Origin of the sequence: Arcobacter sp. AHV-9/2010, assembly GCF_004116575.1 — a bacterium.
Taxonomy (GTDB): domain Bacteria; phylum Campylobacterota; class Campylobacteria; order Campylobacterales; family Arcobacteraceae; genus Aliarcobacter; species Aliarcobacter skirrowii.
Genome location: NZ_PDKH01000008.1, coordinates 1 through 55347, shown reverse-complemented (window position 1 = coordinate 55347; position 55347 = coordinate 1). Strand labels below are relative to the sequence as shown.

The following is a 55347-nucleotide window of genomic DNA, read 5'->3' as shown; positions in this document are numbered from 1 at the left end:
GCTCCAACAGAAGCTCCAACAGAAGCTCCAACAGAAGCTCCAACAGAAGCTCCAACAGAAGCTCCAACAGAAGCTCCAACAGAAGCTCCAACAGAAGCTCCAACAGAAGCTCCAACAGAAGCTCCAACAGAAGCTCCAACATTACCACCAGTTATTTCGATAGTTGGAAGTACAGTAACAGAAGTAAATACAGGAGAAGTTACAGGAAATAGAGTTGTAGGACAAGTTACAATTTCGATAGATGAGCCACAAGATGAGGATTTGACTATTACATTAAGTAATAATCAAGTTGTTGTTATTCCAAAAGGTGAAACGGAAGTAGTTGCAAATGTTGAAACTTCAAGAATTGATGATGCTTATAAGCAAGGAACAACAAATGAAACAGTTTCAATAAAAAGCACATCAAATTCAGAAATAGTTATTGAAAATAAAATAGCAACTATTACAGTAAAAGATGATACTGATCCAATAGATGTAACAATAACAGCAACTGTTACTACTCCAAAAATTATTGACGTTAATACAAAAACTGATGGAACAACAGGAGTTAAAGTTACTGGATATAATAGTGATGGTAAAGAAACAGATTTATCAATAATTAAAGGTACAAACCATGATGGATTTGGAGTGGAAGGTAAAAATCTTTCAAATGGCGATACAAAAGAGTTAGGTGTTGGAGAAAAAATTGTTGTTGAATTTACTGGTGGAAAAGATGTAAATTCTCTTGATGTCTCTTTTGCTTGGAGAAATAACAATGAAACAGCAAAACTTACATTTGTAAAAGATGGAAAAATTGTTGGTTATGCAACTGTAGATGGAGATGGTTCTAGTACTACAAAAGCTATTGTTAAATATTATGATGAAAATAATAATTTAATAAAAGAAGTTAATGCAAAAGGTAGTTCAGACAAAGTTGACGAAGCATTTACTTTTGAATTACCAGATTCAAATGGCGGAATAGTATCATTTGATAAAGTTGAGTTCTCTGCTCCATCAAATAAAGATGATTATTTAATTCATGAAATTAAATATAAAGAGGTTTTAGATACTGATGTGACTGATATTGTGACAAATGGTGGGGACGTAACATTTAATATTCAAATAGATGAGAATTATCCTCCTCAAGGTAAAGCAACGGCAGTTGTAGAAATAAATGGAAAAGAATATATTGTTGAATTAAATGCAACAGGTAGAGGAACTTTGACTATAGACTCTAAAGAATTGGGTGATTTATCAAAAGTTGTTGCAACAGTTATAAGAGTTGAAGGAGGTAATTATGAAGGAGTTAATCAAGGAACTGCTGAGTTTGATTTTACACCAGATATAGATACTCCAACATCTTCAGATGATATTATTTATGTAGAAGAAGATGTTTCATATACTTTAAACATAACAGATTTTGGAGATAATTTATCTGCAAATACAGAAGAGATTAAAATAACACAACTACCTGAAAATGGTAAATTATATTTAACTATTACAAAAGGTGAAGTAATAATAGATAAAGAAGGTAATCAAACAGTAGCAACTGAAGATATGAAAATTGAAATTACAGAAGATCAAACTATTACTTTAGGTCAAATTGCATCAGGAAGTGTTGAGTTTGTTCCAAATACTAATAGTGATGTGGATGGAAGTTTTAACTTCCAAGTTGGTGATGGTAATGGAAACTTTAGTGAAGAATATACAACAACTATTGATGTAAAAGCTGTTGCTGATGCTCCAATAGCTACTATAGATGTTAGAGAATCTTTAGTTATTAATGATATTAAAAGTGAGTCATTAAATGTAAACCTTAATGCTAGTCAAAGTAATGGAAATGGTGGAAATAAAACTAGCTCATATAAAGTAGATTTAGATGAGTCTATAAGTGTTATTAATATTAGTGTTGATAAAGTAGAAAATGGAGAGATACGATTCTATGACAAAGATGGAAAACAGGTAGGAGAATCAGTTAAGATAACAACTAAAGATGGAAATTATTCTCCTTTAAATGGTTCAGAATTTAGCAGTTTTGAAGTTGTAAATCTTGGAGGACAAGGACAAGGAACAGCAGCATTCAAATTTACTGGATATAGTTATGAATCAACTGAAAATGGTCTAAAATCTTATGAAGTTGATATTAATGCAGCTTTAACAGATCAAGATGGAAGTGAAGCTTTAAGTGTGACTATTAAAAATGTACCAGAAAGTGCAACTTTAGAGAGTAGTAAATATGAAATCATAAAAAATGAAGATGGAAGTTATACAATTAATGTACCATCAGAAACTATTGAAATTTTAGATTCTCTTACAATGAAAGTTCCTCAAAGTTATAAAGGAGAGATAAATCTTGAAATAGAAGCTAAAGCAACAGAAGCAAATGATAATGAAGATGAAACTAATTTCGCAATATCAAATGCAAATGATTCAATTATAGATACGATTGATGAAACAAGTAATATTACTGAAAATAGTAGCGATACTAATTTAATTCTTACATTAGATGTTTCAGGAAGTATGGTTAGAACAAATATTGGAGGAAAGTATGTTGCAGTTGATCTTGATGGCAAAGGAAGTACAAGATTTGATGTAGTTAAAGAATCTATGATAGATACTATTGAAGGGTACAAAACAGCTGGAAATACAATGGTAAATTTAACACTATTTGCTGGTGCTGCTAAAAATATTGGTTGGATGAATGCTGATGATGCAATAGATTATCTAAATAATTTAACTATGGGACAAGATGCAAAAGTAAAATATGATGGAGAGCAAATTAAAGGTTTAAGTACAGGACAAACTGATTATAAGGATGCTATAGATGCTACTAAGGGTATTGATATTAAAGATAGTTCTCAATCAAATGCAAAAGTAGTTGGATATTTTATATCAGATGGTGTTCCAAATGAGCAGGTTAATAGAGTAGATAGTGACAATGATAAAACAATAGAACAGTGGAGAAAATTTATTGATGATAATAACATTGATTTAAAAGTAATAGCCGTTGGAACACCTGAAAGTAATAAAGATGCATTAAAATATCTTGAAATAGTACAGGTTATGCCACAAGAGGAAGTTATTGTAATAAATGAGCCTACAGCAATAAAAACTACTATTTTAGGAACAGTTGAGGGTACAATACTTGGAGATGTATCAGATAATATATCTGGAGGAGATGGTAAAATTACAATTGACAGTATTGAGGTAAATGATATTGTATATACAAGAGAAAATATGCCTAAAAATGGACTTCAAATTGATGGAGAAGGTAAACTCTTATTTGATTTTGAAACTGGAAAATATGCTTATAATGGTAATGGTATAGAAATTACAGAAAATAAAGTCAAATTATTTAAAGTAAATGTAAGTGATGAAAATGAAGATTTATCATCTTTTGAGATTAAATTTGAGTTAAATACACAGATAAATGATGGAATATTTAAATTTGATGAAGAGGGACAGATAAATTTAAATTTTGATAATATTTCTAATCTTAAAGAGATTGATATGACAAATGGAAAAGAAAATGAGTTAAATCTAGATTTAAAAGATTTAATAAAAGATACAAAAGAAGATAGTTTAATTAAAATTTTAGGTGATGATAAAGATAGCGTTACTCTAAAAAATAGTGAAGGTTTTGAAAAACAATCTTCTGAAATTGATGAAAATGGTAATAGTTTTGACATTTTATCAAATGGAAATTTAACATTAATGATTCAAGGTGGATTATTAGATGATGATTCATCAAATGATAATGGTGGAATGTAATTTTATAAAATTACATTCCTAAATAAAAAGGCTTATTATTTAAATAAGCCTTTTAAATCTATGCACTATCATTAATAGAAAAATTAAAATAATCAATTCCGCTAAAATTTATATAATCTTGAATAGTTCTTCTATCTCCTAATCCATATATTGAACTATTTAATTCACCTAAAATTAATTTTTTGATTCTATTTTTTGCTCTTTTTTGTAGATAAATCCATTCAAAATCTCTTTTTTTTGTAATTTCACCACTCCAATGATGTGATTGATATTTTTGTTCGGATTTTTTATATAAATGATAAAGAGGAACCCATTTAGGGTGAAATATATCCCACCCTTTTGTATAGGATCTAATAGCTAAGCTCTGTTCCTCTCCATGAAAATATAAATATGGATCATAGGGAACTTCTTCTATAAAGTTTCCTTTTGTAAATAAAAAACCTGCTGCTAAATGATATCCAAGGATTGGCTCATTTGAAATTTCATATTTACCTCTAAACTGTAAAACTAAATTATCTTTATCTATTATTGCTTCTTTTTTTGGTTTTAAAACTAATATATATTTATTTGATTGTCTATTGCATACTATTTTATTATCTGTTTCAATAGAGAATCCTGGAGGATAAGTTGAAATTATAGGATTTATAGATTTTTTTAAAAGAGTATGGTATTGATTAATTAAATTCTCATCCCAATTATTTTCAAAATATGTGTGAGAATCTATTTGTAAAAAGTAGTCTTCATTATCATAAAGTGAAAAAGCCAAATGTCTTGCCCAAGATACACCTAATGAATCATCTGGAAAGATGTGGCAATATCTTATTTGATTTGAGAATTCAAAAGATTTTATATGCTCTCTATTACTTACATAATTTTGATCAACAATACCAAAAATAATATTGTCTTTATTTTTAGCACTTTTATATGCACTTTTTATTGTAAATTCTAACATATCATCACAATATGAAGCTATACTAATAAATATTTTATTAGTCAAAATAAATCCCTTTTATTACTTTAAAATCAAAGCTAGAGATAATCTATCTTTAACATCTAATTTTTGAAACATTGAACCAATATGTTTCTTAACTGTAATTTCAGCAATATCAAGCTCTTTTGAAATTCTAGAGTTAGAATAACCTTTTGAAACAAGTTTTAAAACTTCCATCTCTTTTGGTGTTAAAATATCCAAATTTTTATCTTTTTTATTTTCTTGAGTTATTCCAACTTGAGAAATTAAAAATTGCATTAATTCAGGATATAGATATATATTTCCAGTTATCACAGACTCTATTGCACTTTTCAGAATTTGATAATTTGAAATAGAGTGCAAATAGCTTTTATAACCAAGCCTTAGCAATTTACAACCTTCTAAATTTGTAGGAGTATTTGATAGTGCTATTAAATAAATATTTTTATATTCTTGAATCTGTTTTATAAAGTATTCAATATCATCTTTAAAATCATTTAGATGGTGTAAAATAACCAAAGTTTCGGCATGTTTCATCTCTTTTTCTATAATTCTTAAATTATCACTTACAATTAAATCTTTAAAAAAAGAATCATCTTTTTTTAACTCATCTTTTATAAAATTTGATTTTGAATACAATAATATTTTCATCTTATCCCTCGATTTGTAGAGTTTTTAAGACAGGCCTTAAAATATAGTCTAAGATAGTTTTTTTACCAACAATTATATTTGCATCTAATGTCATACCAGCTCTAATATAAAGTCTTCTATTATCCTCATCAAGATATTTTTTATTTGATTTCATCTGTACTATATAGTACTCTTCTTTTGAATTTTCATCTAAAATAGAATCAGCTGAGATATATACTATTTCAGCATCTAATCCACCATATAAAGTAAAATCATAAGTGTGAAACTTAAGATTTACAGGTAGTCCAACATCTAAAAATCCAATTTGAGATGGTAACACTTTTGCTTCTGCTAAAATGTACTCTTTATCAGGGATTATCTCTACAAGAATTTTACCAGGAGATATTGCTTCACCCTTTGTTTTTACTGTGATAACATTTACAGTACCATCGTTTGGAGCTTTTATTGTAGAGTTTTTAATCTTATCGCATAGTAATTTAAGCTCTTCCTCTACTGTTTTAAGTTGAGAGTATGATTCAACCATTTGATTTTTTGCATCATTTCTATATTTCTCTTTTGCATCTTCAATATTTTCATATAACTCCTTTATTGAAGATTTTAAAATAGGAATCATAGATTTTGTATTTTTTAGTTCTAAATCTGTGTCATTGAATCTTTTTCTAAGTTGAAGATAATCAACTTCAGAAATTATTTTATCTTTTACTAGAACTTTTTTTATATCTATCTCTTTTTGTAAGAGTGCGTGGCTATTCTCTAAGATAATTAATTTACCTTCATTCTCTTTTAATTCACCCTTTTTTTGTTTAATTTGCTCATTTAATATTTTAATAGAAGTATTTAATTTGCTTAGATTACTTTTGAAAAGTATTATTTCATTATTCATTATTTCAAAATTGTTTTCTAGGATATTATTTGCAGGAGTTATATCTTTCATATTCGCTTCTGCATTAAGTCTAGCTATTTTTGCAATTAGTGATAACCTCTCAAGCTCTTTTTTTTCAAAATCAGATTTTACATCTTCTGTTGAGATTTGCAATAGGATATCTCCTTCATATACAAAATCACCTTCTTTTACATACATCTGCTCCAATCTTCCTGAATAAATTGTTGAAATTGTTTGAATATTTTTTGTAGGGATAACTTTACCTGTTGTTTTTACGATATCATCAATTTTAGAAAAAGATGCCCAAATTAGAGATAGTATAATAGTAAAGAAGATTATCCATAATATCTTTTGTAGATTGCTAGCATTTTTAAGTAATACAGCAGCACTAAGACTTGGCATAAAATCTAAAATATTTTTACTATATTTCTTTTTAAGAAAATTCTCTTCATTAATTTTTTTTAATCTTTTTTCTTGTGTAATATCATTACTAGCAAAGATAAATCCTACTAACTCATTTTCATCGTCAAATAAAGGTGTAATTATTGTATCAGTCCAAATAGTATTATCAATTTTTGAAGAGTGTTTTATCTCCCCCTTCCAAATTGCTTTATTCTCTTTTGCATCATCAAATTGAACTTTGAAAGTTTTAATAGAGTCTTTTGAAATTAAAAAAGTGTAAGGCTGTCCAATTAATTCAGAGCTTTTATATTCAAATATTTTACATAAATTGGTGCTAACATGATTTATAATACCATTTTCATCAACTATTGCTAAAATAACATAATTATCCAATAGTTCTCTATTTTGAAATTTAAAACTTTTGTTTAACTTATCAGTTTTACTCAAATTATTACTTTCTGTACTCAAGCTATATTTCCTTAAAACAAATTCCTTAAAATATACCATATCAACATAAAATAAGTTCTTAAATTATTAAAAACTTATGATTTTTTTAATTGATATTTATCAACACTTCTTTTTTGTTTATTATGTAAAATTTGATTTTAATTCTAAGGAGAGAATATGTTAATAGATAAAAATAGCCTGCCTTTGGTTGATGAAGATTTTATGAATAATACACATTTTGAAGATGTAGATTTGATAAATAAAATTTATGAAGATATTTTAGTGTATGAAAAAAACAACTCAAATGATAATTTACAGAATCTAAAAAAATCTTATTTATCTTGGATAAACCATACAGTTAATCACTTTAAAACAGAAGAGGATGAGATGCAAAAAAGAGGTTTTTTTGCTTACCCTTTTCATAAAGGTGAACATGATAAAAATATAGAAGATATAAAAGAGGTTTGGGAAGATTTCTATCAAAACAAAGATATAAAGAGTTTAAAAAACTATATTGAGTATGATTTAGTAAATTGGCTTATAAATCATATAAAAAGTATGGATACAGTAACAGCAAGATTTTTTAAAACAGGAATGAGCCCATGTTCAATGATGTAATTTTTGTAAAATTAACACAAAATTAACACTTATTTAATACTATTCAAAGAAAAAAAAGGTGTTAATATGAAAAAAATTCTACTTCTAATCTCTCTAGCAGCAACATTTCTAACAGCTTCAACTATTGAAGTAAAAGATGCTTATGCAAGAGCTACTCCGCCAAATATGAAAAATAGTGCTGCTTTTATGGTTTTGGAAAATAGATCAAACAAAGATATGGCAATTGTAAAAGCTACTTCAAATGTAGCAAATGTTGTTGAGCTTCATACTCATGATATGAAAAATGGTGTTATGACTATGTATGAGATTCCTCAAATTGATATAAAAGCAAAAAGCACAACAGTTTTACAACCAGGTGGTTTACACATTATGTTAATAGGGCTTCATAACTCTTTAGATGTTGGAGATAAAGTTGAGATTGAACTAGAGTTTAAAGATGGTTCAAAACAAAAAGTTGTTGCAGATGTTAAATCTGTAATGAGTGGAATGAAACACCACTAATATTTATGCAAAAACAAAACAGCAGTCTAAAAAGTACAATAATCTCAATAGTTGTTGTACTTTTTATTGTAGGCTCATACTTTTTAATTGATTTTAATCAAATTCTTCAATCACTTAAAGGTGAAGTTGATTATGTAACACAAGATAGCTCTTGTAATCTAAAAAAAGAGTCTTGTAAAATTGTAATTCAAGATGGTACGGAGTTTATTTTAAGTGTTGATCCAAAAGAGATTCCACTTATGAAAGAGATTACATTTTCTATAAAAAGTAATAATCCAAACTTAGAAAATCTAACTTTAAATATCTACTCAACAACTATGTATATGGGAGAGTATTTTTTGGATATTAAAAATTTAGGAGATGGAAATTATGAAGCTATTGGAACTTTACCTACATGTTATGTTGATAATATGAAGTGGAATGCAGATATAATAGTAGATAAAACTACACACTCTATTGGTGCAAGATTTCAATTTGAAACGAGGATATAAAAATGAGAACTCTATTTAAGATTTTAGCTATTGTTTTGGCATCTGTTATTTTAATAGTTATTTTAAAACCATATGTAAAAGATTATAAAGAGAGAAAAAACTACGATTTTGTTTTGGATACGCACGATGGGAAAATATCTAAAGATGATTTTAAAGGTAAAGTTGTAGCAATATATTTTGGATATACATTTTGTCCTGATGTTTGCCCTACATCTTTAAGCTCTTTGGCATTTGCTTTAGATAAATTTGATAGTTCAAAAATCGAAGATTTTGTTGGAATTTTTGTAAGTGTTGATCCACAAAGAGATAGTTTAGAAAATATAAAAAACTACTCAAAATATTTTCACAAAAATTTTATTGGAGCAACTTCAAATAAAGAGTACATAGATGATCTTACAAAAAGATATGGTTCATATTATGAAAAGGTTGTTTTAGAGGGTTCTGCTATGGATTACTCTGTTGCTCACACTTCATATATCTATATTTTCAATAAAGATGGAAAATTTATATCAAAAATTGACCACTTCTCAAATCCAACAAAAATAGAGGAGATTTTAAAAACTATCCTATAAGATTAAGAATAGTTATCTCACTGCTTGCACCCAATCTCATAGGTGGTCCCCAAAATCCAGTTCCTTTATTTACATAAACTTGCGTGAATTCATTGTGAGTGTTTAGACCTTTTACATATGGTTGCTCAAGTTTTACTAAAAAGTTAAATGGAAAAATCTGACCACCGTGAGTGTGTCCACATAAAATCAAATCAATATTTTGTGTATCTTCCAAAGAGTTTATATATTTTGGTTGATGAGCTAAAAGAACTGTTGGGTGATTTTTGCAATCTTCTAAAGCTTTGTTTATATCTGGAATATATGAGCCATATCTAAAACCAAATCTATCATAAACTCCAGCTAAATAAAAACCTTGATTTTCCTCTCCAATATATACATTTTCATTCTCTAAAGTTTTTATTCCTAAAGAGTTCACATAATCAATTATTGGTTTAACTCCATGAAAATACTCATGATTTCCAACTATAAAGTATGTTCCATAAACTGATTTTATATTTTTTAACTCATCTAAAGCAGCTTTTGCAAACTCTAGTTTGGTATCTACTAAATCACCAGTTATTACAACAACATCAGGGTTTAAAATATTTATTTTTGCTACTAAATTTTTTATAAAATTTTTATCAATCAATCCACCAATATGTATATCGCTTATTTGAACTATTTTATATGGTTTTTTTAGATTTTTAATCTTTACATCTACAACTTCTAGCTCAATATTTCTTGCATTATCCATGGCTTTTAGATTTGTTGCCAAAATAAGTGATGTTGCACCAATATCAAGTGTTTTTTTGAAAAAGTTTCGTCTTTTTGTTGATAGTTTTGATTTTTTGAAACCAATTGAGATGAGGTCATGAAATAAAGTGATAATAAATGTTAAAAATATCACCCCAATTGGTAAGGAAAGGAGAAAATAGAGCCAGTTTGGCACTAGTGGAAAGTATCTAGCAAGAGGGTACAAAAGTGCACCAAAAAATGTTAAATATAATAAAAAGCCAAAATACTTCCTAGTTTTATGTTTAAAATCTAGTTTATCGATAAACCGTTTTTTAATTATATAGGTTTGAAAAGAGAAAGCTATCAGATAAACTGAGAAAAAAATCATAAAACTCATGAAGAAATTATAAATATATTTGATTAATAGTATTTAAATAAAGAGTTAATCAAATATATAATTTAACCTTTATATAACAAACAAATAAATATAATCTTTGCTAAATTTTAATAAAAAGAGATAGATATGTTTAAAAAAGTTATTGCTAGTTTTATAATATTTTTTGCTATTAACTCTTCTGCTATGAGTTTTAATACTGATACTTTTGTAGGAGTTGGAACTGGACTTAGTTTTGTAAAACAGAGTGAAAAGGGTGGAAGTAGAAATGAAGATGGTACGCATACAGCTACTTTACTTATTTTCAAAGCTGGGGCTGTGATAGAGGATTTTAGAAGAGTCTCATTTATTTATAATCCATCATATTTAAGTGGTACAAGAGTAAATACTTTTCTTGGTGCTTTTGATTATATATTGCCAATAGATTATAGTAGGTCAAAGCTATTTTTAGGAGCACATTTAGGATTTACAAATCTTGAGAAAAAAAATCTTGAAGGCTCAAATGCAACAGATTTTGTATATGGAGCACAACTTGGAATTTTAAATGATATTGCTCATAATTTAGAGTTAGAGATTGGGACTAAATTTACAAAATATGATATAGATAAAAATTATAAAGAGAATGGTGCTGATGTAAAATATAAGTTTGATAGAGCTATTGATTTTTATGCAACTATTAATTATAGGTTTTAAACAAAGATAGCTAGAAGCAATCTTTGTTTTTTATAATCTCATTTGTCCCTTCAAATAAATCTTCAATACAGACATCTAAAATTTTTGCTATTTTGAAAAGATGTTCAAGATTAAATTTTTTATCATATTTATAAATTTCTGCTTTTGCAATGTGTCCAACAGAGTCATATCCCATAGCATTTGCAAGTTTTAATTGGCTAAATCCTTTTTTAGTTCTAATATTTTTAACATTTTCGCCAATCTTTTTATAAAAAAGCTCTAATTGTTTATTTTGGTTACACTTTTGCAATATTCTCAATGTTCCATAGGTATTAATTTAATCTGTAAGTTTATATAAGTTAATATCCCTATGCAATGTTCAATAGGACATTTAATATATAGGGAGGAAAAATGAAAAAATCATTAGCAATGGCTAGTTTATTAGCACTTGGAACATCTGCGGTAGCAGTTGAAGTACAACCATTTGTTGGGGTAGGATTTGAAAGAGGAGATATGAATGGAAAATATTCATATAGTCAATCAAATGGATATTCAGAAAGTGATTCAATAAGTGATGATGCTTCAGATTTAAAATTAAAACTTGGGGCTATTTTAGAAAAAACACATAGAGTCTCATTATCTCACATAAATTATGGAATTGAAGGAGGAGGAGATTTTAGAATAATTTTAGGAAATTATGATTATCTAGTACCAATGAATGATAAATTTAAATTACTTGCGGGATTACATATTGGTAATGCAAATTATGAGATAGATGATTTTAAAATGTCAGGATTAGCATATGGATTGCAAGTTGGTGGTATTTATGATATTACAAAAAATATTGAGTTTGAGTTGGGATTAGCATATACACAATATAACTTAGATAAAAATAGTACTGGTACAGTTTTAGGAATAGATTGGAATGAAAAAGTTGAGTTAGAAGATTCAACATCTATGTTTATTGGAATTAACTACAAATTCTAAATCAAATCTTTTTTAAAAAATCGAAATTATAAAAAAGAGATATAAACTATTTTATATCTCTTTTAATCTCATCAACCAAAGCTTTTATCTCATCTTTAGTTTGTGTAAAATGAACACCAACTCTAAGCCATCCTGGTCGATTTTTCATAGATACTTTTTTAAGACCTAATAAATCGTGACCATATGGACCTGCACATGAGCATCCAGCTCTTGTTTGAAAGTTTTCTTTATTTGCTAGATTTTCACAAAGCAAATATGGATTAAAACCTTTTATATTAAAAGATACAATCCCAATATTTGGTGCATCTTTTACACCATAAATTAATAAATCATCAATACCTTTAAGCTCTTTTAACAAATAGCTTAAAAGCTCCTCTTTTCTCTCTTTTATAAACTCTAAACCAATCTCATTTCTAAGTTGATATGCTAGTGCAGCTCTTATTAGTTGAGTAATAGGTGGTGTTCCAGCATCTTCTCTAGTCTCTATATCATCTTCATATATTTGAATAGATTTATTCACATATTTTACAGTTCCCCCACCACAAAATGTTGGTGGAAGTTTTGTATCTATTAAAGATTTTTTTACAATTAAGATACCACATGACCCAACTCCACCCAAAAGTTTATGAGGTGAAAGATAGAGTGCATCATAATATTTGCAAGGAATATTCATATAAGAGCTTGAAGCTGCAGCATCAAAACATACAGTTGCATTATATTTTCGCAATAATTTTGAAACTTTTTTATAGCAAGTAATTATTCCTGTAACATTTGAAGCAATTGTAAATGAACCAATAATCTCTCTATTTTTATTCTTTTCAAGTATTTTTTCAAGGTGTTTTAAATCAATTAAACCATCACTTGTCAGTTTTACTCTCTTTGTAAGAGCAAGAGATTCTCTAAATGATATCTCATTTGAGTGGTGTTCATAAGGTCCTACAATTACCAAAGGCATAGATTTTTTAATATCTTTTAGCCCTTTTTGTTTTAGCCTCTCTTTTGTTTTTGGTGGAATATAAACTCCCAAAATCTCTTGAAGTTTTTTTATAGCTGCTGTTGCTCCAAAACCACTTGGTAAAACTACAAAATCATCATCAAGAGCTAAAGAGTTTCTAAGGCTCTGTTTTGCACCTTCATAATATTTTGTAGTAATTTTTGCATTTGTGCTCTCTTTTGAGTGAGTATTTGCATAGTATTCTAAAACTTCATGAATTCGATTCTCTATTGGTCTAAAACCTAAACCAGAAGCTGTAAAATCAAAGTATTTCTCTTTGTTTTTTCCAATTGTGTTGTATCTTAAATAGTTTAAAATATCAACATTTTCATTTAAAAATGGTCTAAAAATGTCTTTTTGCATAAAAATCTCTTCAAAATTATAATCTTTTATAAAAGTTATAATTTTATCTTATTTTTATTTAATTTGACTTATGAGATTGATTTTATAGTTATTTAACTCTCTTTTAATAATATCATTTGTAAAACCACCAAATATTTTTGGAAGATTCTCACTTAAAACTACACCTTTTAGATGCTTTTTGTTTAAAAGTGAATAGAAGATTAAAATTCCAGATGCAACTCCTGTGGCATATGAGATATAAGTAGAGCCAGAAAAAGGGCTATTTATAAGCTCTGTATATTTACTAAAAGATAGACCAATTGATTCTATACTTTTTATTTTTTTATCATCTTTTATTTTTATCTCTAAATATATATCAGCTATTGCACTAAACTCTGCATATTTTATAGTCTTCTTTTTTATATAATCTTCTATTACTTCAGGGCTTTTCATCTTTGGAATTATATTTTTGATTATATTATTTATTGATATTTTTTCCTCTTTGTTTTCAAAGCAATAGGTATTTGAAAAAAGGTTAAGTTGATATAGATTTTTCATAAGTTCAAGCTCATTTCCACCTATATTTAATCTAATATTTTTTATATTAGGGAAGCTTTGTTTTAAAGATATAAGCTCCTCTTGAAATACTGGATAAACATCTACAATATTTCTAAAATATGGAAACTTATATGGTTTTGATTTTGAAAATGGTGCTAGTTGTTTTATTTTATTGTTTTTAAAAAATATTGGAGAGAATGTAAGCTCATCAATAGCCACTTTTGGTGACCACGAAAAGATTAGTTTTTTTGATTGTATCTCCTCTAGCAGATTTATCTCTACTTTTGTAATTTTTATATTGTGAGGCAAAGATGACAAAGAGTCAATTTTTTCGCCTATTAAAAAATTTGTCATTCCAGGAGATATTCCTAGATTTATAAGTGCAAATAGATTTTTATTTTTTAACTCATCTTCAAGTGATTGTTGCTCAAATTTTAAAGAGTTTATAACTTCATCTTTGTAAATATCACTTGCCAAATCAGCATAGTTTGTATTAAACTCAATTGCAAGTTTCATAACCTTTAAATTGTAAGAAGGGGTTGAGCTATTTATAAAGATATCAAAATTTTTTAACTCTTTTTTATATTTTTCTGGATTTGAAAAAATCTCTTCAAAGTTTGATACTTCTAAAAAGAGTGACTTATTTAAAAGATTGCTATTTTTAAATAGATGTTTTTTTGCTCTTCTTTTATCTCGCACAATAAATAAAAAATCTACAAAACTATTTTCACTTTTATTTGCAAGTTCATCAAAAAGTGTTGCCATAACAGTTGAAACCGCACCTAAGCCAAAAAAAACTACTCTCATATAAACCCCTAAAATTATTTAAAATATGATATATTTTTGTATTTTATTTTAAAGGTACTTAATATGCAAAGAAATAGACCATATTTACAAACTTTTCCAGATGAGAATGGGTTTTTTGGTAAATTTGGAGGATCTTTTATTCCACCACAACTTGAAGAGCCATTTAATGAGATAAATGAGGCTTATAAAAGGTTATCAAATGATTTTGAATTTTTAAATGAGTTAAAGAAGATTAGAAAATATTATCAAGGAAGACCAACTCCAATTACATATTGTAAAAATTTATCAAATTTAGTAGGAGGTGCTAGAATCTATCTTAAAAGAGAGGATTTGAATCATACGGGTGCTCATAAATTAAATCACTGTATGGCTGAAGCACTACTAGCAAAATATTTGGGTAAGAAAAAATTAATAGCTGAAACAGGTGCTGGACAACACGGTGTTGCACTAGCAACTGCGGCTGCTTATTTTGGTTTGGAGTGTGAAATACATATGGGTGAAGTTGATATTAAAAAAGAGCATCCAAATGTTGTAAAAATGAAAATTTTAGGTGCAAAAGTTGTGCCTGTGTCAAAAGGATTAAAAACTCTTAAAGAGGCTGTTGATAGTGCTTTTGAGAGCTATTTAAGTGATACAAAAAACTCTATGTTTGCTATTGGAAGTGTAGTTGGTCCTCATCCATTTCCAAAGATGGTAAGAGATTTTCAAAGTGTAGTGGGAATTGAAGCTAAAGAGCAGTTTTTAGAGATGACTGGAAAACTTCCAGATGCAATAAGTGCTTGTGTTGGTGGTGGAAGTAATGCTATGGGAATATTTAGTGCATTTATTGAAGATAGTGTTGAGTTATATGCTATTGAACCTGCTGGAAAAGGCTCAAATATAGGTGAACATAGTGCAAGTATTACCTATGGGAAAGAGGGAATAATGCATGGATTTAACTCTATAATGCTAAGTGATGAAAATGGAGAACCAGCTGCTGTTCACTCAATTGCAAGTGGGATAGACTATCCATCTGTTGGTCCTGAACATGCATATTTAAGTAGTATAAAAAGAACAAAAGTAGGGCTTTGTAGTGATGATGAGTCAATAGAAGCTTTTTATACTCTTTCAAGATGTGAGGGAATCATTCCAGCACTTGAATCTGCACATGCTGTTGCATTTGCTATGAAATGGGCAAAAGATAAAGAGAATTTTGGAAAATCTATTTTAGTAAACTTAAGTGGAAGAGGGGATAAGGATATAGATTTTATAATCGAAAATTATCCAAGAGTTTAAGCTTTTAGCTTAACTCTTAGCTTCAAAACCAATAGAAGATAGCTCTTCAACTAGATTTTTTGCATTTTGTGATGGAACATCAAGAATAATAATATTTGCTTTGTGAGTAAGTTTTATTTTTGTTGCTTTGCACTTCTTTAAACTATCTATAAAAATTTCAAAATCTTTACTTGAAATTTTTGGATTTTTAACCTTACATCCAATATATGAGAAACCATCTTGTGAACTTTTGTTTATTCCCATTCTAGGTTTTCTTGGAATTTCTGATCTATTTATAAAAAGAGTGCTTTTAAATTTAAAATCTAGCATAGAACTTAAAATATCAACAAATACACCTAAAGAGATACTCTTTATAAAATCTTTGAAGCTATTTTCTGATTTCTCATCTCTGTCTCCAAAATCTTTATAAATATTTGCAATTGCTCTTGTAGTATTTATTATTTTTGAAGCACTTATATATCCAATATTTTTATCCAATATTTTAACTGCAAATACAATTTTACCACTCTCATCTTTTGTTGCATTAAAACTTATATCAGGAGTAAATCCAATATCACAACCCTCTTCGTATCCACTAATTGATATTTGTAAAGAGTTTGGAAGATTAAAAAAGTTTTTGTTTGCTACAAAAGTATCATTTATCTTATTTGCAATCTCTTCAACATCATATATTTGAGTACTATCAACTCTATTTGCAGGACATGTTAAAACTCTTTTTATACTATGACTTGATTCAAAAAAACTAGATAGGTTTACCTCTTTTAAAATATTAAAAATTTTAGGTAGATTAAAAAGTTTTATATCTTCAAACTCTATTTTTTGGCAAGGCAAAATATTTAATGACTCATTTGAAAACTCTTTTGAGATTTTTAAAATCTCTTTTAACTCTTTTAATCCTAGCTCTCCTAAATTTATAGGAATTCTTAGAGAAAAGTTCTCTTGTAAGGAGTCTTTTGCATAGACTCCATACCATTTAAAAAGCTCCAAATCTTCATTTGAAATCTTTTCAGAGAAAACTATATGATAGAACAGTTTTGCGATTATATCATCGCTTGATCTATCTTTTTTTAGTTTCTCTATATTTATAACTGCAGACATTTAAACTCCTACTAAAAAATCTCTTTACACTCCCAGTGTGGAAAATGTTTTCTCACAAGTGCGTTAAACTCAATCTCAAAAGCACTATAAGAGCTATCTTTTTTACTTTGATCGCTTGATTTTGCTCTAATCATACCAGCACCAACAGTGTTGTTTGTAACTCTATCTATTATTATAAAACTTCCCATAGCTCTATTTTTTTCATAAGTATCATAGGCAATTATCTGTTCTAAATCAAGTTTTGCTCTTGCAATCTCATTTAAATTTAAAGTATTTGTTGCACTTTGTTGCAGTGTATTAACATCTGTCTTATAATAGAACTGATTTATTGTTCCAACTGTTGTAGTTGTTGCTCTTTTTATAAAATATTGTTTTCCTTTTATTAGTGGATCTTCACTAAGCCATACAATATCTACATCAAAATTTGATGCCTCATCAGCTTGTTCATCACTTTTTACAATCACATCTCCACGACTAATATCAATCTCATCTTCAAGTGTCAAAGTAACTGCTTGTTGCGCATATGCATAAGGCAAATTTCCATCATAAGTAACAATCTCTTTTACTTTTGAGCTTTTATGTGATGGTAAAACTGTAATCTCATCTCCAACTTTTATAACTCCACTTGCAATTGTTCCACAAAATCCTCTAAAATCAAGGTTAGGTCTATTTACATATTGAACTGGAAATCTAAAATGTGTTAAATCTCTATCGCTATCAATTTGTACATTTTCTAAATGTTGCATTAAAGTAACACCATTATACCAAGGAGATTTCGAGCTTCTTTCAACAACATTATCTCCATTTAAAGCAGATAATGGAATTAATGTAATATTGCTTGTAAGTCCTAACTCTTTTGCGAATTTTAGATAATCCTCTTTTATTTTGTTAAAAACATCTTCTCTGAAATCCATTAAATCCATTTTATTTACAGCAATTACAATATGATTTATTCCTAAAAGCTTATTTATAAAAGAGTGTCTTTTTGTTTGTGTTTGAACTCCATATCTTGCATCTATTAGAATAATCGCTAAATTTGCTGTTGATGCTCCTGTTGCCATATTTCTTGTATATTGCTCATGCCCTGGAGTATCTGCAATAATAAACTTTCTTTTATCAGTTGTAAAATATCTATAAGCAACATCAATAGTAATACCTTGCTCTCTCTCACTTTGAAGCCCATCAACAAGCAAAGATAGATCAAACTCATTGTTTGTTGTATTGTTTTTTTTACTATCTTTTTTTATACTAGCTAGTTGATCTTCAAAAATCATCTTTGAATCATGAAGTAATCTTCCAATTAAAGTAGATTTTCCATCATCAACATTTCCACAAGTTATAAATCTAAGAAGCTGTTTATTCTCATGCTCTTTTAAATAACTCTCTATATCTTTTGCAATTTTTTCTTCTAATATACTCATCTTAAAAATACCCTTCTATTTTTTTCTTCTCCATAGATCCAGCACTATCGTTATCTATTACTCTTCCTTGTCTTTCACTTGTTTTTGTTAAAAGCATCTCTTGAATAATCTCTGGAAGTGTTGTAGCAGTTGAATTTACAGCTCCAGTTAGTGGATAACATCCTAAAGTTCTAAATCTAACCATCTCCTCTTTTATAACATCATCTTTTTCTATTGGCATTCTGTCATCATCAACCATGATTTTTACACCATCTTTAAGAACAACAGGTCTTGAAGCAGCAAAATATAGTGGAACTATTGGAATTTGCTCCAAGTATATATATTGCCAAATATCAAGCTCCGTCCAGTTTGAAAGTGGAAAAACTCTAATACTCTCATCTTTGTGAACTCTTGCATTATAAATATTCCAAAGTTCTGGTCTTTGGTTTTTTGGATCCCATCTGTGATTCTTATCTCTAAAAGAGTAGATTCTCTCTTTTGCACGAGATTTCTCTTCATCTCTTCGGGCTCCTCCAAAAACAGCATCAAATTTATATTTATTTAACGCTTGTTTTAGTCCTTGAGTTTTCATAATATCTGTGTGAACAGCACTTCCGTGAGTAAAAGGGTTAATATTCATCTCAATACCTTGTGGATTTGTGTGAACCAAAAGTTCAAATCCCTCCTCTTTTGCTCTTTTATCTCTAAACTCTATCATCTCTTTAAATTTCCATAAAGTATCCACATGTAAAAGTGGAAATGGTAATTTTGCAGGTGCAAATGCTTTTAGTGCTAAATGAAGCATTACAGCTGAATCTTTTCCAACACTATACATCATAACAGGGTTATCAAACTCTGCAACAACTTCTCTAATAATATGAATTGATTCAGCTTCAAGTTGTTTTAAATGTGTTAGTTGTTTTGTATCTAACATCTATTTTCTCCTTTTAAAATTTAGTTATTTATTTACTTTTCTTTTTATAAAGAAAAGTATCAAAAGAAAATCGTTTGCTCGTTCCAAAATAGCTAAAAAATCTATAACAGTTCTAAAATTTGAAAACTCGCTTCGCTCAAACAGTTCAAATTTTTTAACGAACTTTATATAAATTTTTTTTAACGCTATTTTGAAAATGCAAACCTTTTTGCCAAAGGCTAGTTCTTATTATCCTTTGGAGATAAAACATTATTGCCTTTAGGCAATTCCACTGCTTTAGCAAGGGACACTTTGTCTTTATTGAAAAAATCCCTAAAAAGGCAACCGTGTCTCGCTTTTGCACACTTTTTAAAAAGTGTGAAATAAAGAATCACTTTTTATGAAGCCCACACTCTTTATGACTAGGGTCTTCCCACCACCATCTTCCAGCTCTTATATCTTCACCATCTTTTATAGCTCTAGTACATGGTTCACAACCAATACTTGGAAAACCATTATCGTGAAGTTTATTGTATGGGACTTTATTCTCTTTTATATAATCCCAAACATCATCTTCGCTCCAATTTATAAGTGGATTTAGTTTTATTACTTTAAAATTTTCATCCCACTCAATAATTGGCATATTTTCTCTTGTAACACTTTGAGATGCTCTAAGACCTGTAATCCAAATCTCAACATCTTTTAAAGCTCTTTTTAAAGGCTCTATTTTTCTAATTTTGCAGCAATTTTTTCTCTTATCAATGCTTTCAAAGTGACCATTTACACCTTGAGTTCTATATAGGTTTTCAACATCTTCAAATTTTGGAAAAAAAACTTCCATTTTTACACCATATTTTAAATTTGTCTCATCTAAAACTCTGTATGTTTGGCTATGTAATCTTCCAGTATCCAGAGTAAATACTCTACTATTTTTATCTACTTTAAATATCATATCTGTCAATACTTGGTCTTCTGCACCTAGGCTTGAACTAAAAGCTACATTTTTATAATTATCTAAAACATATTTGATTAATTCACTTGTATTTAAAGAGAAAATTTTTTCTTCAAGTTCTTTTAATATATTTAAACTCATAAAAATCCTAAATTTGATAATCGTTTGCTGTTGGTTTTACTATTCCAAATTTTAGTTTATTCCAAACTCTTTCATGAAAATAGTATAAAATCATTTTTGTAATAACTTCAATTGAACCAATTGAAGCAGCCATAACTAAATTTCCCGTAATAAAATAAGAAATGATTATAGTATCTAGTGTCCCAACTGTTCTCCAAGAGATAGTTTTTGCTACTGATCTATAAGGTTTTTCGTGCATATTCAACCTTTTTTATAATTTCCAAAAGGATAATTTAAAATATGCTATGTAGAAGATTACTCTTCTATATAGTCATATAAACCTGAACTTAAATATCTCTCCCCTGTATCACAAAGAATTGTAACTATTGTTTTTCCTTTGTTTTCAGGTCTTGAAGCAACTATTTTTGCTGCAAGTGCATTTGATCCTGAAGATACTCCAACTAAAAGACCCTCACTTTTTGCTAACTCTCTTGAGCTCTCAATTGCATCATCATTTGCAATTTTGATAACTTCATCATAAATTTTTGTATTTAAAACATCTGGTACAAATCCAGCTCCAATTCCTTGAATCTTATGTGGTCCTGGGTTACCACCACTTAAAACTGGACTTGCTTCTGGCTCAACTGCAATTATTTTGATATTTGGATTGTGTGCTTTTAAAACTTCACCAACACCTGTTAATGTTCCACCTGTTCCAACACCAGCTATAAAAATATCAATTTTTCCATCTGTATCTTTTAAAATCTCTTGTGCAGTTGTATTTCTATGAATTTCTGGATTTGATGGATTTTGAAACTGTTGTAAAATTACAGAGTTCTTAATCTCACTATTTAACTCATTTGCTTTATCAATAGCACCCTTCATTCCTTTTTCAGCAGGAGTTAGTACTAACTTAGCACCTAAGGCTTGAAGAAGTCTTCTTCTTTCAATACTCATTGAAGCTGGCATTACAAGGATTAGTTTTAATCCTAAAGCTGCACTAACACTTGCAAGTGCAATTCCTGTATTTCCACTTGTTGGTTCAATTAAAGTAGAGTCTTGATTTATTACACCTTTTTTTAAAGCATCTTTAATCATATTTGTTCCAATTCTATCTTTTACACTTGAACTTGGATTCATAAATTCACATTTACCTAAAACCGTAGCTCCGCTTATATTACTTGCATCTTGTAGTTTTACAAGAGGAGTATTTCCTATTAATTCTGTTATATTGTTTGCGTATTTCATTTTTATTCCTTTCTAACTTTAAATGTTGTAATGTAAAAACTCGTTATATTTACCTTCGTACTTATCTAAATCAGCCAAAGTTAAATCAAAAATCTTTTTTGTTTTCTCTTTTGACTCTTCAAAAAGAAGATTTAAAATTGGGTTATCAACTTTTGAATCCACAATTTTAATATCATCTTCAAGAGCAACTAAAATATCAACTATTTTTATCTCTTTTGAACTTTTTGCCAAAAGATAACCACCTCTAGCACCTCTAATACTTGTCACTAAATTGGCTCGTCTTAGCTTACTTAAAAGCTGTTCCAAGTAGTTTTGAGGTATAGAGGCATTTGCTGAAATATCTTTTATTTGCATGGGAGTATCATCTTTGTGTTTGCTTAACTCATAAATAGCTGCCAAACCATACACCCCCTTTGTTGAAATTAACGGCATAATAAACTCTTAGTTTAGTGCTTGATTTAAATCTTCAATTAAATCAGCTGTATCTTCAAGTCCAATTGACAATCTAATTGTAACTGGATTTACCCCAGCTTTTTTTAGCTCTTCAGGATTCATTTGAGAGTGAGTAGTTGAAGCTGGATGAACTATTAAAGATTTACTATCACCGATATTTACAACAACACTAAATAGTTTTGCACTATCAATAACTTTTTTAGCCTCTTCAAAACTCTCTACTTCAAAAGATATTAAACCACTTGCAAGACCATTTTTAAAATATTTTTGAGCTTTATCATAATATTTATCACCTTTTAATCCTGGGTAACTAACTTTTTTTACTTTTTTGTGTGATTGTAAAAACTGTGCAATTTTTAAAGCATTATTAGAGTGTTTCTCAACTCTCAAACTTAAAGTCTCTAAGCTTTGAATTAAAAGCCATGAGTTAAATGGTGCAGGAGTTGCTCCAATATCTCTTAAAAGTGATAATCTAGCTCTTAAACAAAAGTTTGGAAGTGGAACATCTGTATATACAAGTCCATGATAAGAGGCATCAGGAGTTGAAAAGTGTGGATATCTAGCACTGTTTTGTTTGAAAAACTCTGCTAAACCATCTCTTTCAACAATAATTCCACCTAAAGCTGTACCATTTCCACTTGTATATTTGCTAGTTGAGTGAACAACAACATCAACTCCCCATGAAATTGGATTAAATAGTGCTGCTGTTGCAACTGTATTGTCACAAATTGTGATAATTCCATGTTTTTTTGCTACTTCAACTATTTTTTCAATATCAGGAATTGCAATTTGAGGGTTTGATAATGATTCAAAAAATATACCTTTTGTTTTATCATCAATTAAACTCTCTAAATCACTAGCATCATCATTTTTGAAAGTTTTTACACTAATACCAAATCTTTTTAAAGTAAAATGAAACAGAGTTACACTTCCACCATAAAGCTTATCAGAGATTAAAATATTATCTCCAGCCTCAGCAATATTTGCAATAGAGTAGAAAACAGCACTAGCTCCACTTGAAGTAGCAAGTGCTGCTGCACCGTTTTCAAGTTGAGCATATCTTTGCTCTAAAATATCGTTTGTAGGGTTATTTAATCTTGTATAAATAGGTCCTAACTCTTTTAGTGCAAATAAATTTGCCGCATGCTCACTATCTCTAAACGCATAAGCTGTTGTTTGAGAAATAGGAATTGCCATCTCTCCATTTCCACTTTTTTTATCATATCCTGTATGTATTGCAATTGTATCTTTTTGCATTTTTTTATCCTTTGCTTTTTAATCAAGTTTAAATTTATGTGGAATTATAAACAGATTTTTTTTAATTGTCAAGCTTTTTAATCAAATTTATAAAGATATAGAATACATAGGGCTTTTAATTAAACCATAGTTATTTAATCAACTTTATAAAACTAGTTAAGTAATATTTTGATAAAATACCAAAAAATCAACAATTAAGAAGATAAATTGATAGAAAAATATAACATTTTTGATGAAATTACCATAGATAAAAATGAAGAGAAATTTTTTGAGATTTTTCAAAATGAGAAGATAAAAATAGAAAAAATTGTATCAAATGGACAAAAATCTCCTCAAGATTTTTGGTATGAGCAAGAAAAAAGTGAGTATATTTTGCTTCTTGAAGGTTTTGCAATACTTGAATTTGAAGATTTTGAAGTAGAGCTTTTTAAAGGCGATTGTTTAAATATAAAAGCTTTTCAAAAGCATAGAGTAAAGTTTACAAGCCTTGATAAACCAACTATTTGGTTTGCAGTTTTTTATTAAGTTTATTTAAACCTAATTTGTAAATTTAATTTTAAAAAATATTTATTATCTTCTTTATAAATATCAAACATTTTATATCTTGTTGAACTAGGACTATCTAATTTAATATTATCAATCAAATATTTATCAACAATATTTTTATAATATATTAAATCAAGTAAATATATTTCTCCTGTTTTTGTTACAAGGATTATTCCCCCATTAACTTCATTTTCTCCATTCCATTTTTCTGCTGCTCTCATTCCAAATGTAACAGCATTTGCAAAATCTCCAATTTTCTTTTTATAAAAATTTATTTCATCTTCATTTTTTGAAATTATAGAAATAAGTTGTTGTATATCCTTTATATTTCTTGAATATGATATATAAAGCATATGAGCTAAAAAATTATCCAAGTTTGAATCTATTAATTTTAAATTATATGCAAAAGTATTACTTTGAGTTTTAACAAAATTTATAGTTGCATTACAAGAATTTAAGAATGAGCATCTATCTAGTAACTTGTTAGATGTTTGTATGTCATTACATTGATTCATAATATTATCATTAATTCCTATTACTTCATAAATAAAGTTTGTATGATTTGAAGCATTTAAAAGTGTTGCAGGACTTCCTAAATTTGATTTTATATTATACGAAATGTTAAAATTTTGGTTTCTTTTGTTATCTAAAACATTAGCTGTTAAATCCCCTTTTATATTAGATGCACCCTTTGGTTTTTGAGCATCAAAAAAATCATCAATTAAAGGTTGGATTTCACTAATATCAAATGAGCCTTTTGCACTTTTATGGATTAATATTTTTTTTAATAGAATTTTATTTTTCTTTGATAAATCACTAATATTATAGTTTTTTGTTTGACCATTACTTAATAGTTTTACTATGTTTTGGGTTTGAATTTTATATTTTTTATCAGTTAAAATGATTTCTAATATTTTAAATAATGTATTGTTAATAACTTGTAAGTTCTCATCTACTATAACTAGATTTGGATTTTCTAGTAGATATAAAAATGTATATAATTCTGACCACTCTCCTTTATTAAATCCCATTTTTAAATTCCTCTAAAGTTTTATAAATATATTTTGCGATTTCTTCAATTACTGGAATTGATACACTATTTCCTAGTTGTTTATATTGTTGTGTTTCGCTTACTTCTTTGGGAAATGAAAAAGTATCAATTTCATTTTTTACAAAAGCATAATCTTTAAATCCTTGAAGTCTCGCCCACTCAATAGGTGTCATGACCCTTATTCCTTGATTATTAATAGGTGTTTGTTTGCTTCCAAACATTTGTCCATAATATTCGGGTTTTTCTTGTAGCACTAAATTTCTTTCTTTCCCACTTCCACCTGTTGCTAAAATTGTATTTGCTATTGGATTATCGCCATTATTTACAATCATAAAACCAAAGCCATTACCTTTAGATTTATGATTTTCTTTATGTTTTTCAAGGGATTTTATATATTGCTCTGATAAATAATATTTTGCTGACACATCTTTCTCTAATAAGTCGTATAAATTTTTAAAAATTATTCTCTTTGATTTTAGAGGCAAAGATTTTAACTTATAATTTTTAGGAACAATATCATTAGAAAATCCAACTATGTAAGTTCTTACTCTTTTTTGAGGTAATCCAAAATCAGTAGTTTTTCTCAGGAAAGATTCTGCTGAATATTTTAATTCACCATCGATTTCATCAACTCCAACAACTTTATAATTCAATTCTTTAACTAATGTATTAATAATTATTTCAAAAGTTTTACCTTTATCATGCCTAAATAAACCTTCTACATTTTCAAGTAAAAAAGCTTTTGGTTTGGTTTCTTTAATAATGTCCGCAACATGAAAAAATAGTGTTCCTCGTGTAGTATCTTTAAAGCCTTTTTTTTCTCCTGCTATTGAAAATGATTGACAAGGAAAACCAGCCAATAAAATATCATAATGAGTTTTTCGTACTTTTTGTTTAAATTCCTCATCTGTCACATCATTAAGAGGATTTTCCCCATAAAGATATTCATAAGTTATACAAGCAAATTTATCAATTTCAGCAGAAAGAACATTTTGGAAATGATTTGTGAGCTCAAAACCTTTTCTAACTCCACCTATGCCACAAAATAAATCTATTGTTTTATATTTCAAATTGTATACCTTTCATAAAATGTATGGATTATACCCTAAACAAAATTACAACATAAAAAATATTACAAAATGAAATAAATTTAAGTTTTGATACAATTACAAAATTTTTAATAAATTAAAGGAAAATTTTGAAAATAGCAATAATAGGCGGTGGAGCTGCTGGAATAATGGCAAGCATAACTGCTAAAAGATTAAATAAAGATTTACAAATAGATATTTTTGATGCAAACAAAAGTATAGGTAAAAAAATCCTTGCAAGTGGAAATGGAAGATGCAATATCTCAAATACTACAATATCTTCAAAAAACTATTTAGGAGAGAGTCCATCGTTTGTAGATTTTGCTTTAAAAGAGTTTGATTTTAAAGCATTTGAGAAATTTTGCAAAACTATTGGACTAATGCTAGATATTAAAGAAAATGGAAAGGTTTATCCTCTTTCAAATGAAGCAAAATCTGTAACAAATCTTTTTTTACTGGCTCTTGAAGAGTTAAATGTAAATATATTTTATGAGCACTTTGTGCAAAAAGTGGAAAAAAAAGATGATAAATTTATCATTTATGCAAATGATAAAGAGTTTAAATCCTATGATAAAGTTTTAATCTCAAGTGGGCTTTGCGCTGCTCCTCAACTAAATTCAACTGAAATAGGTCTACAAATCGCTTCAAGTTTTGGACACACTTACAATCCTACATATCCAAGTCTTGTTGGACTTCAAACAAAAGAGACCTACAAAGGAAAACTTCAAGGAGTAAAAAAAGAGTGTAGTGTAGGATTGCATATAAATGGAAATTTTGAGCAAGAGATTTTAGAAGATGTGCTGTTTACAGCTTATGGAGTATCTGGTTTTGCTATTTTAGATATCTCTCAAAGAGCTGTTTTGGCTTTGAGTCAATTTTTGGATGTAGAGCTTAGAGTTAATTTTTTTCCTAAAACTTTGGTAAATGATTTGGCAAATCAAATACAAACTTTGTTTAAAAATTTACCAAAGCAAAAAGCAGTTGATATTTTAACTGGACTTGTATCAAATAAAATAGCTCCAATATTACTTGAAATTTGTAAAATTGATATAAACACAAAAGCCCATGAGATAAATACAAAACAGATAAAATCACTTGCTCATCAGCTAAATTCATGGAGATTAAAAGTAGTAGATACTCAAGGTTTTTCTCACGCGGAAGCTAGTGGTGGAGGAGTAAGAACTAGCGAAATAGATAATAAAACATATGAGAGCAAAATTGTAAAAAACCTATTTTTTGCTGGAGAGGTTTTGGATATTGTTGGAAATAGGGGAGGATTTAATCTTCACTTTGCATGGGCTAGTGGTTGTTTGGCAGGGAAAAGTTTGGCAAAATAAATTATCTTTAAAATTATAAGACTAAGAGTTTTAACTCTTAGTCTTATAATAGATTAGAATCTATAGTTTGCACCTATATAAAATCTTGTACTGCTATCTGAAGTTGATATAGTAAGATCAGTTCCTGAAACTTCTACATCTTGCCACTTTTTATAGTTATAGTCTAAACCACCTAAGATAGAGATATTTTCATGAACTTTAAACTGTTTTATAACTTCAACACAAATCTCTATTTTCTAGTTTATCTTGATGAATTATTATTCCAATATTAACAGTTCTTGGAATTATATTTATATTCTTAATATTACAATTTATAATAAATATTAAGAGATAATTAACCAATTCATAGATAAAATCCATAAAATTTTAAATACCAAAGGTGTTAAGCATGTTAAAAAACTTAAGTACAAGGACAAAATTATTTTTGTTTCCTATTATGTTTATTATAATTGTATTTGTTTCGGCTTTTGTTTATAAGCCATCTATGAATTATATAGAAGAGAGAACAGAAGTTACAGCTCAAACTTATTTATTAGTAGGAAATTTACTTTCTACTAGGGTGGCATTTTATCAGTTCTTGCAAAATCCATCACAAGATTCGAAAAAAGTGATTGAGGATAGACTTCAAGCTTTAATCAAAGATACAAATGTCTTAAAAACTCTTTTTAATTCACAAGCGAATAAAGATATATGCGATGAAGCTGTAGAGTATATAAAAGAGTATCAAAAAGATTTTGGAATAATCTCTAGTTATGTACTAAGTGGAGGTAGTAGTTCTACTAAAGAGCTATTTGAAGCAGCTAAAATAGAAAATTCAAAAAGAGCTCAATTTCTTCAAGATAAATATACAGAAATGAATAAAAGAAATCTTGGCTTGAGAAATGATGCACTATCAAGCATAACAACAAAACTTTTGATTTTATCTGTTGTTGCAGTTGGTTTCTTCATAGGAGTTTCTATCTATATATCTTCAATAATTGCAGGTTCTTTAGAAAATTTTAAAAATGGTCTTTTATCGTTTTTTGCATTTTTAAATAGAAAATCAAGTAGTGTAACTCATCTTGATAGTTCGTCAAAAGATGAATTTGGACAGATGGCTTTAATGATAAATCAAAATATTAATATAATCCAAGATACTATTGAAAAAGATAATGAGTTAATAAACGAAGCAAAAGTTGTGATGATGAGAGTGAAAAATGGTTGGTACTCTCAAACTATAGAGAAAAATACTCCAAATATCCCTTTAAATGAGTTCAAAAATGAACTAAATAATATGATAAATCATACAAAAGAGAGATTTGAAAATATAAATGATATCTTATCTTCATACTCAAATTATGATTATAGACCTGTTTTAAAACTAGGTAGTCATGATGAGAAAGATGGAGTATTAGAAAAGATGATTATAGGTATAAATACTCTACAAAATGCAATTGTTTCAATGCTAAAAGATAGTTTGGAAAATGGTGTAAGACTAGAAAACTCTTCAAGATCTTTAATAGATAATGTAAATACTTTAAACCAAAGCTCAAACGAAGCAGCAGCAAGCCTTGAAGAGACAGCAGCGGCTTTAGAAGAGATTACAAGTACGGTTGTGAGTAACTCAAATAATGTAGTAGAGATGACAGGATACTCAAATGAAGTTAGTAATTCTGCTAAAAAAGGTCAGCAAATGGCTAGAAATACAGCTGTTGCTATGGATGAGATTACAAATCAAGTAACAAATATTAATGAAGCAATTAGCGTAATTGATCAAATTGCATTCCAAACAAATATTCTAAGCTTAAACGCAGCCGTTGAAGCAGCAACTGCAGGAGAAGCTGGAAAAGGATTTGCCGTTGTTGCACAAGAGGTAAGAAATCTAGCTGCAAGAAGTGCCGAAGCTGCAAAAGAGATAAAAAATATAGTTGAAGTTGCAACATCAAAAGCTCAAGAAGGAAAAAATATATCTGATTTAATGATCAAAGATTATGATGAACTTCTAAGTAATATTGAAAAATCAGCTGAAATGATAAGTGAGATTTCAAATGCTAGTAAAGAGCAACAAAGTGGAATTACACAAATAAATGACACTATTACTATGCTTGATCAAAAAACTCAACAAAATGCAATAATAGCCTCAAAAACTCAAGAGATTGCAAATGAGACTGATAGCATATCTAAGAGTATTGTTCAAGAGGTTTTAGATAAGAATTTTGTAGGAAGAGATGAGATAATTCAAAAAAGTAGAAGCAGTATAAAAGCAGAAACAAAAACTACTTTTAAATCTGAGAATCAAAAAAATGATACATACAAATCAAAAAATAAATCTCTTGAAAAAGTTGTAGCAAAAAAGATTGAAGCTACAACATCAAAAGATGATGAATGGGAATCTTTTTAAACTAAAAGTGGGTTTTAAAACCCACTTTAAATAATAGTTTTTTCACTCTATTTCTCCACCCAAAGTTTTAAAAATCTCAACTCTATTTTCAAGCTCTTCAAGATAAGTTTGTGTCAAATTTTTTTGTGAGTTTATATATGCTTTTTGAGCTATAAGCATATTTAGATAACTTCCATAACCAATTTTATAGGAGTTTAGAGATATATTATAAGCCTCCAAAATAGATTGAGTTAGCTCTTTTTGGTTTTGAAGTTTTGTATAGATATTTTTTCTAACCATCAAAGCATCATTTACCTCTTTAAAAGCTGTTTGAATACCTTTTTGATACTCATTTAAAGCTATCTCTTTTTGAGTTTTACTCAAATTTAGCTTTGCACTATTTTCACCTGCACTAAAAATTGGAAGATTTATAGATGGACTTATTTGCCAAAAACTATTTGGAGTTGAAAAAAGATTATTCAAACTAGAACTAGAGTATCCTGTATTTGCCGTAAGAGCAATAGTTGGGAAAAATGCAGCTCTTGCTGCTCCAATATTTGCATTTTTTGCTCTTAATTGATACTCTAACTCTTTTATATCAGGACGATTCAAAAGAACATTTGAACTAATTCCAGATTTTACCAAAGCTAAATAGCTATCATCTTTTCTTAAACTATTTGGAATTAAACTTTCACTTAAAGTAGAACCCAAAAGTAATTCAAGCGAATTTATATCAATTTGTACCAAATTTTCATAAGTAATAATTTGATTTTCGCTCTCTTTTAACATAGCAAAACTAGAGAGTAGATCTTCTTTTTTAACAACTCCAGCTTGAAACTTTTTTTGTGTCAATTCATAAACACTACTTAGATTTTCATATATCTTTTTTTGTAAATTTAGGTTTTCAATATTAGTTGCTAAACTTAAATATGAATTTATAGTTTGTGCTACTAAAGATAGTTTTGTTGAACTAAGAGCATATTGAGTTGCTAAAAAACTATTTTTTGCTGACTCATTTAAACTTCTATTTTTACCAAATAAATCAAGCTCAAAAACAGTTCCAATAGATGCTTTATAGTTGTTTTTTATAATTTCTTCTTTTTTTTCTCTAGAAAAACTACCATTTGCATCTATTTTTGGATAGAAATTTGACTCTTCAACTCTATAAAGTGATTTTGACTCTTCTACTCTTAAGAGTGCAATTTTTATATCTTTATTGTTTTTTAAAACAAGATTTACAATAGTTTTTAAATTTTCATCTATTAAAAAACTATTTAAACTAATATTTGAATTATCTTCTGCTATTTGATAGTTTTTAAAATTTTTAGCAACTACATCATCACTATTTATCTCTAATTTTGGAGCTAAAGATACACAAGAGCTAAAAAGTATTGATATAGCTACAAGGCTTATAGATTTGCTAATCATTTTTAACACCTTTTGAAAATAGTTTTGTAATTATTACAAAAAATAGTGGTACAAAAAATATTGCCAAAATTGTAGCACTTAAAGTTCCACCTATAATTCCTGTTCCAATTGCAATTCTACTATTAGCACCAGCTCCACTTGAAATAGCAAGTGGAATAATTCCAGCAATAAAAGCCAAAGAGGTCATAATAATTGGTCTAAGTCTTAGTTTTGCACCTTTAATAGCAGCCTCTATTAAAGGCATACCATCTTTATATGCGCTATTTATAAACTCAACTATTAAAATCGCATTTTTACTTGCAAGTCCCATAACCGCCAAAAGTGCAACTTGAAAATATACATCATTGCTTAAACCTCTAAAATAAACAGCCAAAACAACTCCTAAAACTCCCAAAGGAACTACAAGTAAAACAGAGAATGGAACACTCCAACTCTCATAAAGAGCTGCTAAACATAAAAATACAACCAATAGTGAAATTGCGTATAGAAGCAGTGATTGATTACTTGCAATTTTCTCTTGATAAGAAGAGCCACTATATGCATACATTGTCCCATTTGCATTCTTATTTGCTATTTTCTCCATCTCGCTCATAGCAACTCCTGAGCTAATTCCAGTTGCTGCACTTCCTTGAATCTCATAAGAGATAAATCCATTAAATCGTGTTAGCTCTTCAGGTCCATACTCCCAAGAGAATTTTGAAAACTCACTAAAAGGAGTCATAGTTCCAGCACTATTTTTAACTTTCCATTTATACAAATCTTCAGGAGCACTTCTAAACGGTGCATCACCTTGAATATAAACTCTTTTTATTCTATTTCTATCAATATAATCATTTACATAAATTCCACCCCAAGCAGCACTTAAAGTAGTATCAATATCTCTTAGATTTAAACCCAAAGATAGTGCTTTTGGGACATCATAAGATATTTTAAGCTGAGGTGACTCCTCTGTTCCATCTGCTCTTACAGAGTTTATATTTGAATTTGTTTTAGCCTCTTGTAAAATAGCCTCTTTAACCTCTATTAGCTCTTCTCTACTTATATTTGAACTAGCTAGTAGTTGAAACTCAAATCCATCACTACTTCCAAGTCCTTGAATTACACTTGGATTTATTGCAAAAACTCTTGCATCTCTTATGAAATATTTGCTATTTGGGTTGTTAAATGCCATCATAGCTCTTTTACTAATACTATCTACATGCAACTCTTTGCTATCTCTATCATCCCAACTTTTTAAAGAGATAAATGCTGTTCCAACATTTTGACCACTACTTCTACTACTAAATCCTGAGATTGTAAATATTGTATTTAAAGCCTCTTTCTCTTCATTTAAAAAGTAGTCTCTAATAATATTTGCAACATCAACTGTTCTAGAAGCAACTGCACCAACAGGAAGAGTGTATTGAACCATAAGGCTTCCTTGATCCTCTTTTGGTAAAAAACTAGTAGGTAGTTTTATAAAAATATAACTTGTAACTACAACAATAAGAAGATAAAAAATAGCCCATCTTTTTGGAAGTTCTATAATTTTTTCAATCCAAGATCTATATTTATTTGTAAAATCTTCAAAATATTGATTAAATTTAAATATAAATCCACTACTTTTTTCACTATGTGGTTTTAAAATTGTTGCACAAAGTGCTGGAGTTAAAGTAAGCGCAATAATAACAGATAGAACCATAGATGAGATTATTGTAACTGAGAATTGTTGATAAATAACCCCCGTACTTCCTCCAAAAAATGACATAGGTAAAAATACAACTGATAAAACAGTTGTAATTCCAATTAAGGCACTTGTCACCTCTTGCATTGAGATAATTGTTGCCTCTTTTGCACTAACTCCTAGCTCTTTCATATTTCTTTCAACATTTTCAACAACAACAATAGCATCATCAACTAAAAGCCCAATTGCTAAAACCAAAGCAAACATTGTTAAGGTATTTATTGTAAAACCTAAAACATTTAATATTGCAAATGTTCCTAAAATTACAACAGGAACTGCAATTGCTGGAATTAAAGTTGCTCTAAAGTTTTTTAAAAATAAGAACATCACAAGAACAACCAAAATAATAGCTTCAATTAAAGTTTTAACAACTTCATTAATAGATGCTTGTATAAATAGAGTTGTATCTCTTGGATATGCTACTTTATAACCTTCTGGGAAAAAAGTTTGAGCGTTTTGTAAAAACTCTTTAACTTTTTTTGAAGTAGATACAGCATTTGCACCACTTGCAAGTTGTATTGAGATACCACTTGCTGGATAACCGTTTAGAGCTGTTACATTGTTGTAGCTTTGAGCACCAATCTCAACTCTTGCTACATCTTTTATTTTTACACTACTTCCATCTAAAGAGGTTTTTAAAATAATATTTTCAAACTCATCAACATTTTCAAACATAGATCTTGCAGTTACAGTAACTGAAAGTTGTTGATTATCTAAAGTTGGCATTGCTCCAAGTCTTCCAGCACTAGCTTGTGAGTTTTGAGCATTTATAGCATTTTGAACATCAAGAGGAATTAGATTATATTTTTCAAGTTTATAAGGATCTAGCCATATTCTCATAGCATACTGTCCACCATAAACGGTAACCTCTCCAACGCCTTCAATTCTTGCGATACTATCTTGAAGATTACTTACTAAAAAATCACTAATATCTGTTCTATTTGCTTTTCCTGTTGAGTCATAAATAGATGCGAGCATTAAAAAATCTGTTTGAGATTTAAAAACTCTAACTCCTTGTCTTTGAACATCATCAGGAAGTTTTGATAAGATTTGTTCAACTCTATTTTGAACTTGAACTTGAGCAATATCTGGATTAACTCCTTGATTAAAAACTACACTTATTCTTGATCTTCCAGATGAGCTTGAGCTTGATGAAAAATATAACATTCCATCAAGACCAGTTAGTTGTTGTTCTATTATTTGAGTTACACTATTTTCAACAGTTTGAGCAGATGCCCCTGTGTAGGTTGCAAAAATATTTATTTGGGGTGGTGCAATATCTGGATACTGTTCAACTGGAAGAAGATAGAGGCTAATAACCCCACTTATCATAATAATAAGTGAAATTACCCAAGCAAAAATAGGTCTAAATATAAAAAACTTTGCAATCATTTTTTAACTTCATAAACACTATTTAAATCTTTTATAGAGACTTTGCTTTGTCTATTTATCTTATTAAGCCCCTCAACTATAATTTTGTCATTAGGATTTAATCTATCTTCAATCAACCAAAAGTTATCAATAGCTCTTAAAATCTTAACTCTTTTTTGAGTAGTTGTAAAATCATCATTTATTAAAGTTATTATTGGGTTTGCTTTTTGATCTCTTAAAACAGCTTGTTGAGGAATTAAAAATCCATCAAACTTTTTACTACTTTGAACAAATGCTTTTGTCATCATTCCAGATAGTAAGCTATTGTCACTATTTTCAAAAACAGCTCTTAAAGTTACTGTTCCACTATTTTGATCAACACTTAACTCTTTACTTTGTAAAACTCCAAATTTCTCAAAATTTGATTCATCTTCCAAAACTAATCTTACTTTTGAACTATTTTGTGTATCAAAACTTACAATATTTTTTAGATTTAAATACTCTTTATATGATATTGTAAGATCTAAATATACGCTACTGTTATCTTTTATATCTACAAGCTCTTGAGTTTGGTTTGCAGTTACAAGTGCTCCAGTTGTGACATTTGAAATTCCAATATATCCACTAATTGGGGCTTTTATATCACATCTTTGTAGATTTATTTGAGCACTTTGAAGTTCAGCCTCTCTTTGATTAACTAAAGCTAAAGCTTGCAAATAGGAAGCCTCTATATCATCAGCTTCTTGTTTTGAAATTCCATCAAATTTTAAAAGCTCTTTTGTTCTATTACTCTTTGCTTTAGAGCTTAAAAGTGTCGCTTTTGCACTATCTAAAGATGCTTTTGCACTATTTACATTTGCTATGTAATCAAGTTTGTCAATTTGGTATAAAATATCACCTTTATTTACATAAGAGCCCTCTGTAAATACTCTTTTTTCAATAATTCCAGTTATTTGTGGTCTTATTTGTGCTATCTCTTTTGCTTTTACTCTTCCAAAAAGTTCAATCTCTAAATTCAAAGATTGCTCTTTTGGATTTATAAATCCAACTTCAATAGGTTTTGACTCGACTACTTGAGCCTTTTTTTCACAAGATACAAAAAACAAAACAATTGTAAATATTATAAAGGTTTTAAAGAGTTTCAAATGATTTCCCCAAATTTTTTTGGTAATTTTATAATAGGAATATTAACCAAGACTTAATATTAAATATCATTTTCCCCTACAACCTTATCTCTTCCTGTCTGTTTTGCTTTGTAAAGTGCAATATCAGCAAATGCTACTAAATCTTCAGCTTTTTTAGAGTTGCTACTATATGAAGCAACACCTAAGCTCATAGTGATTTTTTTTGGATAAGTTGAAAAAGTGTGTTCCTTGATTGCAATATTTATTCTATTTGCAAGTTTTATAGCATCATCGTGCTTACTATTTGGGCAGATTATTAAAAACTCCTCTCCTCCCCAACGACCAAGTGTATCAGTAGTTCTAATACAAGAGCTTAAAACTTTTGCAGACTCTTTTAACACATCATCTCCAATTTGATGACCAAAATTATCATTTACAGATTTAAAAAAATCAATATCCATAATAATTACACTAAATATCTCATTGTATCTTATCGCTTTTTCAAACTCTGTTTGTAATACACTATCTAGTTTTAATCTATTATAAAGTCCTGTTAGCTTATCTGTAATAGATAATCTTCCTAGCTCTTTATTTTTCTCATAAAGCTCTTTTGTTCTTTGAAAAATTTTATCTTCAAGAGATGTTTGATAATCATGAATTGATTTTGCCATATTTGAAAAAGCAGACGATAGAAGAGAAATTTCATTAATAGATGTATCAATTTTTGAGATACTAAAATCTTTTTTCTCTATTTTTTTGCTTTGTCTTGCTAAAGAGTAGATTGGTTTTGAAATTACTCTTGAGAAGTATAATATTAGAGGAATAGTAATTAATCCTGTGAGTATAAATACAAAAAGAAGCCAAAGTATCTCTTGGTTATATGGTTTTAAAATCTTTTTGTATTCTGCAATTAAAGCTAAATAGATATCTTGTTTATTATTATCAATTTTTATTATTCTAATAAAAAATTTATTATTATCTTTTTCTACAATTTGTGTATTTTCATACTCTTTTAAATCTGATATATTTACAATAAAATCATTAAAAGAGTTATTGTTTTTTGAAAGTGAAGATAGAATTAATTTGTTTGAATTAAACAAATATAGCTCTGTTTTATTTATATCTACATGATTTTTAAAACTATTAAGATAATCTTCAATTAATAGGTCAATAGCAACAACCTCTTTGCCACCTTTAATAGATTTTGCATAAGTTATTCCTGTTGAATTAATATGTGAAAAAGAGTATGGTTCAGTTTTTATAGCCTCTTTAGAGTTTATAGCCTCTATAAACCAAGGTCTTTTTGTTGCAAGATAGGAATTGGGCTCAATTTTATAATTTGTTTGATTTAAATTATCATCATAAAAAAATAGTTCTCTTTTTGTAATATCTTTTCCATCAATTTTTATTAAAAGCCATCTATCAATATCTTTTGCACTATAAGAGCTAATAAGATTTTTATTAACTTTTAAATTTATAAATTCATAAAAACTATTATCTTCATATCCTGTATAAATTGCATATAAATTTGGATAGGATTTTAAAAAATTTGTATAAAATTTTACTCTATCTTGATCGTTTAAAAGTGCCAAAGTATTAACTGTGCTAAAACTTGTATTGCTGACATCTTTTATTGTGTTTCGAATATTTAAAGCAATTCCATCTACTCTTGAATTTATGCTTGAAATTGCTAGTTTTTTACTATAAAAAAGTAGTTGATAAGCTAAAACTAAAATTAATAAGATTCCAATTGTTGAGAAGAGTAAAAGAATGGTAATTTTTAAAGAAACCCCTTTTTTAAAAAGTTTTTTAAATACTAAATCCATCTATAACTCCTCCCCTATTGAAAAAATAGTTGAGATTATAACTTAAAATAATAAATATAAAATAAAAAAATTTATTTTTTAATTAAGATTTAGTTACCATAACAGCTTACAATTTTTAAAGGAATATCATGGATAAAAATTTAGAGAGTTTAACACAATCGGAGTTTAACTGTAATGTTGCATTTAAAATACATTTAAAAGAGTTTAATCAAAATGTTAGAGAAGAGCTTGAAAAAAGAATAAGTGAAGTTTTTTTCTTTACAAGAGGTGTTGATTGGCAGTTTGATAGTTTTGGTATCGAAAAAGCTGGTGAGAGAAAAAGTAATATTTTGGGATATTTTATATTTAGAGCAACAGATATTGAGAAATTAAAAAAGCTATTTTTACAAGAGTTTAAAGATTATTCAAATGCTACAAAAATTTCATGTTCGGTTGCAACTTATCAAAAAGTTGATGAGGAGTTTTTTGAGATTGAAGTTTAGCTAGTATTAAGACAAATAGATGGGGAAAATATCATATAAATATCAGCTAGAGTCTATTGAAAAATTAGCAAAAATAGGATTTTGGGAACTTAATTTAGAGAGTAATGAGCTTATTTGGTCTAAAGAGATTTACAATATTTTTGGTTTAGATAAAAATATAAAGCCAAGTTATGAGTTATTTTTAGATTTAGTTTATAAAGAGGATAGAGAGCTTGTAAATAGTGCATATTTAAAATCTTTGGAAGATAGAAAAGATTACTCAATAGTTCATAGAGTAGAGCTAAGCAACAAAGAGATTAAATATGTAAAAGAGGATTGTCAAACAATTTTTGATGAGAATAGGAAAGCTTTAATATCACACGGAACGGTTCAGGATATTACAGAATTAACAGTTGCAAAACAAAAAATAGAGCAAGAGAGAGCTGCTTTAAAAGAGCAACAAGAGCTTTTAGAAACAATATTTAATAATACAATAGATGGTCTTGCAATAGTGGATAAAGATACAAACTTCCTTAAGGTTAATAAAACTTATTGCAAATTAACAGGATATACACAAGAAGAGCTTTTAAAAACATCTTGTCTTGCTTTAACTGCGCCAGAGGATATTGAAGGAGTAAAAGAACTAAATGAAGAGTTTATAAAAGGAGATATTCAAAATATAACTATTGATAAATCTTGTATTGGAAAATATAGAAAGATAGATTCTAGGATTTTTTTATCTTGGTTACCAAATAAAGAGCATATCTTTATTAATATGAAAGATTTAACAAGTGATAACATATTAAAAGAACAATCTAAACTTTTTTCAATGAAAGGTATGTTAGAGAATATTGCACATCAATGGAGACAACCTTTAAGTATTATAAGCTCTATTGCAAGTGGAATAAATATATTAAAAAAATATGATAAACTCAATAGTTATGACTTTGAAAAAGATATGAATCTTATTTTACAACAGGTAAATTATCTATCAAATACCATAGAAGATATTAGCAATTTTGTAGTTGATGATAAGAGTTTAGAATCTACTAGTTTAGTATCTATTTTAGAGAAGAGTTTGAATATTTTTAATCCAATTGCAAATATGAATAGTATCAGTATTGTAGTTGATTTTGATGAAGATTTGGTTTTAAAAGCATATACAAATGAGTTAATTCAATCTTTTATAAATATTTTAACAAATTCAAAAGATGCTTTAATAAAACAGACAGAAGATAGATATATATTTGTAAGTACAAAAAATAATAAAGATTTATTTATAGTAGAGATAAAAGATAGTGGAAAAGGTGTAGATAAAGCTATTATTAATAGAGTTTTTGAACCATATTTCACAACAAAACATCAAAGCTTGGGTACTGGAATAGGTCTATCTATGACTCACAATTGTATAAATATAAGACATAATGCAACTATAGAAGTAGCAAATAGTGAATATATTTATAATAATAAAAAATATAAAGGCTTAAGTACAAAAATCTACTTTAAAAAGTAGATTTAAGCTTTGTAGCTTCTAATTATTAAGTATGAGATAAAAGATAGTAAAGTTATACTAAAAGCTATTATAAAAAATCCATTATCATCAAAATATAGCGCAATAGATGAGATAATAGCTCCCAAACCAAACTGTAAAATACCAATAACTCCACTAGCAACTCCAGCATTTTTTGAGAAGTGCTCAAGAGCAATTGCCATACAATTTCCAAAAACAAAAGCCATCATACTCATATAAGCAGCCAAAACAATAACAGTTTGAATCAAAGTGATATTTTGATGAATTAAAATAAAAATTAATCCAACAACTATTTGAAAAAGTATTGCAAACTTTACAATATCTAAAGCTCTATATTTTTTAAGAAGATTTATATTTACTTTTATCATAAACATTAAAATTATAAAATTTATTCCAAAAAATAGTGGAAAATAGTCTGTTTTTATTCCAAAATATTCAATATATATAAAAGATGTTTTGGCAATTAATATAAAAAAACCTCCAAAACTAATAGCAAGTACCAACATGGCTTTCATAGCTTTTTTGTGAGTTAAAACAGATTTGTATGACTCTAAAACTTTTTGATTACTTTTTACAAAACTCTCTGGCAAATCCTTATAGATTAAAAATGCTACAACTAAAGAGTAGATTGTTAAAAATACAAAAATACCTTCCCATGGATAAAAATGTATTATTAAAGCACCAAAAACAGGAGCTAATAAAGGCGCAATACTTCTAATAATCCCAATCAATGAAAATACCTTTGCAGCCTCTTGCCCTTTAAATCTATCTCTTACAGCAGCAGCTGCATTTACAACTGTAACTCCTCCAAAAAATGCCTCTAAAAATCTATATATCCAAAGTTCATAAACATTTGAACTAAAAATTATTAAAAAGCTAAAAAAAGCAAAACCAATAAGACCTAAAATAGAGCCAAATCTTCTTCCATATCTATCAGAAATTGGACCACCAAAAATCTGTCCAATAGCAAAACCTATTAAAAATATTGATAAAGATAGTTCAATTTTATGTATATTTACATCAAAATATTTTGCAATTTCTGGAATAGATGGAAGATAAGTATCTGTTGCTATTGGCGCAACTGAAGATAAAATAGATAATAGAATAATTAAATATATATGACTAGTTGATTTTTTCATAAAGACTCTTTAAAATGTATTGTATATAAGTGAGTTAAAAAAAAGAGGATGATTAAGGGAAAATCCCCTAATCACTATTTTGTCATGCTAGTTAGCATCCATAAATCTTTTTCAAGTTTTGCAACTTTTTCATCTGCAAAAGCTTCTGTTCCTTTATCTGCATTTTCACCTGCAAGAGTGCTTAGTTTTTTAAACTCTTCTAAAAGGTATTTGAAATCTTCAGTAATTTTTTCAACAATCTCTTTTGATTTAAAACTATCACCTGTTTCAGTTTTTATATTTGTTGTTTTTACTAAATCATCAATTGTTAAAAGTGCTTTTCCACCTAACATTATTGCTCTTTCAGCAGCATCATCAAATAGAGTTGACATATCATCATATACACCTTCTGTGTAGTTATGAACTGGATGGAAATCCATACCTTTTACATTCCAGTGATAATTATGTAATTTTACATAAAGTGCATGTGCGTCAGCTTGAATTTGATTTAATTGTTTTATTACTTTTGACATTTTTGAATCCTTTATTTTAAAATGGACCCTATTATATAACCATAAGTATCATTTGTCAATATTATTTGATAATATTTATAATCTCCAAAGGCTCTTTTACAATATAATCAGCACCATGCTCTTTTAGCTCTTTTTCATCTCTAAAACCCCATAAAACACCAATTGCTTTCATGTTTGCACTTTTTGCTGTTTGCATATCAACTTTTGTATCTCCAACAAAAAATATCTCACTTGGATTAATTTTTAGTTTTGAAGCAATATTTAGTGCTTGAATGGGGTCTGGTTTTTTTGCTAAATGCTCTTTTTGACCATGAACCTCTAAAAATGGATAATCTTTAAATATTGTTTTTACATACTCTTTAGTCATAAAATCTGGTTTATTTGATAAGACTGCTAAATTGCAATCTAATCTAACAAGCTCATCTAAAAGCTCATAAATACCCTCATAAGGATTTGTATTTTTATGAAGATTAAACTCATAAAGTTCTTTAAATCTCTTTGTAGCTTCATCTTTTAATTCAATACTACTCTTTAAAGCATTATCTATTAAAACATCCATTCCACTTCCAACAAAATATTTATATTCATCTATTTTATAAGTATCTAATTTTAAGCTTGTTAAAACTTCATTCATACACAGTGCAATATCATAAATAGAGTCTAAAAGTGTTCCATCTAAATCAAAAATTAGTGTTTTTTTCATATTTCACCTTTATAATAAAAATAGAAGTTTAACCAATATTTTCATAAATTGAGATTTTATGTAACAAAATTTATGTAAATATTATGAAAATAAAAAGCCCTAAAAATAGGCACTCTAAACAAAAGTGTAACTTTTTTACAAAAATAATCTTTAGATTGAAAAAAAAAGTTGCATATTAATAAAACTAAACTATATTATGGCTATAATAGCAACTGTTTATCAATTATATTTTTAAATATAAATTGAGATTGAATTTTCATTAAAAACGGTTAATTATAAAACGGTATAATTAAATCATTATAAAATTTTTGGAGTAATAAAATGAATGCATCAGATTTATTTGTAAAAGCATTAGAAAACGAAGGTGTTGAGTACATTTTTGGTGTTCCTGGTGAAGAGAATTTAGATTTCTTAGAAGCTATGAGAAAATCAAATATTAAACTTATATTAACAAGACATGAGCAAGGTGCAGGATTTATGGCTGCAACTTATGGAAGATTAACAGGAAAAGTTGGAGTTTGTTTAGCAACTCTTGGCCCTGGTGCTACAAACTTTGCAACTTGTGCTGCTTATGCACAACTAGGTGGAATGCCTATGATGATGATAACTGGTCAAAAACCAATTAAAAAATCAAAACAAGGTAGATTCCAAATCATTGATATTGTTAGAATGATGAGACCTATGACTAAATTTGCAAAACAAATTGTAAATGTTCACAATATCCCTTCGGTTGTAAGAGATGCATTTAAAATTGCAACAACTGAAAGACCAGGTGCTGTTCATATTGAACTACCTGAAGATATTGCACATGAGCCAGTAGATGCTGATACAACAATCTATCCAGTTTACAATGTAAAATATCCAGCAGCAGTTGATGAGGTTATTGATGAAGCAGTTGCTATGATTGAAAAAGCGAAAAGACCACTTTTATTAATTGGAGCTGGAGCAAATAGAACAAGAATTGGAAACACTTTAACAGATTTAGTAAATAAAACTGGTATGGCATTCTTCTCTACTCAAATGGGTAAAGGTGTTATTGATGAAAACCATCCAATGTGTTTAAGTGCAGCAGCATTAAGTAAAGATGACTTTGTTCACTGTGCAATTGATAGAGCAGATTTAATTATCAATGTTGGACATGATGTTATTGAAAAACCACCATTTTTTATGTCAAATAAAGAGGGTGCAACAAAAGTTATGCATGTTAACTTCTTCCCAAGTGAAGTAGATGATACTTACTTCCCACAAATGGATGTTGTTGGAGATATCGCAAGTAATATTGCAAAAATAACTGAGAAAATAAAAGTTCAAGATCACTGGGATTTTGATTACTATACAAGAATGGCAGAAGAGATTAGAACAAGATTATCAAAATATTTTGGTGATAATAGATTCCCAATCTTACCTCAAAGAGCTGTAAGAGCTATTAGACAAACATTAGCTGCTGAAGATATTGTAACACTTGATAATGGTGTTTATAAATTATGGTTTGCAAGAAACTATAGATGTGCAAAACCAAATACACTTTTATTAGATAATGCACTTGCAACTATGGGAGCTGGACTTCCTTCTGGAATGATGGCAAAAATGATTAATCCAGATAAAAAAGTTGTTGCTGTTTGTGGAGATGGTGGGTTTATGATGAACTCTCAAGAGATGGAAACAGCAGTTAGATTAGGTATTGATATGACTGTAGTTATCTTAAATGATAATGCATATGGAATGATTAAATGGAAACAAACAGGAATGGGATTTGAGTCATTTGGACTTGATCTTGGAAATCCAGATTTTGTTAAATATGCAGAGTCTTATGGTGCTCATGGATATAGACCAAAATCGGTTGAAGAGTTTGAAGCTACTTTAGAAAAATGTGTAAATAGTAAAGGGGTTCACTTAATTGACCTTGCAGTTGATTACTCTTTAAACCACTCAATCTTGAATGAGCTTTTACCACAAAAAACTTGTTTAGTTTAATCTAAACAATCTTAAAAAGGGGCTTTAGATTTAAAGCCCCTTTTTTAATCTTTAAAATTAAAATTCAAAGGAGAAAATATGAGTACTATAGAAGTTACATCACCATTTGATGGAAAAGTAGTTGGAACTGTAAAATTTAACACTTATGAAGAGGTTGAAGCAGCTATTGATTTAGCGCATAAAACTTTTTTAGATAGAGATAATTGGATTCCAAAATATAAAAGAGTTGAGATTTTAGAAAATGTTATGAAAATTATGAGTTCTCAAGTTGAAGAGCTTACAATCCTTTGTGCAAGTGAAGGTGGAAAACCATATATTGACTCTAAAGTTGAAATTCAAAGAGCAATTAATGGTATTAAAATTGCTATTGAGCAAATTGGACTTCAAGAAGGTCATGAAATTGCTATGGGTCACACAGCATCAAGTGCAAATAGAATTGCATATACAATGAAAGAGCCAATAGGTGTTGTTGCTGCAATTTCTGCATTTAACCACCCATTTAATCTTGCTGTTCATCAAGTAATTCCAGCAATTGCTGTTGGATGTCCAGTAATTATTAGACCAGCAACTCAAACTCCTATGAGTGCAATTAAATTAGTAGAGATTTTAAAAGAGGCTGGTTTACCAAATGGTTGGGCTCAAGCTGTTGTTTGTGATAGAAATGCTGGAGAGTTATTAGTAACAAGTCCTAAAACTGCATTCTTTACATTTATTGGTTCAGGACCTGTTGGTTGGTATTTAAACTCTAAATCATCTCCAGGAACTAGAAGTGCATTAGAGCACGGTGGAGTTGCACCTGTAATTGTTGAGCCAGATGCAGATATAGAAGCTATGATTCCAGATTTAGTAAAAGGTGGATTCTATCACGCTGGTCAAGTTTGTGTATCTGTTCAAAGAATTTTTGTTCATGAATCAATTGCCAATACAGTTGCTTCTAAAATTGCCGAAAAAGCTTCAAAATTAGTAGTTGGAAATCAACTTGATCCAAAAACTGAAGTTGGACCACTAATTAATCACAATGAAGTAAACAGAGTTGAAGAGTGGGTAAATGAAGCAGTTACAAAAGGTGGAAAAATTTTAACAGGTGGAAAAAGAATCGGTGATTCTTGTTTTGAACCAACTGTTATTGTAAATCCATCTGATGATGCAATTATCTCTCAAAAAGAGATTTTTGGACCAGTTGTTTGTGTTTACTCATATAAAACATTAGATGAAGCAATAGAAAGAGCAAACCAACTAGATGTTTCATTCCAAGCAGCAGTATTTACAAAAAATATTGATACAGCTTTAAAATCTATAAAAAGATTAAATGCAACAGCAGTTATGGTAAATGATCACACAGCATTTAGAGTTGATTGGATGCCATTTGGTGGAGCTAAAACTTCAGGATTAGGGCTTGGTGGAATTCCTGATTCTATGAGAGAGATGCAAAATCAAAAAATGATGGTTATTAAATCACCAGTTTTATAATCAGTAATTTATGATTTTTTAAAAGCTAAGGTTTTAAAGCCTTAGCTTTTTTTATTTTTAAATATTAGGAAGTACTATGACTTGGGAAGATATTATAAATTTAGAGAAACAAAAAGATTATTATAAATCTTTAGAAAAAGAGATAAACAAAAGATATGAAACATCTACAGTATTTCCTGAAAAAGAGAATATTTTTAAAGCTTTTTCTTTAACAAAACTTGATAATCTAAAAGTTGTAATATTAGGACAAGATCCATATCATGGCTTTGGTCAAGCTCAAGGATTAGCATTTTCAACTCCAGCTAATATCAAAAATCCACCATCTATGCAAAATATCTTAAAAGAGATAGAGAGTGATTTGGGAAAAAAATCTCTTTGTGAAGATGGAGATTTAACATCTTGGGCAAAACAGGGAGTAATGCTTTTAAATACAATATTAACCGTAGAAGAGAGTAAACCAAAATCTCACCACAATTTAGGTTGGGAAGTTTTTACAGATAATATAATTAAATATATAAGTGATAATTGCGAAGATACTGTTTTTATTCTTTGGGGAAGCCCTGCTATTTCAAAAACAAAATTAATAGATAGAAAAAAACATCATATTCTAACAGCTCCACACCCAAGCCCACTCTCATCTTATAGAGGTTTTTTTGGATGTAAACACTTCTCTAAAACAAATGAAATTTTGATTAATTTAAAAAAAGAGCCGATAATTTGGTAAGAGCTTAGATAAAACTGCTATCTTCTTTAAAATTCACTAGCTAAATATATTGATAATTCTTGATTTTACCTTGCCTAAAGAGAGTTTTATAGCAGAATATTTCATAACTTTTGCAATATTTTTCCATCTATCTTTTTCATAACAAGGCTTTGGACAATTTCTACATCTAGGTTTAATTTCATGAGGACAATTTTGAAGTTTACTAAATGAGTAGTTAATTGCTTCAAAACACTCTTTACAAAGATATAAATCTATATCTATTTTTAAATCTTTATATATTTGAATTTCAGATTTATTATATTGATTTTGATGCTTATCTGTACAATACAACTCATAAAACTTCTTAAGAGTTTTAACTTCACTTATAAATTTTTCACTTGTCATAAAATCTTCTTTACTCTATTTTTATAATTTTTGCATACAATACAAAATATTTTCTTGATAATTATCAAGACAAAGGAGCAAAATATGGCAAGAGTAGTAGATGATTATGAGTTTTTTAATTTTTTAGATAAAAAAGATTTAGATAGGTTAAAAGAGATATCATTTAAAAAAAAGTATCAAAAAGATGAGATACTTTTTTACAAAGGTGATGAACCAAAGTTTTTACACCTTTTAACAAAAGGGATAGTAAAACTTTATACTCACGATTTTAAAGATAATGAGATAATAATCCATAATCTAATAGCTCCATCTTTAATAGCTGAAATTGTGAACTATGAAGAGATAAATTTTTTAGCAAATTGTTCTTGTGAGACTGATTGTGAAGCTATTTTAATAGATTATAAAAAATTTAAAGATGAGTTTTTATTAAAACCACAAATTGCTATGTTTTTTATCAAATCATTAACAAAAAAGATAAAATATTTAGAGAGTTTTATAAACTATAATGTATCTTTAAATAGTATTGAAAAAATAGCTAAATTTTTACTAGATAATGAAGAGTTATTGAAGAACTTAAGACAGGTAAAAATTGCACAAATATTAAATATAACTGCTGAAACCTTCTCAAGACAACTTGCAAAGCTAAAAAAAGATGGTGTTATACAAAATGATAAAGGTCATATAAAAATTTTAGATCATAATAAACTTTTATCTTATGTTGGTAATTTTTGATAAAAACCTTTTGTTTCTTGCTATAATCTTGCAATTATAGAAATAGGAGAAGATATGAAAAAAATAACAAAATCAATAGTTGCTGCAACACTACTTACTACAAGTTTAAATGCAGCTAGTTTTCAAGTTTTAGGTTCAAAAGCAACTTCAATGGGTGGAGCTGGTATTGCTACATCGCCATCATCACTTGCAAGTTATAATAATCCTGCACTTTTAGCAAAAAATAAAAAAACTTTTGCATTTCATACAGGAGTTGGAATTGGATATAAAGATAATGGAGTTTTAGATACAGTTAGTCAACTGGATGATTTAAATTTTTCTGATTTAGTAAAAAGAGCTGAAAATACAACAAATTTAACTGGAGTTTCAATTGATGATTTAACAAAATTAAATCAATCAAAAAATATTATCTTAGGGGCAAACAATCAATCTTTTAATGCAACACCAACAGTTGATATTGCATTTGCGGTTAAAAATGTTGGTTTTGGTGTTTTTGCAAGTGCAGATGCTGCTGGAACTTCAAAAGTAGATCAACAATATGATAAATTAATATTTGAAAATAGTGGAAGCTATTATGAATTAGATTCAAATAATAGTGTTACAGGTAGTACTCAAACAGCTTATGAAGATAGCTCTTTAATTTATGCAATGGATGAAGGTGTTGGAAATACAGGAGTTCAGCTTGATGCTCTTGCTCTAATTGAGATACCAATTGCCTATGGACATGCTTTTGGTACAGATTTTGGAGATATCTATTTAGGAGGAGCTTTTAAACTAATGAAAGGAACTACATATAGTAGTTTTCATAGTTTTTCAAGCGATAAAGATATAAGTGATGATTTTGACAAAAACAAAAAAGATTCTACAACAGTTGGTTTAGATTTGGGATTAGCCTATAATCCATCTTTTGATGAAGATTTAACTTTGGCACTTGTAGGAAAAAACTTAAATTCTCCTAGTTTTGATAGAGTAAATGGTGGAGAGTTTAAACTAGATCCAATGGTTAGAGCTGGGGCTGCATATAAGATTAGTTTTGTAGAACTTGCTTTTGATGTTGATTTAACTGAAAATGAGTCAATAAATGGTATAAAATCACAATATGTAGGTGGAGGTGCTAGTTTTGATCTATTTATTCTTGATTTAAATGCTGGATTAATGAAGAATTTATCAAGCAATGATGACTCAGGTTTAATTTATACAGCTGGGGTTTCTATGGGACCTGTTGAATTATCTGCTCAAATGGCAAGTAAATCTACTCATATAGATGGAACAAAATTACCAAAACAAGCAAGTGTTAATTTAGCTATTGCATTTTCTTGGTAAAAATTAGGAGATATCTCTCCTAATTATAATTATAAAAAAAGAGTTTAAAATGAAAATACTATTTTCTCCAAGTGAGACAAAAATTTCTGGTGGTGATAAAATATCTTTTAGTAAAGATAATTTTATATTTCCAGAGCTTTTTAATAAAAGAGTTGAGATTGTAAAAGCATATAATGATTTTTTAAAAACTGCATCAAAAAGTGATTTAGAAAAACTTTTTGGAACAAAAAAAGATGATGTAATAGAAAAATATAGAGTCGATATTTTCTCTTTACCTCTTAAAAAAGCAATTCAAAGATACGAAGGAGTTGCTTATGATTATTTAAATTATAATAATTTAGATAAAAATGAACAAAACTATATTGATGAAAATGTTTTGATTTTTTCAAATATCTTTGGGGTTATAAAAGCTAGTGATATGATTCCTGATTATAAATTAAAACAAGGCGAGAGTTTTAATAACTTAAAAATAGAGAAGTTTTATAGTGATAACTTTACCAAAGCTCTTGATGATTATTTAGAAGATGAAGATATCTTAGATTTAAGAGCTCAGTTTTATGAGAAGTTTTACACTATAAAAAAACCATATAAAACTTTAAAATTTATAAAAGATGGCAAGGTTGTAAGCCATTTTGCAAAGGCTTATAGAGGAGAGATTCTAAAAATTATTGCTCAAAATGGTGTTAAAACATTTGAAGATTTTATGAATTTAGAGCTAAAAAATTTAAAAATAGAAGAGATAAAAGAGCAAAAACTTAAAACAGAAATAGTTTACTCTATTAATTAAAAGGAAAAATAGTGAAGAAAGTTCCATTTTTAGGATTTTTAATCGATAAAAAAGGCTCTGCTTCAGAGTTAAAATATGAAGAGCTAAATAGTATTGATAGAACAGAAGATAATATTTTATGGGTTCATTTTGATTATTCACAAAAAGAAGCAAAAAATTGGATAAGAAAGCAATTTAAAGATTCTATTGTTGCTAATGCACTTTTAGCTGGTGAGACAAGACCGCGAACTACTATCTTAGGGGATTCTTTACTTATTGCATTAAGAGGTGTTAATTTAGAACCAAACTCAAAACCTGAAAATATGATCTCTATTAGATTATATATATCTGAAAATATGATTATTAGTACAAGTAGAAGAACTTTGATGTCTATTGAAGAGATAGTTGAGGATTTAAAAAAAGGTATTGGAATAAAAAGTAGTTCAGAGTTTTTGGTTGAATTAACTAATCGTATGATTGATAGAATAGATGATGTTATTGATGAAATTCAAGATAGAACAGATTATCTAGAAGAGAATATTATGAATATGAAAAAGCAAGATTTTAGAATTAAAATTTTAAATGTTAGAAGAGAGACTATTATTTTAAAAAGATATTTAACTCCACAAAGAGAGGCTTTAATAAAATTAACTAGCGAAAAAATCTCTTGGATAGATGAGTATAGAAAAATAGAGATACGAGAGACAAATGATCAATTAATAAGGCATATTGAAGAGCTTGATACTATTAGAGATAAGGTTATTTTAATACAAGAGGAGTTGACAAATAGTTTAAGTGAAGATTTGAATAAAAAAATGTATATTTTATCAATTATCTCTGCAATATTTTTACCACTCACATTTTTAACAGGTCTTTTAGGAATAAATGTTGGTGGAATACCAGGTGCAAATAACGAAAATGCTTTTTATATTTTTACTACTATTTTAATTTTAGTAATATTTTCTCAATATATGATTTTTAGAAAGAAAAGATGGATTTAGTTTAGCTCTATATTTTTTGTTTTTTTATAAAAAATAGTGATATAAAAGATAACATTGCAAAAATAAAACTGTATAAAAACAAAAACTCTCCATAAACAGCACCTGAAACAAAAGCTCCAATAAATCCACCCAAACCATATCCAATACCAAACATAAACTGCTGAGCCAGTTTTTTATTATCATAAAGTGAATATAAATAGATAACAGCAGCACTATGAAATAGAGCAAAAGAGAAAGCATGAATAGCTTGAGTAAAAAATACAATTTCAAGTGAATGAGGATATAAATATAGAAGTAACCATCTAAAAGATGTAACTGCTACACAAAATTTAATTATATTTAGTAGATTGTTTTTCAAAATTGGTGCTTGGAAATATAACATCAAAATTTCACATACAACACCAAATGCCCAAAGATAAGATATTGTCTCTAAAGATAAACCATGTTCAAGTTCGTAGATGGTGAAAAAGTTATAAAATCCACCAAAACTCACCTGCATAAAAAATATACTTGCCCAAAATGCCCAATGTTTCAAAAATGAGAAAACTTCATCACTGCTTGAACTAATCTTTGCTTCTAAATCATTTTTCAGTAAAAGAAAAGCAAATATTACAGTTAATACTACAATTGCTAAATAGTAATGAAGAGCAACAAATACAGATGTTAGAAATTTTGCTAAAACAAGTGCAATAATCATAAAACCAATTGAGCCATAAAGTCTTGCTTTTCCATATCTATCTTTTCCTAAAACTGTAATTGTAGTAACTTCAAGATATGGCAAAATTAAAGATAAACAAGCTGCTAAAAAAGCATTATTTAACATAAAAATATAGAAGTGTTCAATTGTTATATAAAATAGGGCAACAGCTAATACTGTTAAAATAAGTGCTTTTTTAAACATAGATTTATTTAAATTTATATGTTTTAAAAATAAAAAGGGCATAGCAAATTTCATTAAAGGAGCGACTGCTAGAATTAAACCAATATCAAAAGTGCTATATCCAATATCGCTTAGAACTTTTGGTAAAAATATTACATATATTCCAACAGCTGCAAAATAGAAGAAATAGAATGCTGAAATATTAAAAAATAGCATCTTTTTCGTTTACAATATCTGTTTTTGAAAGAATATCTTGGATTGTTTTTCTATCTTTATTAAAATAGGCAAAAAACAAAGGAGCAAATAAAATTATAGAAAATAGGGTAATTAAATATCGAATAAGCACTTGTAAAATAGTTACTCTTGATTTTGTTTCTCTATCTACAAGCTTTAAATCATAAGCTTTTAGACCAGGAGTTTGACCATTTTTTAGCCAAAAAATAGCAATAATAAATAAAACTGTAAATAAAATAATAGCCCAACCAGCTAATCTATTTTGAGAAAACTCTACTCCTCCACCCATTATTAAATAAAAAACAATATAAACAATTGGAGTTGTGATTAAAAAAAAGTCAGTTAAAAAAGCTTTAAATCGTGTAAAAAGAGGAACAAAATTGGAAGATGATTGTAAAACAGTTTTGGCTTTAATCTTTTTTGCTCTATTTTGTTTTACATCTCTCCATTTTGCCATTAGTTTCCTCTACTACCTGGTTTTATAGCAACACTTCCGTCTTTGCATAAAGGGCAGTTTTCAGGACTATACATCTCAAATGCAAAATCCTCTAGTGCAAAAAGCGGTTTATCAAGTGGTAGTTTACAGTTATCTTTTCTTGATAATTTGCTTCCAACTCTTTGACAAAAACCTCTATTTGCTAAAGCTGCATAAGCCACAACTTCACCACCACCTTTTACAATCTCTTGAGCAGCTTCAAGTGCGCTTCCACCAGTTGTAATAATATCTTCACAAACAAGATATTTTTCACCCTCTTTTACTTCAAAACCTCTTCTAATACTCATTTTCCCATCAGATCGTTCAGCGAAAATAAATCTTACATCTAAAGCAGTTGCAAGTGCAAATCCAGCTATTAATCCACCAAGAGCAGGAGCACAAACAGCGTCTATTTGTATCCCTGATTTTTTAATTTCAATTGCTAATGCTTCAGCAAGCACTTTTGCAGTTTTTGGATTTTCAAGCACTTTTGCACTTTGTAGATAAAATTGTGAGTGGTTTCCACTACTTAATTTAAAATGCCCTTCAAGTAAAGCATCTGAGTCTTTGTATATTTGTTCTATATTCATAATTAAACCGTTAAAATCTCTTTCTCTTTTGTTTTTAAAGTTTCATCAGCTTTTGCTACAAAACCATCAGTTATCTTTTGAATCTCATCTTGAGCTTTTTTGCTATCATCTTCAGTAATCTCTTTATCTTTTAGAAGATTTTTTACTTTTGTATTTGAGTTTTGTCTAATATTTCTAATAGCAACTTTCGCATTATCAGTCATTATTTTAGCTTGTTTTGCAGTTTCCTGTCTTTGTTCAACTGTCATTGGTGGAAAAAACAGTTTAATCACTTCACCATTGTTATTTGGATTAACTCCAATATTTGCAGTTTGAATAGCTTTTTCAATAACTCCTAAAAGGTTTTTCTCCCAAGGGCTAATTGTAATTGTTGTTGCATCTGTTGCTAAAACAGAACCAACTTGAGATAAATCAGTCATTGTTCCATAATAATCAACTTTGATATTATCTAAGATATTTACACTTACTTTACCTGTTCTTAAAGTTTTGTAATCTCTTTTTAAAGCCTCAATAGATTTCTCCATTTGCTCTTTTGTTTGTGAATAAATTTCATTCAACATAATAAAACTCCTTTAAATTTTTACTTAGTTTGTGGTGCAGCTGGTGCTGTGTTCTCTTTTGTTTCAGTAATTGGACTTGAAGGAATTAGCGATTCAATTTTTACGCTATCAATTGCACTTTTATTTCTCTCTTGATTATATAAATAACCCAAAATTAATGTATTGATTACAAATACAATACCTAAAGCCATAGTTGCTTTTGATAAAAAGTTAGCAGGACCCTTTGCCCCAAACACAGAGTCATTGCTTCCGCTATATGCTCCTAAACCAATACTTGAGCTCTTTTGAAGTAGAACTACAATTACAATTAGCACCGCTAAAATAATTTGAACTATTAAAAGTGTAGATGTCATTATCTATATTCCTTTTTTAAAAATGGTGTTTATTTTATCCAAAACTAAATTTAAAATAGATAAAATGTAGATTAAATTTTTTTTTAAAGAGAACAATGCAAAAAAAAAATCAATTCTCAAAATATGCAAAAGAGTATCAATCATATAATATAATTCAACAAATTTGTGCTAAATCTTTGATTCGTGAACTAAAATCAAAACCTAAAAATATTTTAGAGTTAGGTTGTGGCAGTGGTCAGGTTTTTTCAAATATCAGTTGGGATTTTGATAGATACTTAGCCATTGATGGGTCAGCTCAAATGTGTGATCTTCATCCAAAAGCAAAGAATCTAGAGTTAAAAAGTTTAAATTTTGATTCTCAAGAGTTTATAGACTACACAAAAAATCAAAACTTTGATATTGTATTATCTTCATCAGCTCTTCAATGGTCTGCAAATTTAGAAAAATTAGTAGAACATCTATCTAAAATTACAAAAGAGATAAATGCAGTTTTATTTACCTCAAATACATTTAAAACAATTCAAAATATAAGTGGAAATAGATCACCAATATTAGATGAAGATAGTATAAAAAAAGCTTTTAATAAATATTTTGTTTGTGAATTTGAGACTATAAATTATAAATTAGAGTTTGATAACAAAAAAGAGCTTTTTGATTATATTAAAAAATCAGGTGTTAGTGGAAGTAGTGAGCTTTCATATGAGAGCGCTAAAAGATTATATAAAGAGTATAACTTAAACTATTTAGAGTTTGAAGTTATTTTTGTTAAAACGCTCTCTAAAATATAGAGTTCATATCTTATATATTTAAAGTTTTCACTATCTTTTATTGAAGTTAGTTTTGTAAGCTCTTCTAATACTCTAGAACTCTCTTGAGCTCGTTTAAAGTTTGCAATTAAAATTGAGTTTAAATCTTCTCTATTTTGTTCACTTTTAATAGACTCTCTTAAAACATCATTTTGTACATCTCTTGACTCTAAAATCTCATAAAAGTTTTCAACTCTTGCAAGATGTCTTAAATTTTTTAGTTTAGTAGATAACTCTTTATCATTATATACATATCTAAAAATATCCTCAACAACTCTAATTCCTTCTCTAAGTCTATTAAGGTTTGCGTCAATTATTCGTAAAAAATTGTTATTCATATTATATATAGTATATTGGGGTTAAATAACCCCAATAAATTACTCATTGTTTTTCATAATACCAAGTATTTGAAGAAGCGATATAAATAGATTGAAGAAATCTAAGTATAAAGATAAAGCTGCTTCAACAGGTGAGTCATAATTTCCTTTGATTATATTTTGTGTATCGTACAAAATAAATGCAGAAAATAGTAATGCACCAACACTTGCAATCGTTAGTTGCATCATTGAAGATTGAATAAAGATATTAGAAATACCAGCAACAATCATAATGATTAGAGCGATAAATAAAAATTTACCCATAAAACCATAATCTTTTTTAGTTGTCATAGCAAACATTGAAATTCCACCAAAAGCAATTGATGTCATTAAAAAAGCTTGACCAACAATTGAAGCACCACCTGGCATTGCAAAAATTGCAGTTAAAAGAGGAGCAATTGTAAGACCTGTAATAAATGTAAATACAAATAATACAGCTAAATTTATACCAGGAGTATGTTTAACTCTAGGAATTACAAAAAATATAAGTGCCAACTCAATAGCAAACAAAACCCACATCATAGGACCAGCTATATAGTTAACAATCCCCAATCCAATATAAGCTCCAGCAGTTGCTGCTAAAAGTGAACCTGCAAAAAGTTGATAAGTAGCTTTTAAAAAGCTCATTATATATGCTTGTTTTGATGATTCATTTGAGTAACTATTTGTCTGATCTGTCAAATAATCTCTATTGTACATAAATCCCTTCCTTATAATCTTAAGATTTTTATTTAATACATATAACAATAAATTGCTATATTATGGGGATTATAATACAAAAAAATTGTAAATAAAAGATTAATATAAAAGAATTTCCAAATTTAAGCAAAATTTAAGCGTAAACCTCTTGACAAAGTAAAATTTTCCTATTATAATTCCCGTCCAATTTGACCAGTACGGTTTAAAATTAAGATCTTTAAAAGTATGATTAGACGGTTTAAGAAGAATGTAATCTTTATAAACTGAATATGAGAAATGTTAAAAAAATATTATGAAGAAACAAGTATAAGTAAAATTATAACTTGTCTAT

General features: G+C 28.3%; 53 protein-coding genes. 21 read left to right on the top strand and 32 right to left on the bottom strand.

Going from position 1 to position 55347, the window contains the following annotated elements:
- A partial coding sequence (locus CRU94_RS09290; protein ID WP_258237449.1) for an immunoglobulin-like domain-containing protein occupies positions 1-3750 on the top strand: 3750 nt, incomplete at its 5' end.
- Between the two features lie 58 nt (positions 3751-3808).
- Here CRU94_RS09290 and CRU94_RS09285 read toward each other — a convergent pair.
- From CRU94_RS09285 to CRU94_RS09275, 3 genes are read right to left on the bottom strand one after another with little or no spacing between them, the layout of a single operon-like run.
- On the bottom strand, positions 3809-4747 hold the full coding sequence (locus tag CRU94_RS09285) for a GlcNAc-transferase family protein (RefSeq protein WP_129106499.1): 939 nt from the start codon (positions 4745-4747) through the stop codon (positions 3809-3811).
- A gap of 15 nt (positions 4748-4762) precedes the next feature.
- Complete coding sequence (locus CRU94_RS09280) at positions 4763-5371, bottom strand: response regulator transcription factor (protein WP_129106498.1); 609 nt, start codon at positions 5369-5371, stop codon at positions 4763-4765.
- Position 5372: 1 nt separating this feature from the next.
- On the bottom strand, positions 5373-7124 hold the full coding sequence (locus CRU94_RS09275; protein WP_164966584.1) for an HlyD family type I secretion periplasmic adaptor subunit: 1752 nt from the start codon (positions 7122-7124) through the stop codon (positions 5373-5375).
- Positions 7125-7280: 156 nt separating this feature from the next.
- Here CRU94_RS09275 and CRU94_RS09270 point away from each other — a divergent pair, with 156 nt between their 5' ends.
- From CRU94_RS09270 to CRU94_RS09255, 4 genes are all read left to right on the top strand, one after another.
- On the top strand, positions 7281-7721 hold the full coding sequence (locus tag CRU94_RS09270) for a hemerythrin family protein (RefSeq protein WP_129106496.1): 441 nt from the start codon (positions 7281-7283) through the stop codon (positions 7719-7721).
- 66 nt (positions 7722-7787) lie between these two features.
- A complete protein-coding gene (locus tag CRU94_RS09265) occupies positions 7788-8222 on the top strand; it encodes a copper chaperone PCu(A)C (RefSeq protein ID WP_129106495.1) in 435 nt (144 codons plus the stop codon).
- A gap of 5 nt (positions 8223-8227) precedes the next feature.
- Positions 8228-8713 (top strand): hypothetical protein, encoded by a 486-nt coding sequence (locus tag CRU94_RS09260; protein ID WP_129106494.1) that lies wholly within the window; start codon positions 8228-8230, stop codon positions 8711-8713.
- Positions 8714-8715: 2 nt separating this feature from the next.
- The gene (locus tag CRU94_RS09255; protein WP_129106493.1) at positions 8716-9285 is read left to right on the top strand and encodes an SCO family protein; all 570 of its coding nucleotides are present in this window, start codon (positions 8716-8718) and stop codon (positions 9283-9285) included.
- On the opposite strand, the gene CRU94_RS09250 is transcribed toward CRU94_RS09255, so the two are convergent.
- Complete coding sequence (locus CRU94_RS09250; protein WP_258237448.1) at positions 9275-10171, bottom strand: metallophosphoesterase; 897 nt, start codon at positions 10169-10171, stop codon at positions 9275-9277. The two genes, CRU94_RS09255 and CRU94_RS09250, sit on opposite strands and share 11 nt — an antisense overlap.
- 351 nt (positions 10172-10522) lie before the next feature.
- On the opposite strand from CRU94_RS09250, the gene CRU94_RS09245 reads away from it, so the two are divergent.
- Positions 10523-11086: a hypothetical protein gene (locus CRU94_RS09245; RefSeq protein WP_129106491.1), complete on the top strand. Its 564-nt coding sequence runs from the start codon at positions 10523-10525 to the stop codon at positions 11084-11086.
- Positions 11087-11096: 10 nt separating this feature from the next.
- On the opposite strand, the gene CRU94_RS09240 is transcribed toward CRU94_RS09245, so the two are convergent.
- Positions 11097-11375: a helix-turn-helix domain-containing protein gene (locus CRU94_RS09240; protein ID WP_258237447.1), complete on the bottom strand. Its 279-nt coding sequence runs from the start codon at positions 11373-11375 to the stop codon at positions 11097-11099.
- 101 nt (positions 11376-11476) lie between these two features.
- Here CRU94_RS09240 and CRU94_RS09235 point away from each other — a divergent pair, with 101 nt between their 5' ends.
- Positions 11477-12052 (top strand): hypothetical protein, encoded by a 576-nt coding sequence (locus CRU94_RS09235; protein ID WP_129106490.1) that lies wholly within the window; start codon positions 11477-11479, stop codon positions 12050-12052.
- 46 nt (positions 12053-12098) lie between these two features.
- On the opposite strand, the gene CRU94_RS09230 is transcribed toward CRU94_RS09235, so the two are convergent.
- Together CRU94_RS09230 and CRU94_RS09225 are read right to left on the bottom strand one after the other, a co-directional pair.
- On the bottom strand, positions 12099-13409 hold the full coding sequence (locus tag CRU94_RS09230) for an aminotransferase class V-fold PLP-dependent enzyme (protein ID WP_129106489.1): 1311 nt from the start codon (positions 13407-13409) through the stop codon (positions 12099-12101).
- A 54-nt stretch (positions 13410-13463) separates the two neighbouring features.
- Positions 13464-14753, bottom strand: coding sequence for a saccharopine dehydrogenase C-terminal domain-containing protein (locus CRU94_RS09225; protein ID WP_129106488.1), 1290 nt, complete (start codon positions 14751-14753; stop codon positions 13464-13466).
- A gap of 63 nt (positions 14754-14816) precedes the next feature.
- On the opposite strand from CRU94_RS09225, the gene trpB reads away from it, so the two are divergent.
- The gene (trpB, locus tag CRU94_RS09220) at positions 14817-16028 is read left to right on the top strand and encodes a tryptophan synthase subunit beta (protein ID WP_129106487.1); all 1212 of its coding nucleotides are present in this window, start codon (positions 14817-14819) and stop codon (positions 16026-16028) included.
- Between the two features lie 9 nt (positions 16029-16037).
- Here trpB and CRU94_RS09215 read toward each other — a convergent pair whose 3' ends face one another.
- From CRU94_RS09215 to CRU94_RS09180, 8 genes are all read right to left on the bottom strand, one after another.
- Positions 16038-17126: a sulfite reductase gene (locus CRU94_RS09215; RefSeq protein WP_129106486.1), complete on the bottom strand. Its 1089-nt coding sequence runs from the start codon at positions 17124-17126 to the stop codon at positions 16038-16040.
- 11 nt (positions 17127-17137) lie between these two features.
- Positions 17138-18547, bottom strand: coding sequence for a sulfate adenylyltransferase subunit CysN (cysN, locus tag CRU94_RS09210; RefSeq protein ID WP_129106485.1), 1410 nt, complete (start codon positions 18545-18547; stop codon positions 17138-17140).
- A gap of 1 nt (position 18548) precedes the next feature.
- Complete coding sequence (cysD, locus tag CRU94_RS09205; RefSeq protein WP_129106484.1) at positions 18549-19460, bottom strand: sulfate adenylyltransferase subunit CysD; 912 nt, start codon at positions 19458-19460, stop codon at positions 18549-18551.
- A gap of 370 nt (positions 19461-19830) precedes the next feature.
- Complete coding sequence (locus tag CRU94_RS09200) at positions 19831-20532, bottom strand: phosphoadenylyl-sulfate reductase (protein WP_129106483.1); 702 nt, start codon at positions 20530-20532, stop codon at positions 19831-19833.
- Between the two features lie 7 nt (positions 20533-20539).
- A complete protein-coding gene (locus tag CRU94_RS09195) occupies positions 20540-20770 on the bottom strand; it encodes a DUF2061 domain-containing protein (RefSeq protein ID WP_066160007.1) in 231 nt (76 codons plus the stop codon).
- Between the two features lie 56 nt (positions 20771-20826).
- Entirely contained in the window at positions 20827-21759 is a 933-nt protein-coding gene (gene cysK, locus CRU94_RS09190) for a cysteine synthase A (protein WP_129106482.1), read from the bottom strand.
- An 18-nt stretch (positions 21760-21777) separates the two neighbouring features.
- On the bottom strand, positions 21778-22191 hold the full coding sequence (locus CRU94_RS09185; RefSeq protein ID WP_129106481.1) for an RrF2 family transcriptional regulator: 414 nt from the start codon (positions 22189-22191) through the stop codon (positions 21778-21780).
- Between the two features lie 9 nt (positions 22192-22200).
- Positions 22201-23469, bottom strand: a complete 1269-nt coding sequence (locus CRU94_RS09180) for an O-acetylhomoserine aminocarboxypropyltransferase/cysteine synthase family protein (RefSeq protein WP_129106480.1) — start codon at positions 23467-23469, stop codon at positions 22201-22203.
- A 207-nt stretch (positions 23470-23676) separates the two neighbouring features.
- Here CRU94_RS09180 and CRU94_RS09175 point away from each other — a divergent pair, with 207 nt between their 5' ends.
- A complete protein-coding gene (locus CRU94_RS09175; protein ID WP_129106479.1) occupies positions 23677-23994 on the top strand; it encodes a cupin in 318 nt (105 codons plus the stop codon).
- A 2-nt stretch (positions 23995-23996) separates the two neighbouring features.
- Here the strand turns inward: CRU94_RS09175 and CRU94_RS09170 are convergent, their stop codons facing one another.
- Together CRU94_RS09170 and dcm are read right to left on the bottom strand one after the other, a co-directional pair.
- Positions 23997-25046 (bottom strand): HpaII family restriction endonuclease, encoded by a 1050-nt coding sequence (locus tag CRU94_RS09170; protein WP_129106478.1) that lies wholly within the window; start codon positions 25044-25046, stop codon positions 23997-23999.
- A complete protein-coding gene (gene dcm / locus CRU94_RS09165; RefSeq protein WP_129106477.1) occupies positions 25036-26136 on the bottom strand; it encodes a DNA (cytosine-5-)-methyltransferase in 1101 nt (366 codons plus the stop codon). The genes CRU94_RS09170 and dcm overlap by 11 nt, the downstream gene beginning before the upstream one ends.
- A 128-nt stretch (positions 26137-26264) precedes the next feature.
- On the opposite strand from dcm, the gene CRU94_RS09160 reads away from it, so the two are divergent.
- A complete protein-coding gene (locus CRU94_RS09160) occupies positions 26265-27491 on the top strand; it encodes a BaiN/RdsA family NAD(P)/FAD-dependent oxidoreductase (RefSeq protein WP_129106476.1) in 1227 nt (408 codons plus the stop codon).
- A gap of 388 nt (positions 27492-27879) precedes the next feature.
- Positions 27880-29871 (top strand): methyl-accepting chemotaxis protein, encoded by a 1992-nt coding sequence (locus CRU94_RS09155; RefSeq protein WP_129106475.1) that lies wholly within the window; start codon positions 27880-27882, stop codon positions 29869-29871.
- 42 nt (positions 29872-29913) lie between these two features.
- Here CRU94_RS09155 and CRU94_RS09150 read toward each other — a convergent pair whose 3' ends face one another.
- From CRU94_RS09150 to CRU94_RS09135, 4 genes are read right to left on the bottom strand one after another with little or no spacing between them, the layout of a single operon-like run.
- On the bottom strand, positions 29914-31278 hold the full coding sequence (locus tag CRU94_RS09150) for an efflux transporter outer membrane subunit (protein ID WP_129106474.1): 1365 nt from the start codon (positions 31276-31278) through the stop codon (positions 29914-29916).
- Positions 31271-34393, bottom strand: a complete 3123-nt coding sequence (locus tag CRU94_RS09145) for an efflux RND transporter permease subunit (RefSeq protein WP_129106473.1) — start codon at positions 34391-34393, stop codon at positions 31271-31273. Before CRU94_RS09145 ends, CRU94_RS09150 begins: the two co-directional genes overlap by 8 nt.
- Positions 34390-35517, bottom strand: coding sequence for an efflux RND transporter periplasmic adaptor subunit (locus tag CRU94_RS09140; protein WP_129106472.1), 1128 nt, complete (start codon positions 35515-35517; stop codon positions 34390-34392). The genes CRU94_RS09145 and CRU94_RS09140 overlap by 4 nt, the downstream gene beginning before the upstream one ends.
- Positions 35518-35576: 59 nt before the next feature.
- Positions 35577-37322, bottom strand: a complete 1746-nt coding sequence (locus tag CRU94_RS09135) for a diguanylate cyclase (RefSeq protein WP_129106471.1) — start codon at positions 37320-37322, stop codon at positions 35577-35579.
- Between the two features lie 128 nt (positions 37323-37450).
- Here CRU94_RS09135 and CRU94_RS09130 point away from each other — a divergent pair, with 128 nt between their 5' ends.
- Positions 37451-37804, top strand: a complete 354-nt coding sequence (locus tag CRU94_RS09130) for a hypothetical protein (protein ID WP_258237446.1) — start codon at positions 37451-37453, stop codon at positions 37802-37804.
- 19 nt (positions 37805-37823) lie between these two features.
- On the top strand, positions 37824-39296 hold the full coding sequence (locus CRU94_RS09125) for a PAS domain-containing protein (RefSeq protein WP_129106469.1): 1473 nt from the start codon (positions 37824-37826) through the stop codon (positions 39294-39296).
- Positions 39297-39298: 2 nt separating this feature from the next.
- On the opposite strand, the gene CRU94_RS09120 is transcribed toward CRU94_RS09125, so the two are convergent.
- From CRU94_RS09120 to CRU94_RS09110, 3 genes are all read right to left on the bottom strand, one after another.
- Positions 39299-40453, bottom strand: a complete 1155-nt coding sequence (locus tag CRU94_RS09120) for a multidrug effflux MFS transporter (RefSeq protein ID WP_129106468.1) — start codon at positions 40451-40453, stop codon at positions 39299-39301.
- Between the two features lie 74 nt (positions 40454-40527).
- A complete protein-coding gene (locus CRU94_RS09115; RefSeq protein ID WP_129106467.1) occupies positions 40528-40965 on the bottom strand; it encodes a Dps family protein in 438 nt (145 codons plus the stop codon).
- A 61-nt stretch (positions 40966-41026) separates the two neighbouring features.
- Positions 41027-41668, bottom strand: coding sequence for an HAD family hydrolase (locus CRU94_RS09110; RefSeq protein WP_129106466.1), 642 nt, complete (start codon positions 41666-41668; stop codon positions 41027-41029).
- Between the two features lie 321 nt (positions 41669-41989).
- Here CRU94_RS09110 and CRU94_RS09105 point away from each other — a divergent pair, with 321 nt between their 5' ends.
- The 3 genes from CRU94_RS09105 to ung all read left to right on the top strand — a co-directional run bounded on the left by CRU94_RS09105 (position 41990) and on the right by ung (position 45836).
- The gene (locus tag CRU94_RS09105; protein ID WP_129106465.1) at positions 41990-43642 is read left to right on the top strand and encodes an acetolactate synthase large subunit; all 1653 of its coding nucleotides are present in this window, start codon (positions 41990-41992) and stop codon (positions 43640-43642) included.
- Positions 43643-43720: 78 nt separating this feature from the next.
- Positions 43721-45112, top strand: coding sequence for an aldehyde dehydrogenase family protein (locus CRU94_RS09100; RefSeq protein ID WP_129106464.1), 1392 nt, complete (start codon positions 43721-43723; stop codon positions 45110-45112).
- Between the two features lie 76 nt (positions 45113-45188).
- On the top strand, positions 45189-45836 hold the full coding sequence (gene ung / locus CRU94_RS09095; protein ID WP_129106463.1) for a uracil-DNA glycosylase: 648 nt from the start codon (positions 45189-45191) through the stop codon (positions 45834-45836).
- A gap of 36 nt (positions 45837-45872) precedes the next feature.
- Here the strand turns inward: ung and CRU94_RS09090 are convergent, their stop codons facing one another.
- A complete protein-coding gene (locus CRU94_RS09090) occupies positions 45873-46220 on the bottom strand; it encodes a nitrous oxide-stimulated promoter family protein (RefSeq protein WP_129106462.1) in 348 nt (115 codons plus the stop codon).
- 84 nt (positions 46221-46304) lie between these two features.
- Here CRU94_RS09090 and CRU94_RS09085 point away from each other — a divergent pair, with 84 nt between their 5' ends.
- Genes CRU94_RS09085 through CRU94_RS09070 form a run of 4 tightly spaced genes read left to right on the top strand, consistent with a single transcriptional unit; the run spans position 46305 to position 50042 of the window.
- Positions 46305-46952, top strand: a complete 648-nt coding sequence (locus tag CRU94_RS09085; RefSeq protein ID WP_129106461.1) for a Crp/Fnr family transcriptional regulator — start codon at positions 46305-46307, stop codon at positions 46950-46952.
- A 54-nt stretch (positions 46953-47006) separates the two neighbouring features.
- Positions 47007-48275, top strand: a complete 1269-nt coding sequence (traF, locus tag CRU94_RS09080; RefSeq protein ID WP_129106460.1) for a conjugal transfer protein TraF — start codon at positions 47007-47009, stop codon at positions 48273-48275.
- A 49-nt stretch (positions 48276-48324) separates the two neighbouring features.
- On the top strand, positions 48325-49062 hold the full coding sequence (locus CRU94_RS09075) for a YaaA family protein (protein WP_129106459.1): 738 nt from the start codon (positions 48325-48327) through the stop codon (positions 49060-49062).
- An 11-nt stretch (positions 49063-49073) separates the two neighbouring features.
- Positions 49074-50042 (top strand): zinc transporter ZntB, encoded by a 969-nt coding sequence (locus CRU94_RS09070; protein WP_129106458.1) that lies wholly within the window; start codon positions 49074-49076, stop codon positions 50040-50042.
- Between the two features lie 7 nt (positions 50043-50049).
- On the opposite strand, the gene CRU94_RS09065 is transcribed toward CRU94_RS09070, so the two are convergent.
- From CRU94_RS09065 to secG, 5 genes are read right to left on the bottom strand one after another with little or no spacing between them, the layout of a single operon-like run.
- Positions 50050-51138 (bottom strand): MFS transporter, encoded by a 1089-nt coding sequence (locus tag CRU94_RS09065; protein WP_129106457.1) that lies wholly within the window; start codon positions 51136-51138, stop codon positions 50050-50052.
- Complete coding sequence (locus CRU94_RS09060; RefSeq protein WP_129106456.1) at positions 51125-51613, bottom strand: RDD family protein; 489 nt, start codon at positions 51611-51613, stop codon at positions 51125-51127. The genes CRU94_RS09065 and CRU94_RS09060 overlap by 14 nt, the downstream gene beginning before the upstream one ends.
- The gene (gene pyrE, locus CRU94_RS09055; RefSeq protein WP_129106455.1) at positions 51613-52221 is read right to left on the bottom strand and encodes an orotate phosphoribosyltransferase; all 609 of its coding nucleotides are present in this window, start codon (positions 52219-52221) and stop codon (positions 51613-51615) included. Before pyrE ends, CRU94_RS09060 begins: the two co-directional genes overlap by 1 nt.
- Before the next feature lie 2 nt (positions 52222-52223).
- Complete coding sequence (gene frr, locus CRU94_RS09050; RefSeq protein WP_129106454.1) at positions 52224-52781, bottom strand: ribosome recycling factor; 558 nt, start codon at positions 52779-52781, stop codon at positions 52224-52226.
- 20 nt (positions 52782-52801) lie between these two features.
- Positions 52802-53134, bottom strand: coding sequence for a preprotein translocase subunit SecG (secG, locus tag CRU94_RS09045; protein ID WP_129106453.1), 333 nt, complete (start codon positions 53132-53134; stop codon positions 52802-52804).
- A gap of 95 nt (positions 53135-53229) precedes the next feature.
- Between secG and CRU94_RS09040 the strand changes: the two genes are divergently transcribed.
- Complete coding sequence (locus CRU94_RS09040; RefSeq protein ID WP_129106452.1) at positions 53230-53922, top strand: methyltransferase; 693 nt, start codon at positions 53230-53232, stop codon at positions 53920-53922.
- Here CRU94_RS09040 and CRU94_RS09035 read toward each other — a convergent pair.
- On the bottom strand, positions 53874-54278 hold the full coding sequence (locus CRU94_RS09035; RefSeq protein ID WP_129106451.1) for a thiamine-phosphate pyrophosphorylase: 405 nt from the start codon (positions 54276-54278) through the stop codon (positions 53874-53876). The genes CRU94_RS09040 and CRU94_RS09035 overlap by 49 nt on opposite strands.
- Before the next feature lie 39 nt (positions 54279-54317).
- Positions 54318-55016, bottom strand: coding sequence for a Bax inhibitor-1/YccA family protein (locus CRU94_RS09030; RefSeq protein WP_129106450.1), 699 nt, complete (start codon positions 55014-55016; stop codon positions 54318-54320).
- Between the last annotated feature and the right edge of the window lie 331 nt (positions 55017-55347).

What these genes read in the sequence shown, in the direction of transcription:
- pyrE (WP_129106455.1), bottom strand. Translation starts at nt 52,221, where the DNA reads ATGAATATAGAACAAATATACAAAGACTCAGATGCTTTACTTGAAGGG.
- CRU94_RS09105 (WP_129106465.1), top strand. Translation starts at nt 41,990, where the DNA reads ATGAATGCATCAGATTTATTTGTAAAAGCATTAGAAAACGAAGGTGTT.
- CRU94_RS09125 (WP_129106469.1), top strand. Translation starts at nt 37,824, where the DNA reads ATGGGGAAAATATCATATAAATATCAGCTAGAGTCTATTGAAAAATTA.
- ung (WP_129106463.1), top strand. Translation starts at nt 45,189, where the DNA reads ATGACTTGGGAAGATATTATAAATTTAGAGAAACAAAAAGATTATTAT.
- CRU94_RS09115 (WP_129106467.1), bottom strand. Translation starts at nt 40,965, where the DNA reads ATGTCAAAAGTAATAAAACAATTAAATCAAATTCAAGCTGACGCACAT.
- CRU94_RS09260 (WP_129106494.1), top strand. Translation starts at nt 8,228, where the DNA reads ATGCAAAAACAAAACAGCAGTCTAAAAAGTACAATAATCTCAATAGTT.
- frr (WP_129106454.1), bottom strand. Translation starts at nt 52,781, where the DNA reads ATGTTGAATGAAATTTATTCACAAACAAAAGAGCAAATGGAGAAATCT.
- CRU94_RS09075 (WP_129106459.1), top strand. Translation starts at nt 48,325, where the DNA reads ATGAAAATACTATTTTCTCCAAGTGAGACAAAAATTTCTGGTGGTGAT.
- cysN (WP_129106485.1), bottom strand. Translation starts at nt 18,547, where the DNA reads ATGAGTATATTAGAAGAAAAAATTGCAAAAGATATAGAGAGTTATTTA.
- CRU94_RS09110 (WP_129106466.1), bottom strand. Translation starts at nt 41,668, where the DNA reads ATGAAAAAAACACTAATTTTTGATTTAGATGGAACACTTTTAGACTCT.
- CRU94_RS09150 (WP_129106474.1), bottom strand. Translation starts at nt 31,278, where the DNA reads ATGATTAGCAAATCTATAAGCCTTGTAGCTATATCAATACTTTTTAGC.
- cysD (WP_129106484.1), bottom strand. Translation starts at nt 19,460, where the DNA reads ATGTTAGATACAAAACAACTAACACATTTAAAACAACTTGAAGCTGAA.
- CRU94_RS09280 (WP_129106498.1), bottom strand. Translation starts at nt 5,371, where the DNA reads ATGAAAATATTATTGTATTCAAAATCAAATTTTATAAAAGATGAGTTA.
- CRU94_RS09145 (WP_129106473.1), bottom strand. Translation starts at nt 34,393, where the DNA reads ATGATTGCAAAGTTTTTTATATTTAGACCTATTTTTGCTTGGGTAATT.
- trpB (WP_129106487.1), top strand. Translation starts at nt 14,817, where the DNA reads ATGCAAAGAAATAGACCATATTTACAAACTTTTCCAGATGAGAATGGG.
- CRU94_RS09200 (WP_129106483.1), bottom strand. Translation starts at nt 20,532, where the DNA reads ATGAGTTTAAATATATTAAAAGAACTTGAAGAAAAAATTTTCTCTTTA.
- CRU94_RS09170 (WP_129106478.1), bottom strand. Translation starts at nt 25,046, where the DNA reads ATGGGATTTAATAAAGGAGAGTGGTCAGAATTATATACATTTTTATAT.
- traF (WP_129106460.1), top strand. Translation starts at nt 47,007, where the DNA reads ATGAAAAAAATAACAAAATCAATAGTTGCTGCAACACTACTTACTACA.
- CRU94_RS09155 (WP_129106475.1), top strand. Translation starts at nt 27,880, where the DNA reads ATGTTAAAAAACTTAAGTACAAGGACAAAATTATTTTTGTTTCCTATT.
- CRU94_RS09255 (WP_129106493.1), top strand. Translation starts at nt 8,716, where the DNA reads ATGAGAACTCTATTTAAGATTTTAGCTATTGTTTTGGCATCTGTTATT.
- CRU94_RS09215 (WP_129106486.1), bottom strand. Translation starts at nt 17,126, where the DNA reads ATGTCTGCAGTTATAAATATAGAGAAACTAAAAAAAGATAGATCAAGC.
- CRU94_RS09030 (WP_129106450.1), bottom strand. Translation starts at nt 55,016, where the DNA reads ATGTACAATAGAGATTATTTGACAGATCAGACAAATAGTTACTCAAAT.
- CRU94_RS09040 (WP_129106452.1), top strand. Translation starts at nt 53,230, where the DNA reads ATGCAAAAAAAAAATCAATTCTCAAAATATGCAAAAGAGTATCAATCA.
- CRU94_RS09100 (WP_129106464.1), top strand. Translation starts at nt 43,721, where the DNA reads ATGAGTACTATAGAAGTTACATCACCATTTGATGGAAAAGTAGTTGGA.
- CRU94_RS09265 (WP_129106495.1), top strand. Translation starts at nt 7,788, where the DNA reads ATGAAAAAAATTCTACTTCTAATCTCTCTAGCAGCAACATTTCTAACA.
- CRU94_RS09270 (WP_129106496.1), top strand. Translation starts at nt 7,281, where the DNA reads ATGTTAATAGATAAAAATAGCCTGCCTTTGGTTGATGAAGATTTTATG.
- CRU94_RS09185 (WP_129106481.1), bottom strand. Translation starts at nt 22,191, where the DNA reads ATGCCGTTAATTTCAACAAAGGGGGTGTATGGTTTGGCAGCTATTTAT.
- CRU94_RS09245 (WP_129106491.1), top strand. Translation starts at nt 10,523, where the DNA reads ATGTTTAAAAAAGTTATTGCTAGTTTTATAATATTTTTTGCTATTAAC.
- CRU94_RS09235 (WP_129106490.1), top strand. Translation starts at nt 11,477, where the DNA reads ATGAAAAAATCATTAGCAATGGCTAGTTTATTAGCACTTGGAACATCT.
- CRU94_RS09085 (WP_129106461.1), top strand. Translation starts at nt 46,305, where the DNA reads ATGGCAAGAGTAGTAGATGATTATGAGTTTTTTAATTTTTTAGATAAA.
- CRU94_RS09090 (WP_129106462.1), bottom strand. Translation starts at nt 46,220, where the DNA reads ATGACAAGTGAAAAATTTATAAGTGAAGTTAAAACTCTTAAGAAGTTT.
- CRU94_RS09130 (WP_258237446.1), top strand. Translation starts at nt 37,451, where the DNA reads ATGGATAAAAATTTAGAGAGTTTAACACAATCGGAGTTTAACTGTAAT.
- cysK (WP_129106482.1), bottom strand. Translation starts at nt 21,759, where the DNA reads ATGAAATACGCAAACAATATAACAGAATTAATAGGAAATACTCCTCTT.
- CRU94_RS09060 (WP_129106456.1), bottom strand. Translation starts at nt 51,613, where the DNA reads ATGGCAAAATGGAGAGATGTAAAACAAAATAGAGCAAAAAAGATTAAA.
- CRU94_RS09230 (WP_129106489.1), bottom strand. Translation starts at nt 13,409, where the DNA reads ATGCAAAAAGACATTTTTAGACCATTTTTAAATGAAAATGTTGATATT.
- CRU94_RS09120 (WP_129106468.1), bottom strand. Translation starts at nt 40,453, where the DNA reads ATGAAAAAATCAACTAGTCATATATATTTAATTATTCTATTATCTATT.
- secG (WP_129106453.1), bottom strand. Translation starts at nt 53,134, where the DNA reads ATGACATCTACACTTTTAATAGTTCAAATTATTTTAGCGGTGCTAATT.
- CRU94_RS09035 (WP_129106451.1), bottom strand. Translation starts at nt 54,278, where the DNA reads ATGAATAACAATTTTTTACGAATAATTGACGCAAACCTTAATAGACTT.
- CRU94_RS09225 (WP_129106488.1), bottom strand. Translation starts at nt 14,753, where the DNA reads ATGAGAGTAGTTTTTTTTGGCTTAGGTGCGGTTTCAACTGTTATGGCA.
- CRU94_RS09195 (WP_066160007.1), bottom strand. Translation starts at nt 20,770, where the DNA reads ATGCACGAAAAACCTTATAGATCAGTAGCAAAAACTATCTCTTGGAGA.
- CRU94_RS09180 (WP_129106480.1), bottom strand. Translation starts at nt 23,469, where the DNA reads ATGCAAAAAGATACAATTGCAATACATACAGGATATGATAAAAAAAGT.
- CRU94_RS09065 (WP_129106457.1), bottom strand. Translation starts at nt 51,138, where the DNA reads ATGCTATTTTTTAATATTTCAGCATTCTATTTCTTCTATTTTGCAGCT.
- CRU94_RS09135 (WP_129106471.1), bottom strand. Translation starts at nt 37,322, where the DNA reads ATGGATTTAGTATTTAAAAAACTTTTTAAAAAAGGGGTTTCTTTAAAA.